Annotated in this window: 58 protein-coding genes, 1 tRNA gene and 1 pseudogene (2 of these 60 running past the window's edge); 39 read left to right on the plus strand and 21 right to left on the minus strand. The window is 64.4% G+C overall.

The annotated features are described in order from the left end of the window. Positions 1-133, plus strand: partial view of a GntR family transcriptional regulator gene (locus DFR52_RS08290; protein ID WP_110031476.1) — the end only. Its footprint begins 626 nt before the window's first position; 133 of the gene's 759 nt are visible here — the last part of the coding sequence; its start codon lies off the left edge, out of view; its stop codon occupies positions 131-133. Between the two features lie 169 nt (positions 134-302). Then, on the plus strand, positions 303-875 hold the full coding sequence (locus tag DFR52_RS08295) for a cupin domain-containing protein (RefSeq protein ID WP_110031477.1): 573 nt from the start codon (positions 303-305) through the stop codon (positions 873-875). A 58-nt stretch (positions 876-933) separates the two neighbouring features. Here DFR52_RS08295 and DFR52_RS08300 read toward each other — a convergent pair whose 3' ends face one another. Beyond that, positions 934-2,217: a 4-aminobutyrate--2-oxoglutarate transaminase gene (locus tag DFR52_RS08300; RefSeq protein WP_110032025.1), complete on the minus strand. Its 1,284-nt coding sequence runs from the start codon at positions 2,215-2,217 to the stop codon at positions 934-936. Between the two features lie 187 nt (positions 2,218-2,404). Continuing rightward, positions 2,405-3,271 (minus strand): DUF6159 family protein, encoded by an 867-nt coding sequence (locus DFR52_RS08305; protein WP_110031478.1) that lies wholly within the window; start codon positions 3,269-3,271, stop codon positions 2,405-2,407. A 119-nt stretch (positions 3,272-3,390) separates the two neighbouring features. Here DFR52_RS08305 and DFR52_RS08310 point away from each other — a divergent pair, with 119 nt between their 5' ends. From DFR52_RS08310 to DFR52_RS08320, 3 genes are read left to right on the plus strand one after another with little or no spacing between them, the layout of a single operon-like run. Next, positions 3,391-4,494, plus strand: coding sequence for an ABC transporter substrate-binding protein (locus tag DFR52_RS08310; protein ID WP_245415260.1), 1,104 nt, complete (start codon positions 3,391-3,393; stop codon positions 4,492-4,494). After that, positions 4,484-5,299, plus strand: a complete 816-nt coding sequence (locus DFR52_RS08315) for an ABC transporter permease (protein WP_110031479.1) — start codon at positions 4,484-4,486, stop codon at positions 5,297-5,299. The genes DFR52_RS08310 and DFR52_RS08315 overlap by 11 nt, the downstream gene beginning before the upstream one ends. After that, positions 5,292-6,002, plus strand: a complete 711-nt coding sequence (locus tag DFR52_RS08320; RefSeq protein WP_110031480.1) for an ABC transporter ATP-binding protein — start codon at positions 5,292-5,294, stop codon at positions 6,000-6,002. Before DFR52_RS08315 ends, DFR52_RS08320 begins: the two co-directional genes overlap by 8 nt. Positions 6,003-6,213: 211 nt before the next feature. On the opposite strand, the gene DFR52_RS08325 is transcribed toward DFR52_RS08320, so the two are convergent. Beyond that, the gene (locus DFR52_RS08325; RefSeq protein ID WP_110031481.1) at positions 6,214-7,296 is read right to left on the minus strand and encodes an ATP-binding protein; all 1,083 of its coding nucleotides are present in this window, start codon (positions 7,294-7,296) and stop codon (positions 6,214-6,216) included. A 4-nt stretch (positions 7,297-7,300) separates the two neighbouring features. Then, on the minus strand, positions 7,301-7,984 hold the full coding sequence (locus DFR52_RS08330; RefSeq protein ID WP_110031482.1) for a response regulator: 684 nt from the start codon (positions 7,982-7,984) through the stop codon (positions 7,301-7,303). Positions 7,985-8,151: 167 nt separating this feature from the next. Here DFR52_RS08330 and DFR52_RS08335 point away from each other — a divergent pair, with 167 nt between their 5' ends. Genes DFR52_RS08335 through DFR52_RS08345 form a run of 3 tightly spaced genes read left to right on the plus strand, consistent with a single transcriptional unit; the run spans position 8,152 to position 13,042 of the window. Beyond that, a complete protein-coding gene (locus DFR52_RS08335; protein WP_110031483.1) occupies positions 8,152-9,336 on the plus strand; it encodes an efflux RND transporter periplasmic adaptor subunit in 1,185 nt (394 codons plus the stop codon). 11 nt (positions 9,337-9,347) lie between these two features. Next, complete coding sequence (locus tag DFR52_RS08340) at positions 9,348-12,515, plus strand: multidrug efflux RND transporter permease subunit (protein ID WP_110031484.1); 3,168 nt, start codon at positions 9,348-9,350, stop codon at positions 12,513-12,515. Then, the gene (locus DFR52_RS08345; protein WP_110031485.1) at positions 12,512-13,042 is read left to right on the plus strand and encodes a GNAT family N-acetyltransferase; all 531 of its coding nucleotides are present in this window, start codon (positions 12,512-12,514) and stop codon (positions 13,040-13,042) included. The genes DFR52_RS08340 and DFR52_RS08345 overlap by 4 nt, the downstream gene beginning before the upstream one ends. A 314-nt stretch (positions 13,043-13,356) precedes the next feature. Here DFR52_RS08345 and DFR52_RS24830 read toward each other — a convergent pair. Beyond that, a pseudogene (locus tag DFR52_RS24830) lies at positions 13,357-13,694 on the minus strand (nucleotidyl transferase AbiEii/AbiGii toxin family protein); the annotation flags it as partial. A gap of 747 nt (positions 13,695-14,441) precedes the next feature. Continuing rightward, a tRNA-Arg gene (locus DFR52_RS08355) sits at positions 14,442-14,518 on the minus strand. 664 nt (positions 14,519-15,182) lie between these two features. Here DFR52_RS08355 and DFR52_RS08360 point away from each other — a divergent pair. The 3 genes from DFR52_RS08360 to DFR52_RS08370 all read left to right on the plus strand — a co-directional run bounded on the left by DFR52_RS08360 (position 15,183) and on the right by DFR52_RS08370 (position 18,241). Beyond that, positions 15,183-16,535, plus strand: coding sequence for a GGDEF domain-containing response regulator (locus tag DFR52_RS08360; RefSeq protein WP_110031486.1), 1,353 nt, complete (start codon positions 15,183-15,185; stop codon positions 16,533-16,535). Then, entirely contained in the window at positions 16,532-17,785 is a 1,254-nt protein-coding gene (locus tag DFR52_RS08365) for a GGDEF domain-containing response regulator (protein ID WP_158284900.1), read from the plus strand. The genes DFR52_RS08360 and DFR52_RS08365 overlap by 4 nt, the downstream gene beginning before the upstream one ends. Positions 17,786-17,893: 108 nt before the next feature. Then, positions 17,894-18,241 carry an Hpt domain-containing protein gene (locus DFR52_RS08370; RefSeq protein ID WP_110031488.1) on the plus strand — a complete coding sequence of 116 codons (348 nt, stop codon included), beginning with the start codon at positions 17,894-17,896 and terminating at the stop codon, positions 18,239-18,241. A 72-nt stretch (positions 18,242-18,313) separates the two neighbouring features. Here DFR52_RS08370 and DFR52_RS08375 read toward each other — a convergent pair whose 3' ends face one another. Beyond that, positions 18,314-18,739 (minus strand): response regulator, encoded by a 426-nt coding sequence (locus DFR52_RS08375; RefSeq protein ID WP_110031489.1) that lies wholly within the window; start codon positions 18,737-18,739, stop codon positions 18,314-18,316. 96 nt (positions 18,740-18,835) lie between these two features. Beyond that, on the minus strand, positions 18,836-22,660 hold the full coding sequence (locus DFR52_RS08380) for a CHASE domain-containing protein (protein WP_110031490.1): 3,825 nt from the start codon (positions 22,658-22,660) through the stop codon (positions 18,836-18,838). A 659-nt stretch (positions 22,661-23,319) separates the two neighbouring features. On the opposite strand from DFR52_RS08380, the gene DFR52_RS08385 reads away from it, so the two are divergent. The 5 genes from DFR52_RS08385 to DFR52_RS24470 all read left to right on the plus strand — a co-directional run bounded on the left by DFR52_RS08385 (position 23,320) and on the right by DFR52_RS24470 (position 28,280). Continuing rightward, entirely contained in the window at positions 23,320-24,924 is a 1,605-nt protein-coding gene (locus DFR52_RS08385) for a pilus assembly protein (RefSeq protein ID WP_158284901.1), read from the plus strand. Positions 24,925-25,036: 112 nt separating this feature from the next. Then, positions 25,037-25,486, plus strand: coding sequence for a DUF302 domain-containing protein (locus tag DFR52_RS08390; RefSeq protein WP_110031492.1), 450 nt, complete (start codon positions 25,037-25,039; stop codon positions 25,484-25,486). A gap of 484 nt (positions 25,487-25,970) precedes the next feature. Further along, complete coding sequence (locus tag DFR52_RS08395) at positions 25,971-27,410, plus strand: class I adenylate-forming enzyme family protein (RefSeq protein ID WP_158284902.1); 1,440 nt, start codon at positions 25,971-25,973, stop codon at positions 27,408-27,410. Continuing rightward, positions 27,407-28,003, plus strand: coding sequence for a GNAT family N-acetyltransferase (locus DFR52_RS08400; RefSeq protein WP_110031494.1), 597 nt, complete (start codon positions 27,407-27,409; stop codon positions 28,001-28,003). The genes DFR52_RS08395 and DFR52_RS08400 overlap by 4 nt, the downstream gene beginning before the upstream one ends. Then, on the plus strand, positions 27,993-28,280 hold the full coding sequence (locus DFR52_RS24470) for an acyl carrier protein (RefSeq protein WP_158284903.1): 288 nt from the start codon (positions 27,993-27,995) through the stop codon (positions 28,278-28,280). The genes DFR52_RS08400 and DFR52_RS24470 overlap by 11 nt, the downstream gene beginning before the upstream one ends. A 66-nt stretch (positions 28,281-28,346) precedes the next feature. Here DFR52_RS24470 and DFR52_RS08410 read toward each other — a convergent pair whose 3' ends face one another. The 5 genes from DFR52_RS08410 to DFR52_RS08430 all read right to left on the minus strand — a co-directional run bounded on the left by DFR52_RS08410 (position 28,347) and on the right by DFR52_RS08430 (position 32,409). Then, positions 28,347-28,592, minus strand: coding sequence for a hypothetical protein (locus DFR52_RS08410; protein ID WP_146215564.1), 246 nt, complete (start codon positions 28,590-28,592; stop codon positions 28,347-28,349). A gap of 92 nt (positions 28,593-28,684) precedes the next feature. Further along, positions 28,685-29,896, minus strand: coding sequence for a beta-ketoacyl-[acyl-carrier-protein] synthase family protein (locus DFR52_RS08415; RefSeq protein WP_110031496.1), 1,212 nt, complete (start codon positions 29,894-29,896; stop codon positions 28,685-28,687). Further along, positions 29,897-30,154 carry an acyl carrier protein gene (locus tag DFR52_RS08420; RefSeq protein WP_425351152.1) on the minus strand — a complete coding sequence of 86 codons (258 nt, stop codon included), beginning with the start codon at positions 30,152-30,154 and terminating at the stop codon, positions 29,897-29,899. It lies immediately after the preceding gene. A 129-nt stretch (positions 30,155-30,283) separates the two neighbouring features. Next, the gene (locus tag DFR52_RS08425; protein ID WP_110031497.1) at positions 30,284-31,183 is read right to left on the minus strand and encodes an NAD-dependent epimerase/dehydratase family protein; all 900 of its coding nucleotides are present in this window, start codon (positions 31,181-31,183) and stop codon (positions 30,284-30,286) included. A gap of 32 nt (positions 31,184-31,215) precedes the next feature. After that, complete coding sequence (locus DFR52_RS08430) at positions 31,216-32,409, minus strand: BaiN/RdsA family NAD(P)/FAD-dependent oxidoreductase (RefSeq protein ID WP_110031498.1); 1,194 nt, start codon at positions 32,407-32,409, stop codon at positions 31,216-31,218. Positions 32,410-32,617: 208 nt separating this feature from the next. Here DFR52_RS08430 and DFR52_RS08435 point away from each other — a divergent pair, with 208 nt between their 5' ends. Further along, complete coding sequence (locus tag DFR52_RS08435) at positions 32,618-33,748, plus strand: hypothetical protein (RefSeq protein ID WP_110031499.1); 1,131 nt, start codon at positions 32,618-32,620, stop codon at positions 33,746-33,748. Positions 33,749-33,842: 94 nt separating this feature from the next. Here the strand turns inward: DFR52_RS08435 and DFR52_RS08440 are convergent, their stop codons facing one another. Together DFR52_RS08440 and DFR52_RS24980 are read right to left on the minus strand one after the other, a co-directional pair. Next, positions 33,843-34,112 (minus strand): hypothetical protein, encoded by a 270-nt coding sequence (locus tag DFR52_RS08440; RefSeq protein ID WP_110031500.1) that lies wholly within the window; start codon positions 34,110-34,112, stop codon positions 33,843-33,845. Between the two features lie 33 nt (positions 34,113-34,145). After that, the gene (locus DFR52_RS24980) at positions 34,146-34,271 is read right to left on the minus strand and encodes a hypothetical protein (protein ID WP_280954186.1); all 126 of its coding nucleotides are present in this window, start codon (positions 34,269-34,271) and stop codon (positions 34,146-34,148) included. A 185-nt stretch (positions 34,272-34,456) separates the two neighbouring features. Here DFR52_RS24980 and DFR52_RS08445 point away from each other — a divergent pair, with 185 nt between their 5' ends. The 5 genes from DFR52_RS08445 to DFR52_RS08465 all read left to right on the plus strand — a co-directional run bounded on the left by DFR52_RS08445 (position 34,457) and on the right by DFR52_RS08465 (position 38,495). Next, positions 34,457-35,863, plus strand: coding sequence for a M24 family metallopeptidase (locus DFR52_RS08445; protein WP_158284904.1), 1,407 nt, complete (start codon positions 34,457-34,459; stop codon positions 35,861-35,863). Between the two features lie 104 nt (positions 35,864-35,967). Beyond that, positions 35,968-36,552: a HupE/UreJ family protein gene (locus tag DFR52_RS08450; protein WP_110031502.1), complete on the plus strand. Its 585-nt coding sequence runs from the start codon at positions 35,968-35,970 to the stop codon at positions 36,550-36,552. Continuing rightward, the gene (locus DFR52_RS08455; RefSeq protein ID WP_110031503.1) at positions 36,552-37,196 is read left to right on the plus strand and encodes a hypothetical protein; all 645 of its coding nucleotides are present in this window, start codon (positions 36,552-36,554) and stop codon (positions 37,194-37,196) included. Before DFR52_RS08450 ends, DFR52_RS08455 begins: the two co-directional genes overlap by 1 nt. Before the next feature lie 110 nt (positions 37,197-37,306). After that, positions 37,307-38,176 carry an urease accessory protein UreD gene (locus tag DFR52_RS08460; protein WP_110031504.1) on the plus strand — a complete coding sequence of 290 codons (870 nt, stop codon included), beginning with the start codon at positions 37,307-37,309 and terminating at the stop codon, positions 38,174-38,176. 16 nt (positions 38,177-38,192) lie between these two features. Beyond that, a complete protein-coding gene (locus tag DFR52_RS08465) occupies positions 38,193-38,495 on the plus strand; it encodes an urease subunit gamma (RefSeq protein WP_110031505.1) in 303 nt (100 codons plus the stop codon). Positions 38,496-38,588: 93 nt separating this feature from the next. Here DFR52_RS08465 and DFR52_RS08470 read toward each other — a convergent pair whose 3' ends face one another. After that, positions 38,589-39,200, minus strand: a complete 612-nt coding sequence (locus tag DFR52_RS08470) for a hypothetical protein (protein WP_210205805.1) — start codon at positions 39,198-39,200, stop codon at positions 38,589-38,591. A 108-nt stretch (positions 39,201-39,308) separates the two neighbouring features. Here DFR52_RS08470 and DFR52_RS08475 point away from each other — a divergent pair, with 108 nt between their 5' ends. The 16 genes from DFR52_RS08475 (at position 39,309) to ureG (ending at position 48,483) form a co-directional block, all read left to right on the plus strand. Next, positions 39,309-39,566, plus strand: coding sequence for a DUF1272 domain-containing protein (locus tag DFR52_RS08475; RefSeq protein WP_110031507.1), 258 nt, complete (start codon positions 39,309-39,311; stop codon positions 39,564-39,566). A 111-nt stretch (positions 39,567-39,677) separates the two neighbouring features. Then, complete coding sequence (locus DFR52_RS08480; RefSeq protein WP_146215565.1) at positions 39,678-40,307, plus strand: HD domain-containing protein; 630 nt, start codon at positions 39,678-39,680, stop codon at positions 40,305-40,307. Further along, positions 40,294-40,599, plus strand: a complete 306-nt coding sequence (locus DFR52_RS08485; protein WP_110031509.1) for an urease subunit beta — start codon at positions 40,294-40,296, stop codon at positions 40,597-40,599. Before DFR52_RS08480 ends, DFR52_RS08485 begins: the two co-directional genes overlap by 14 nt. After that, positions 40,599-40,910: a hypothetical protein gene (locus DFR52_RS08490; RefSeq protein WP_210205806.1), complete on the plus strand. Its 312-nt coding sequence runs from the start codon at positions 40,599-40,601 to the stop codon at positions 40,908-40,910. Before DFR52_RS08485 ends, DFR52_RS08490 begins: the two co-directional genes overlap by 1 nt. Next, the gene (locus DFR52_RS08495; protein WP_110031510.1) at positions 40,907-41,344 is read left to right on the plus strand and encodes a lysozyme inhibitor LprI family protein; all 438 of its coding nucleotides are present in this window, start codon (positions 40,907-40,909) and stop codon (positions 41,342-41,344) included. The genes DFR52_RS08490 and DFR52_RS08495 overlap by 4 nt, the downstream gene beginning before the upstream one ends. 43 nt (positions 41,345-41,387) lie before the next feature. Further along, the gene (locus DFR52_RS08500) at positions 41,388-41,687 is read left to right on the plus strand and encodes a hypothetical protein (protein ID WP_110031511.1); all 300 of its coding nucleotides are present in this window, start codon (positions 41,388-41,390) and stop codon (positions 41,685-41,687) included. 10 nt (positions 41,688-41,697) lie between these two features. Further along, positions 41,698-43,410, plus strand: coding sequence for an urease subunit alpha (ureC, locus tag DFR52_RS08505; protein ID WP_110031512.1), 1,713 nt, complete (start codon positions 41,698-41,700; stop codon positions 43,408-43,410). A 27-nt stretch (positions 43,411-43,437) separates the two neighbouring features. Then, positions 43,438-43,893: a DUF29 domain-containing protein gene (locus tag DFR52_RS08510; protein ID WP_110031513.1), complete on the plus strand. Its 456-nt coding sequence runs from the start codon at positions 43,438-43,440 to the stop codon at positions 43,891-43,893. A 234-nt stretch (positions 43,894-44,127) separates the two neighbouring features. Next, on the plus strand, positions 44,128-44,295 hold the full coding sequence (locus DFR52_RS24475; protein WP_158284906.1) for a hypothetical protein: 168 nt from the start codon (positions 44,128-44,130) through the stop codon (positions 44,293-44,295). 201 nt (positions 44,296-44,496) lie between these two features. Continuing rightward, entirely contained in the window at positions 44,497-45,516 is a 1,020-nt protein-coding gene (locus DFR52_RS08515; protein ID WP_158284907.1) for a lactonase family protein, read from the plus strand. 38 nt (positions 45,517-45,554) lie between these two features. Next, on the plus strand, positions 45,555-46,076 hold the full coding sequence (locus DFR52_RS08520; protein ID WP_342587895.1) for a baeRF12 domain-containing protein: 522 nt from the start codon (positions 45,555-45,557) through the stop codon (positions 46,074-46,076). Between the two features lie 3 nt (positions 46,077-46,079). Beyond that, complete coding sequence (locus DFR52_RS08525) at positions 46,080-46,634, plus strand: urease accessory protein UreE (RefSeq protein ID WP_110031516.1); 555 nt, start codon at positions 46,080-46,082, stop codon at positions 46,632-46,634. Beyond that, entirely contained in the window at positions 46,627-46,878 is a 252-nt protein-coding gene (locus tag DFR52_RS08530) for a DUF6434 domain-containing protein (RefSeq protein ID WP_110032030.1), read from the plus strand. The genes DFR52_RS08525 and DFR52_RS08530 overlap by 8 nt, the downstream gene beginning before the upstream one ends. Then, a complete protein-coding gene (locus tag DFR52_RS08535) occupies positions 46,875-47,195 on the plus strand; it encodes a low molecular weight protein tyrosine phosphatase family protein (RefSeq protein ID WP_110031517.1) in 321 nt (106 codons plus the stop codon). The genes DFR52_RS08530 and DFR52_RS08535 overlap by 4 nt, the downstream gene beginning before the upstream one ends. Further along, complete coding sequence (locus tag DFR52_RS08540; RefSeq protein ID WP_110031518.1) at positions 47,192-47,854, plus strand: urease accessory protein UreF; 663 nt, start codon at positions 47,192-47,194, stop codon at positions 47,852-47,854. The genes DFR52_RS08535 and DFR52_RS08540 overlap by 4 nt, the downstream gene beginning before the upstream one ends. Further along, complete coding sequence (gene ureG / locus DFR52_RS08545; protein WP_110031519.1) at positions 47,851-48,483, plus strand: urease accessory protein UreG; 633 nt, start codon at positions 47,851-47,853, stop codon at positions 48,481-48,483. The genes DFR52_RS08540 and ureG overlap by 4 nt, the downstream gene beginning before the upstream one ends. A gap of 1 nt (position 48,484) precedes the next feature. On the opposite strand, the gene DFR52_RS08550 is transcribed toward ureG, so the two are convergent. From DFR52_RS08550 to DFR52_RS08565, 4 genes are read right to left on the minus strand one after another with little or no spacing between them, the layout of a single operon-like run. Further along, complete coding sequence (locus DFR52_RS08550) at positions 48,485-49,219, minus strand: proteasome-type protease (RefSeq protein ID WP_110031520.1); 735 nt, start codon at positions 49,217-49,219, stop codon at positions 48,485-48,487. Positions 49,220-49,246: 27 nt separating this feature from the next. Further along, positions 49,247-50,041: a transglutaminase family protein gene (locus DFR52_RS08555; protein ID WP_110031521.1), complete on the minus strand. Its 795-nt coding sequence runs from the start codon at positions 50,039-50,041 to the stop codon at positions 49,247-49,249. 5 nt (positions 50,042-50,046) lie between these two features. Further along, positions 50,047-50,991, minus strand: coding sequence for an alpha-E domain-containing protein (locus tag DFR52_RS08560; protein ID WP_110031522.1), 945 nt, complete (start codon positions 50,989-50,991; stop codon positions 50,047-50,049). A 3-nt stretch (positions 50,992-50,994) separates the two neighbouring features. After that, positions 50,995-52,404, minus strand: a complete 1,410-nt coding sequence (locus DFR52_RS08565) for a circularly permuted type 2 ATP-grasp protein (protein ID WP_110031523.1) — start codon at positions 52,402-52,404, stop codon at positions 50,995-50,997. Between the two features lie 325 nt (positions 52,405-52,729). Between DFR52_RS08565 and DFR52_RS08570 the strand changes: the two genes are divergently transcribed. Continuing rightward, positions 52,730-53,617, plus strand: coding sequence for a DMT family transporter (locus DFR52_RS08570; protein WP_110032031.1), 888 nt, complete (start codon positions 52,730-52,732; stop codon positions 53,615-53,617). A 23-nt stretch (positions 53,618-53,640) separates the two neighbouring features. Here the strand turns inward: DFR52_RS08570 and DFR52_RS08575 are convergent, their stop codons facing one another. Continuing rightward, positions 53,641-54,781: the 3' portion of a trimethylamine methyltransferase family protein gene (locus DFR52_RS08575; protein ID WP_210205808.1), read on the minus strand. It continues 458 nt past the right edge of the window; 1,141 of the gene's 1,599 nt are visible here — the last part of the coding sequence; its start codon lies beyond the right edge, outside the window; the stop codon is at positions 53,641-53,643.

The raw sequence follows: 54,781 nt of genomic DNA on the forward strand, positions 1-54,781 counted from the left end.
CATCGCCCTGCCGCGCCTCGCCCGGGCCAATCCCGACATCTTCAAGGACTACGACCTGCCCGCCCACACATTGCTGCTGATGCCCGACGAGGACGCCGTGGCCCCTCCCGTTGGACAGGCCGGACGCGAATAGCTATGGCTGATCCATGTCGTCCGAACGTATGCGGCGGTTTCGGGATCACCACATGCATCAAGCGTGATGACAAGAGCGAATGCATGTCGCCCGAAAGTGTGCAGCGGTTTTGGGACCACGAGATGTGCCTCGGCGGCGCATCCGGCAACGCACCAATCTGGAACCCGTCATGGAAGTCGGCGCACGGCTGAAACAGTTGAGAACCGCCCGGGGCCTGTCGCAGCGGCAGCTGGCGCTGCGCGCAGGTGTCACCAACGGTCTCATCTCGATGATCGAGCAGGGCCAGACCAGCCCGTCGGTGGCGTCGCTGAAGAAGATCCTCGATTCGGTGCAGATGACGTTCTCGGAGTTCTTCTCGACGGAATATCCCGACACGGAAAAGGTGTTCTTCGGCCGGGACGAGCTGCGCGAGATCAATCCGCTCCGGGTGTTCGGTGTCGGCGACGGCGCCAACGCCCTGGTGTCGCTGCGCCAGGTCGGCAACGCCTCGGCGCATTCCCTGCAGATGCTGCATGAGATCTACGCCCCCGGCGCCGACACCGGCGTCGAGCTCTACAGCCACGAGGCCGAGGAGGCGGGCATCATCATCTCCGGCCGGATCGAGCTGACTGTCGGAACCGAGGCCCGCGAACTGGGTCCCGGCGACGCCTATATCTTCGACAGTCGCATTCCGCACCGGTTCCGCAACCTCCGCGACGAGGCCTGTGTCGTCGTCAGCGCCTGCACGCCGCCGACCTTCTGACCCGCCGCCTGGCTTTGTCAGGGATGACGTCGTCAGCGGCGGGCCCGGCGGACGCCAGTTATTTGCCGTGTGCTTTCGCGGCCCGGATCGAGGCTTCGAGGATGCCGAGCGCCTCGCTGAAAATGTCGTCCTGGATGGTGATCGGCGCCAGGAAGCGGACGACATTGCCGTAGACGCCGCAGGTGAGCAGGATCAACCCGCGCTTGAGCGCCTCGGCCCGCACGGCATTGGCGAAATCGGCGCTCGGCAGCTTCGTGTCCACGGAGTTGAATTCGACCGCGTTCATGAAGCCATAGCCGCGGATGTCGGCGATTTCCGGAATGTCGTTGCGCAGGCTCTCGAGGAACTGCTTGAGCCGGTTGCCGAGCATGTCGGCGCGCTCGCACAGCTTCTCGTCCTCGATCACGTCGAGCACGGCGTGGGCCGCGGCGATGCCGAGCGGGCTGCCGCCATAGGTGCCGCCGAGCCCGCCTGGCTGCGGCGCGTCCATGATTTCGGCGCGGCCGGTGACGGCGGCAAGCGGGAAGCCGCCGGCGAGGCTCTTGGCCATGGTGGTGATGTCGGCGACCACGTCGTAGTGCTCCATGGCGAACATCTTGCCGGTGCGGGCAAAGCCCGTCTGCACCTCGTCGACGATCAGCAGCATGCCGTGCCTGTCGCAGAGGTCGCGGATCTTGCGCATGAAGTCGCGCGGCACGTCGTAGAAGCCGCCTTCGCCCTGCACCGGCTCGATGACGATCGCCGCCACGCGCGACGGATCGACATCGGCCTTGAACAGCGTTTCCAGCGCCTTGAGCGACTGCTCCGAACTCACCCCGTGCAGCGCCACCGGGAAGGGGGCATGGAAGACGTCGGTGACCATGGTGCCGAAGCCCGCCTTGTAGGGGAACACCTTGCCCGTCAGCGACATGCCCATGAAGGTGCGGCCGTGGAAGCCGCCCGAGAAGGCCACGATGGCGTTGCGCCGGGTGGCCGCGCGGGCGATCTTGACGGCGTTCTCGACCGCTTCCGCGCCGGTGGTGACGAAGATCGTCTTCTTCTCGAAGTCGCCGGGGACGATTTTGTTGAGCCGCTCGGCGAGATGCACATAGTTCTCGTAGGGCACCACCTGGTGGCAGGTGTGGGTGAAGCGGTCGATCTGCGCCTTCACCGCCTCGATCACGCGCGGATGACGGTGACCGGTGTTGACCACGGCGATGCCGGAGGCGAAGTCGATGTAGCGGTTGCCCTCGATGTCCCAGATCTCGGAATTCTCGGCGCGGTCGACATAGATCTGCGTCATCATGCCGACGCCCTGGGCGATCGCCTGGGACTTCCGCTCCGCCACCTGGGAATTCTTCATCTCGTCCTCCATCGGCGCCCGCGACAGGCACCTGGTTCGACGGAACCCGCTGCAAGGGCTGTTTAGTTTATTGAACAGCTACTCCGCATTCCCGCGCAATGCCAGCGGAATCATCCGTCCGGGAATGGATGGCGTGCGGGCGAACCATCGCCTTGCGAGCCCGGCGCCGGGCAGCTCGGCCCGAGGATCAGGACTGCCGCTCGGCCGAGAATGCGTTGCGGATCAGATCGGCGTCGAAATCATCCGGCATGTTGTGATCCACCGCATAGGCGTAGAGCGCCGCCCGCAGGATCGTGTTGAGCGTGGACGACACCAGCGCCAGCAGGACCATTGACGCGCCGGCGATGATCCACAGCGCGATGGCCGAGGGCGGCGAGCTTTCGAACCGGAAGACGCCGGCAATGGCGATCACCGCCACCGCCGTCGCGCCGATGCTGTTGATCACCGACAGGCCCACCACCGAGATCATCGATTCGCCCCAGGCGTGGCGGATGACCAGCAGCGAGCCGCGGACGGCATCGATCGGCCCGGTGCGCTCGGAGACCAGCACCGGCACGGCGAAATAGGTGGCCACCGCCCAGCCGGCGCCGAACAGTCCGACCAGAAACCGCATCAGGCCCCTGGACCGGTTCTCGATCTGGCTCAGGACAAAGCCGACGGTCGAGGTCAAGAGCGCCCAGGCGAAGATCTGCGGCAAGCGCTCGCCGGCGGCGCGCAGCCCGTCCATCACCGTCGGGTCGCCGCCGGCAAAGCGGATCCGGACGCAGGCGATCAGCGCCGCGTTGAAGAAGATCATCACGAAATAGGCGACGAAGTAGATGAGGAACAGCATGATCAGCAGCCTCGGATCGTCGGCTTCGGCCACCTTGCGCGAAAACACCTCGAGCCGTGCCATGATGCTGCCATCGGCGACGGCGGGGGCGACCGCGATCGCCGACAGCGACGACAGCGCCAGGGCCGACATCAGCGGAAACACCAGCAGTTCCTTGTCGAGCATCAGCACCCGCCAGCAGGCGCCCACCAGCCGGATCGAATTGGAGAACCTGGCACCCATGGCATCGCCCCCGTTTGCCGGAGCGGTGCTGGCGCATCCGCAGCCGGAACTTTCCGTATTTCTAATGGGCGAGGCTTAAAATACGGTTTCGCGCCTAAGCGCCGCAAACGGGCAGTGAAATGCGTCTGCGCCTGGCGCGCTGCTGCCGCGCCGACCCGCCCTCCTTCCGCTCCGCCGCCGCCATTGCCAGGCTTTTTTCGCCATGGTACCGCACGCCCCTGTCGGAGAGTGCTGCCATGAAGAAGCTTGCCTGTCGCGCCGTGTTGCTGCTCCTGGTCGCGGTCTGCTCACCCCCCGCATCGGCCACCGACGTCATCCGCATCGGCGTCCTGAAGTTCGGCACCGTCAACTGGGAACTCGACACGCTCAAGCGTCACGGGCTGGACGCGAGATACGGCCTCGATGTCGAGATGGTCCCTTTCGCCGGCGAGGATGCCACCAATGTCGCCCTGCGCGCCGGCGCCGTCGACATGATCGTCTCCGACTGGCTCGACGTGTCGCGGGCGCGGACCGCCGGCGACGACCTCGTCTTCGTTCCCTATTCCTCCTCGGTGGGCGCCGTCATGGTGCCCGACCGGTCGGGGATCCGGACGCTCGCCGATCTCGCCGGCCGAAAGATCGGTGTCGTCGGCGGCCCGCTCGACAAGAGCTGGCTGTTGATCCAGGGGCTGGCCCGGCGCGAGGCGGGCATCGACCTCGCCTCCGCCAACGACATTGTCTACGGCGCGCCGCCGCTGCTGGCCGAAAAGGCCCTTCAGGGCGAACTCGACGCGGTGCTGACCTACTGGCACTACGCCGCGCGGCTTGAGGCCGAGGGGTTCCGGCGCCTGGTCTCGGCCGAGGACGCCATGCGGGCGCTTGGCGCATCCGGCCAGGTCTCCGCGCTCGGCTATGTCTTCAGCGAGGCCTGGGCGGGCGGGCACAGCCGCGCCGTCGCGAATTTCGTCAGGGCCTCGCGTGACGCCAAGGCGCTGCTCGACCACAGCGATGCAGAATGGGACCGGCTGCATGCCGACGGCGTCATCCGGGACGAGGGCCGGGCGCTGGCGGTGCTGCGCCAGCGCTACCGCGAGGGCATTCCCGACCGCGCCGCCGCCGACGACGAGGCCGACGCGGGCAGGCTCTTTGCGGTGCTCGCGGAGCTGGGCGGCGAGAGGCTTGTCGGTCCATCGCCGGTGATGGCTCCCGGCACCTACTGGTCCGGGCTGACGGATGATCACTGAGCGCCGCCCATCCCATCGGATGCACGGCCTTGGGGGCTTGGGGCTTCGGGCGCAGGCGTGGTCTGCCGCCACGTTCCTTGGCTCGCTGGCGGCGCTCGTCTTTATCTGGTGGGCGGCCGCCGGCCTGGCCGGGTCCCGCGCCTTTCCGCCGCCGCAGGATGTGCTGGCCTTCATTGTGACGGAGGCCGCATCCGGCGAACTCGCCTTTCACCTCGGCATGACGCTGATGCGGGTCGGCGCAGCCTTCGTGCTCGCCATGACCATCGGCTCGGCGCTCGGCATCGCGCTTGGCCGCCACCGCGGCGCCGATCGCTTCTTCGGCCCCTGGGTGATCCTGTTCCTCAACATCCCGGCGCTGGTGACCATCGTGCTCGCCTATATCTGGTTCGGCCTCACCGAGGCGGCGGCCATCGGCGCGGTGGCGCTCAACAAGATCCCCAATGTTGTCGTCACGCTGCGCGAGGGCGCGCGGGCGCTCGACCCGGCCTACACCGAGATGGCGACCGTCTTCCGCTTCTCGCCGTTCAGGCGTCTCCGCCATGTCATCCTGCCGCAACTGCAGCCCTATATCGCCGCCTCGATGCGCTCGGGCATCGCGCTGATCTGGAAGATCGTTCTGGTGGTGGAACTGCTCGGCCGCTCCAACGGCGTCGGCTTCCAGATCCATCTGCATTTCCAGTATTTCGAGGTCGCCGCCATCCTCGGCTACACCCTGTCCTTTGTGGCGGTGATGCTGGCCGTCGAACTGCTGCTGCTGCAGCCCTACGAGCGCGCAGCGCGCCGCTGGAGGCCCGGCCATGCTTGATGTCGCCATACGCGCCAAGAGCTTCCGGTCGGCCGACGGCACGGTGATCGAGGCGGTGGGCGACCTCCGCCTGTCCGTGCCGACCGGGCGCTTCACCTGCCTGGTCGGCCCCTCGGGCTGCGGCAAGACCACGATCCTGCGGCTGATCCTCGGCCTCGACCGGCACTTTGACGGCGAGATCGCGATCTCGGAGACGGGCGCCGTGGCGGCGGTCTTCCAGGAGCCGCGGCTGCTGCCCTGGCGCACGGTGGAGGAGAACATCCGGTTGGCGCTTCCCGGCGCGAGCGCCGGCGAGGATCTCTCCGGTCTCTTCCAGACTCTCGGCCTTGCCGGCCTGGAGACGTTCTACCCGGGCGAACTGTCGCTCGGACTTGCCCGCCGCGCGGCCCTTGCCCGGGCGTTCGCGCTCAGGCCGTCGCTGCTGCTGCTCGACGAGCCGTTCGTCTCGCTCGACGAGGCGCTGGCGGCCAGGCTGCGCGGGCTGCTGGCCGAGGTCTGGAGCGCGCGGCCGACCACCGTGCTGATGGTGACCCACAATCTGCGCGAGGCCGTCGAACTCGCCGACGAGATCGTGCTGCTGACGCCGCGCCCGGCGCGGGTGTCGGGCGTCTATCCGGTCACCGTGCCGCGCAGCCGCCGCGATGCCGCGACCGTCACGGCGCTGCTCGCCGATCTGACGGCGGCCCATCCCGGCACGGCCTGACCCAATACGCCGCGGGCGCGACGCGGATGCCCGACGATGACCGCCTGCCGGTGATCTGGACTGAACAGGCTTGCCGGACGTTCCTGCCGTTCATCACGTGGACATGTCTTGAACGATTGCAGCTGAGGGGCGATCGCATCGAGGCAACAGCAATTGGCAAAGGCGGGCTACCGGCCGGGACCGCCGTCGCTCACTCGAGAGCCATGCCCCGCTATGCATCGTGTGCGGCGGGAGAGCGTTTCGTCTTCACCAGGATCATCTCGAACAGGGCGCCGCCTCCAGGCGCGCTGCGGTAGCGAAGGCGCCCGCCATGCGCCTCCACGATCGCGCGCACGACCGACAGGCCGAGCCCGTTGCCGCCCGGCTCCCGCGGGCCCGCCGGGTCGCCTCGGACGAACGGATCGAAGACGCGGGACGCCATCTCCGGCGAGAGTCCCGGTCCCTCGTCGGCGACGCCCAGCAGGATTTCGCCGTCGTCCTCGGCGAGACGGATCGTTATCCTGCCCGCGGCCGCATGGCGTCGCGCGTTGGTGACGAGCGCCAGCAGGGCCTGGCGGATGCGTGTCGCATCCGCATCAACCACAAGGTCGGCAAGGTCGAGTTCCAGGCGGAAGCCCTTCGCAAGCAGGTCGTGTGCCATCAATTCGGCCATCTGCGCGATTTCTTGCGCAAGACGTATGGGCTCGATGCGCAGATCCAGATGGCCGCTGTCGGCGAGCGTCACAGTCCGCAGATCCTCGACCAGCCGCGCCAGCCCGTCCACCTGCAGGATCAGTCCCTGAAGCGAGCGCTCGTCCGGCTCGAAGACGCCATCGATCATGCCCTGCAGGCGTCCCTTCAGGATGGTCAGCGGGGTGCGCAGCTCGTGCGCGATCGTGGCGTTCCACAGGGCCATGTCGGCGGCCATGTCCTCAAGGCGCTGCGCCATGGTGTTGAAATCGTCGATCAGGCCGGCGGTCTCACCCAGAGACCGGTCGCCGGCCGATGCCCGCGCGGTCAGATCGCCCGCGGTGATGCGCCGTGCGCTCCAGGCAAGCGACTCCAGGGGCTCGAGAATTCGGCCCGCCAGACGCATGGAGACCATTGCAGCGATCGGCAGCGTGACGAGGATCAGCGTGCCCAGGATCGCAAGGTCGGTGGAGGTCAGCCAGCCGTCCGGTTCCGGCGTGGGGTAGAGGGTGACAATCGCCATGTAAGCGAGATAGGTGCCGAAGAAGACCAGCAGTCCGGCTATCACGGTGATGGCAGACATGGCGATGAGTATCTGCCGGCTCAATCCTGCGCGAAAGCCCATCACGTCACGCCGACAGCCGGTAGCCGACGCCGCGCACGCCGGGCAGCAGGCCCTGGGCTCCGGTCTGCTCAAGCTTCTTGCGCAGCTTGCTGAGATGGCTGTCCACCGTGCGGTCGAGCGCGTCGGAACCCGGCATGCAGGCGTCCACCAGTTCACTTCTGGTGAAGACCTTGGTCGGGTTCCGCGCCATGTGGGCCAGGATGCGGAACTCGGTCAGGGTCAGCGACAGCGGGATTGCCACGGTCCCGGCCCCGAAGCTTGCCTGATAGGCATCAAGGTCTATCGCGAGATCGCCAACCCTGAGGACGGCCGCATCGCTGGCAAGGCCGGAGCGGCGAAGGACGGCCTTCGCCCGCGCGACGACCTCGATCGGGTTGAAGGGCTTGACCACGTAATCGTCCGCCCCGATGCGCAGGCCTTGCAGACGGTCGATGTCCTTGTCGAGCGCGGTGATCATGATCGCCGGCGTGCTGCCCCGGCGTCGCAGTTCCGCCAGCACCTCCCAGCCGTCCATGCGCGGCATGGTGACGTCGAGAAGGACAATATCCGGCTTCAGCGCGAGGTGCAGGTCGAGCGCGGTGCGGCCATCGCGTGCCTGGACCGTCCGGAATCCCTCCCGCACTAGATAGGCATCCAGAATGGCCGCGATCTCCTCGTCATCCTCGGCGATAAGAACTAGGGCTGTCATGGCGGGCGGTCTCCTTGCCCTATCGATGCCATCTGCCGACAGCGGCGTCGAGGGCTTTCGGGCCTTCTCCATGAGTTCGCAACCCAACCTCCACACAGACCCAACGCAACGGAGCAATAGAGGGCGCCTCGCACCAGGCGACTGAACACCTTTCATGGAGAACCGCGATGACGCGCCGACGCCCCTCCCAGATCCTCCTGCCCTTGCTCTCCATGGTCCTGCTTCTCGGCGCCTGCACCGCCGGCGCTGACGACCGCCAGGCCGAGGGCGCTGCGGCACGGGCGGAAGCGGCGGCCGAGACGGTGCGCGTCGCCGTTCAGACCGTCCAGCCGCGAAGGGTGGTTGTGTATGACGAATTGCCGGGGCGCGTGTCGGCCCTGCGCACCGCCGAGATCCGCCCGCAAGTCACCGGCATCGTACAAAGGGTGCTGTTCACGGAGGGGTCGGAGGTGTCGGTCGGGCAGCCGTTGTTCCAGATCGATCCCGCAGCACTGGCCGCCGACGTAGAGGCGGCCTCTGCGGTGCAGGCCCGGGCGGAAGCGGACCTCGTCAACGCAAGACTCAAGCACGAGCGGGTCAAGGCGCTTTCGGCCACGCAGACCGTCAGCGCCGCCGCCCTCGGCGATGCGACGGCCACGCTGGCGCAGGCCCGGGCGGGCGTGGCCGAGGCCAGGGCCAACCTCACCCGCCGCCAACTCGAACTGTCGCACGCGACCGTCCGAAGCCCCATTGCGGGGCGCATCGGTCAGGCCCTCACCACCGAAGGCGGCCTGGCTTCCGTCGGCGCCTCGACCGCTCTCGCCGTCGTCCAGCGGATCGACCGCGTCTATCTCGACGTCCGTCAGCCCTCGATGATACGGGAGTTGCTGGAGGAGATGCTTGCAAGTGGGCGGAGCAAGGATGCCGCCGCCCTTCCGGTCGACATTCTGACGATCACGGGAAAGCCCTATGAATTCCAGGGCAAGGTCCTCTACTCCGACAGTACGGTTGACTCCGGCACGGGCAGCATCGCCATGCGCGTGGAGGTGCCAAACCCGTACCGGCAGTTGCTCCCCGGCATGTATCTGCGCGCCAAAGTACCCAACGCCATCTATCCGGACGCCTTGACGGTGCCGCAAGAGGCTGTGCGTCGGGATCCGTCGGGGCGGGCGCAGCTTGCGGTCATCGCAAACGACAACACGTCCAGGACCCGCGATGTCGGACTGGGGCCGCTGGTTGATCGCCGGTATGTGATCCTGTCCGGCCTGAAGGCGGGTGAGACTGTGGTCGTCCAAGGCCAGGATCGCACGGGAGGAGGCCAGCCGTTGGAGCTCGTTCCTTACCAGTCTTCCGCGCCCAAGACCGAAATCTGAGGACCAGATCCATGCCCCAATTTTTCATAGAGCGCCCTGTCTTTGCCTGGGTCATCGCGATCTTCATCGTCATGGCTGGCCTTGCGGCGATCCCTCAGCTCCCGGTTTCGCGCTTTCCTGTGATCGCGCCGCCGAGCATCAGCATCAATACCGCCTATACCGGCGCCAGTCCCCAGACCATCAGCGACAGCGTCACGGCGCCGATCGAGCGCGAGCTGACGGCGGTGAAGAACGTCCTCTATTTCGAATCGTCGTCCGACTCGACCGGCAACGCAAGCATCACCGTCACGTTCAAGCCCGGCACTGATCCGGAACTCGCGCAGGTCGATGTGCAGAACCGCCTGAAGGCCGTCGAGGAGCGCCTGCCCGAGCCCGTCCGTCGGGCCGGTCTTTCCGTGGAGGGGGTTGCGTCGGGATTCCTGATGATCGTCTCCCTGCGCTCCGAAGGAGGCAAGGCCGATTCCCTTTCGCTCGAAGATTATCTGGCGCGCGGCCTGGCGCCTGAGCTGAAGCGTGTGCCCGGCGTCGGCCGGGTCCAGTCCTTCGGCTCGGAAGCGGCCATGCGCATCTGGGTCGATCCCGCCCGGCTCGTCTCCTATTCGATCTCGATGGAGGAGATCACGCAGGCCATCCAGTCCCAGAACGTCCAGGTGGCGCCCGGCCGGCTCGGCGAGGCGCCCACCGTTCCCGGCCAGATGATCAGCGTTCCGCTCAGTCTCGACGGCCAACTGAAGACGCCGGATGAGTTCGCCGCCATCGTGCTGCGCTCCAACCCCGACGGATCCAGGCTGACGCTTGGCGACGTGGCCAAGGTCGAGATCGGTGGCCAGGCCATGGGCTTCTCGATCTTCGATGGCGGAAGGCCGGCCACCGCTGCGGCCATTCAGCTCGCGCCCGGTGCGAACGCCGTATCGACCTCGGACCGTGTGAAGGCGCGTCTTGCTGAACTCGCCACGTCCATGCCCGAGGGTGTCACCTATGCCGTTTCCTACGACACGGCGCCCTTCGTGAAGCTCTCGATTGCGAAGGTGGTGCAGACTCTCGCCGAGGCCATGTTCCTGGTTTTCCTGATCATGCTCCTCTTCCTCCAGAACATCCGATACACGCTGATCCCGGCGATCGTCGCGCCGATCGCGCTCCTCGGCACTTTCGCCGTGATGTGGGCCATCGGTTACTCGATCAACGTGCTGACGATGTTCGGCATGGTGCTGGCGATCGGCATCATCGTCGACGACGCCATCGTCGTCGTCGAGAACGTCGAACGGCTGATGGCGAGCGAGGGCCTGTCGCCGCGCGAGGCCACCCGCCGCGCCATGAGCGAGATCACGGGAGCGGTGATCGGCATCACGCTGGTCCTGACTGCCGTTTTCCTGCCCATGGGCCTTGCAGGCGGTTCGGTCGGCGCGATCTACCGCCAGTTCACGGTCTCGCTCGCGGTCTCCATCCTGTTCTCGGCCTTCCTGGCGCTCAGCCTGACGCCCGCGCTCTGCGCGACCATCCTGAAGCCGGTCGCGCCCCATCACGAGCGCCGGGGCTTCTTCGCCTGGTTCAACCGCGGCTTCGAAAGGCTGACCGGGCGGTACACGGCATCGGTCGGATGGCTGCTGAAGCGGACGGGCCGCGTCATGCTGGTCTACGGCGTGCTCGTCGGCGCGCTGGCGATCGGCTACAGCACGCTGCCGACCGCCTTCGTGCCGGACGAGGATCAGGGCACGTTCATGACGTCCTTCACGCTCCCGGCCGACGCCACCGCCGAGCGCACCCTTGCGCTGGTCGAGCGTTTCGACCGTCACGCCGCCACGCGCCCCGACATCGCCAACAATCTCTCCATCATGGGCTTCGGCTTTTCCGGTTCGGGGTCCAATGCGGCGATGTCGTTCACCACGCTGCGGGATTTCGATGCGCGCAGCGGCAGCACCGACCGCGAGATCGCCGCGGCCGAAGCGGCGATGCGCAAGTCCACGGAAGGCGAGGTCCTCGTCATGAAGCCGCCGGCCATCGAGGAACTGGGTACGACATCGGGGCTCTCGCTCCGCCTCGTCGACCGTGCGGGACGCGGGGCGGCAGCCTTGCAGGCTGCCTCGGAGAAGCTCGTCGCGCTCGCCGGGCCCAGCAAGGTCCTGCGCAACGTGCGTGTCGACGGCCTGCCCGACGGGCCGAGCGTCAAGCTCCACGTCGACCGCCAGAAGGCCGGTGCGCTCGGTGTCACCTTCACGGCGATCAGCGACATGCTCGCCTCGACCACGGGCTCGACCTACGTGAACGACTTTCCGCGCGCCGGAATCCTGCAGCAGGTCATCGTCCAGGCGCAGGCGAAGGACCGCATGCAGGTCGAGGACGTGCTGAAGCTGCAGGTGCGCAACGATCGCGGCGGCATGGTTCCGCTGTCCGAAGTGGTGACGCCGCAATGGTCGGTCGGCCCGCTGCAGCTCAACCGCTACAACGGCTATCCCTCGCTCAGCATCTCCGCGGACGCCGCCCCCGGCGTATCGAGCGGCCGTGCGATGGACGAGATCGAGCGGATCGCCACGCAACTTCCCCCGGGCTTCGCCGTCGAGTGGACGGGCGGGTCGTTCCAGGAACGCCAGGCCGGTGCTCAGGCACCCCTGCTGGTCGCGATTTCCATCGTCGTTGTGTTCCTCGTGCTCGCCGCCCTCTACGAAAGCTGGGCCATTCCGCTGTCGGTCATGCTCGTGGTGCCGCTTGGCATCTTGGGCGCCGTCACCGCGGTGCATCTGCGGGGGCTCGAGAACGATGTCTTCTTCAAGGTCGGCCTCATCACCCTGATCGGCCTGTCGGCCAAGAACGCCGTGCTGATCGTCGAGTTTGCCCGCAAGCTGCACGACGAGGGGTGGTCGCTTCGCGACGCTGCCGTCGAAGCCTCCCGCCTGCGGCTGCGGCCCATCGTCATGACATCGCTTGCCTTCACCCTCGGCATCGTGCCTCTGGTCATCGCCAGGGGGCCGAGTTCCGAAACGCAGAACGCGCTGGGCACCGGCCTCTTCGGCGGCATGATCTCGGCGACCATACTTGCCATTGTCTTCGTGCCGGTCTTCTTCACGCTGGCAATGCGCTTTGCCGGGGGCAAGGGCAGAGACCCGGTCGAGGCGAGCCCGGCACCAGCCGGGAACTCCGTCGCGCCTGCCGCTATCCAATCAACGAATGGGAAACGCCGATGACCGACTCACCGACCGGCCAGGTCACCCTCGACCTCGCGACCGACGCCGACCTCCCTCGCTTCCGCACGGATCTTCAAGCGGCCTTCGCCACCGCCGTGGTGGAAACGTTCGGATCGGTCGACGAGGGGCCCATCCCGTCCGATGAGGATGTCGTGGCTTCCTTCAAGGCTCCGAATGCCGTGATTCACCGCATCCTGGAGGACGGCCGGTGGGTCGGCGGGGCCGTCCTCTCGATCGACGCCGCGACGCGGCACAACTCGCTCGACTTCTTCTACGTCAATGCCGACGAACTCGGCCGCGGCATCGGCCGCAAGGCCTGGGCTGCCATCGAGGCGTGCTATCCCGATACCGAGGTCTGGACCACCCACACGCCCTACTTCGAGAAGCGCAACATTCACTTCTACGTCAACATCTGCGGGTTCCACATCGTCGAGTACCACCACGCCCGTCATCCGGACCCCGACCACCCGGCCGAGCAGGACTTCCCGGACGATGGCGGGATGTTCCGCTTCGAGAAGCGCATGTGATCCGACGGGATGGACCCGAGCCGGCTGTCTCGGCGGAACCGGAATCCGGCGGATCCGCAGCACCGTCCTGGCCGCGTCTCCCAAAAACGAACTCAGGAATATCCGGATTGCCCCATGGACGATGAGTGTGCACAAGGAGGAATGCGGCGTGTGTGTCCACTGCCGCATCTGCCATCGCGTTGCCTGCCGTTTTTCGACCGCTCATGGATGGACCCCGTCCTCCGGCAGGTTGAGAACGGCCGCCGGTGTGATGCCCGAAACGCCCGCCGACGCGCGAGGCAAGGTTGGAGGTCACAGGGCTTTTGACAGCGGACGGCGAAGGATACGACCTGCATTTCGGCATAGCCGAAGGCGTCCTTCACCGCCGGGGAACGGCGCGCGTTTCCGGCGCGAAGACGCAGCCGCGCAGGACCGGCGTCACTTCGATCTTGATCCGGGCGTCGCTGCGTTGAACGGTGAGCTTCGTGACGATCTGCTCGCGGGCATTCACGACTTTCGTGACGCGCAGTCCCGCCCGAATCTCCGCAAGCGATTCCGGCCGTCCGGCGACGAACAGGTAAGTTAGGTCGATATCGACCGACAGGCGCGGCATGTCGCGCACGAAGAGATTGATGGCCGTGCCGCCCTTGAGCGCGAAATCGCTTTGCGCCAAGCCAAACTGGCTTGGCCTTGCGACTTGCGCACGTTCACCCGCTGGGCCGAGATTGCGCAGGCCAAGGACTAACGGAAGAGCACCAGCACCCAAACCAGAACTGCCCCGCCAGATAATGATTTGGATAGTGGATTATGCAACAGGATAAAGGAAATTGATCATGGATCTTCGACGGAAAAGAAGAATGATCAATTCAGGATGCAGGATCAGGACGAACACAGGACCAAGGAAGACGGACCAAGCCTTGCCGGTAGGCTTTACCGGCTCAGAAGGGTGATGCCAGACGGAAATGGCCTCACCCTATCTGAACCTCGACCCGGACGACGTATAGATCACCCCTGCAATGATGCGAGATGTGCGCCAGATAGGGCATTTTGGGACTGGAGACTTGGAGATCATCATTCGGTCAAAGAAGGACATTGACGCCTTGAACGAGTATTTTTCGGCGAGCTATGCAGCCTCATAGGGCAATGAACGACAGCGAGGCGAGGAAGGATCAGAGCTTGCTTCAAGCTCACCAAGGAAAACCCGCTTGTTCCCCTCGGAGCCGCCTTCTTCTCGCTATGGGGGCGCGAAGGCGGCTCCGAGGAAAACAAGCTCTCTTGGTATCTCTATCTCTATCTGTCTTAGGCGCAGCGGCCCCACGGAATCGACCGGAAGTGACTGCAGATTACCTGCGCCGTGCCTCCTATGTGCTTCCTGCGCCAAGGCGCGAAGCGGCACAAATAACCTAAGTCATTGAAAATATGGCGCACCCGACAGGATTCGAACCTGTGACCTCTGCCTTCGGAGGGCAGCACTCTATCCAGCTGAGCTACGGGTGCATCCGGAACTTCGCGGCCCCGGTCATCGAGCGGGTCGATGCCGTGAAGCGGCTGGTGAGTGGTCTCATAGCCCATCATGGCGGACGCATCAATGGATTAATGGAGGAGTTTGCGGGAGGCGTTCAATAGCTTGGATTTGGCCGGTTGAGCGGAAGCCGCGCGGTTGCGGTGTGGACATTGAGCGGGCCAGGCGCCGCTCTGATGATAACAGTTCTTGAAGTCATTCAGGTTGAGAATGGAACTGGTGATCGGTCCGTCATGCGGCCCCGATTTCCTTTGCTCCATCTCGCCCCTATCGTTGCTGAACCTTCCGGCGAATTATCAAAATATAAATTTGCGCCACTGGGCCGACCCGAAATTGTTTGGTCTTGCTTTCGACGGCGTGGCCACAATTGGCTTATTAAATTCAGCCGCCGATAATTAATGAATGTTTAATATAAAAAATGAACTATTTCATATATAGAGTTAGTCTCAGGTTAAATGAGGTAAGTCTTGAATGTAGAAAATTTCAATTTTTTTATAGGCTGAAGTTTTTGATATATGTGCGTGATTGTAAAATTCAACATTGTAAAAGATAAATATATAATGAATTGTAATTTAATTGTTCGATTCACGAAAGTGGAAATCATTGGTCATATTCGAAATCTAGAGGGATTTGTTATTCATGTCGAGCGTATCAACTGCCCAGCCGACTTCACAAGCGGACCAATGCGCCTCATTTGAGACTGTATTCGACAATGTGGCCAAACCCTCTGTCCATGTAATCGGCAGCAGGGATTTCCTGCTCGCCCTGACGTACATTCTGGAACCATTGAATTACCGATCGTCCAGCATCCGGCGCAAGCGGTCCCCCGCCACTGCCCAGACCCACACTGGCCCCGGCATTTTCATTATCGACGGCTCTCTGCAGAACGCTCTGGATCTCTGCCAAGGTCTGGGTGAGGAGGTGCCAAAGATTCTGGTCTCGCCGGTGAACGCTTTGGCCTTCCGTCTGGAATGCGCCCGGGCTCATGTCAGCACCATAATCAGCGACCCGATGGATCCTGCGGAACTGGTCTACTGGCTCGAACATTTTGGCGGGCAGATGGACGACAAGCCCGCGTCGGTCCTGCTGGTGGACGATGATCCGTTGATTCTGGCCGTCTATTCCGAACTGCTGCGCGCAAACGGCATGAACGTCGCTGTCCTCAGCGAGCCGCTTGCGATTATAGAGACCATCGACCGGGCCTTCTTCGACATAATCATCATGGATCTGCGGATGCCCGGCACGGACGGAATCGAGATTGCCAAAATCATCCGCCAGCATCAGAACCATCTCTCCATCCCGATCGTGTTCCTGTCATCGGAGGAGGACAAATCCGTTCAGATGCGGGCACGCCGGTTTGGCGGCGATGATTTCATCTCCAAGCGGAGCGAACTCAATGCGCTGGTGCCGCTGATCAACCTGCGCGTCAAGCGCGCCCGTGTCATGCGGTCCCTGATAGAGCGCGATGGCCTGACCGGCCTGCTCAACCACCGGAGCTTCAAGGAGCGCGTCGGCTACGAGATTGCGCGTGCCAGCCGCACGGGCCTGCCTTTCTGCGTTGCCATGATCGATGTCGACCATTTCAAGAAGGTCAACGACACCTGGGGCCATCCCGTCGGTGACCAGGTGTTGACCATTCTGGCTCGCACGCTGGTCCGCTGGGTTCGCAACACCGATGTCGTCGGTCGCTATGGCGGCGAGGAATTCGCGGTGCTGCTTCTCGACACATCGCCGGAGGCGGTGTTCCAGGTGCTTGAGAAATTCCGGCAGCATTTCTCCGAGATCCTTTTCGACGGCCAGGGCGAGCAATTCTCGTTGACCGTCAGCATTGGCATCGCCGGCAATGCTGCCAACAGTGAAGCCGCCACGCTCATCGCGGAGGCCGATCGCGCGCTTTATCTCGCCAAGAACACCGGCCGGAATCAGCTGGTCATCGCTCATGATGCCGGCCAAAAATGCAGTCAATTTCCATGGATCGGACCAGTCGAATGAATGTAGAATTCAGTTTCGGTGTTGAAGATGGGACGGTGGATCTGAACGGCCGCTCGGTCTGTATTGTCGATGACGACCGGCTTTATCGGGCCCATCTGGCAATCATGCTGGGGCAAGCGCATCTCAGGACAATGGAAGCAGGCGACAGCGCCGACCTCACGGCCGTTCTTGAAAAGGAAATGCCTGACTGCATATTGCTCGATTGCGTGCTTGAGGCCGAGAACGGCTTTCGGCTGCACGAACAGTTGAACCTCCGCTTTTCGCGGTTGGCCCCGGTCATCATGCTGTCGGCCGATGAGTCCCAGCGAACCGCTATCAAGGCGTTCCGCATGGGGTTCAATGACTTCCTGCCCAAGCGCAACCTGCGGCTCGAGGAGGTGACCGGCGCGATCCGGAAGGCGATTGCCAAGCATGACATCGACACGGCTCGCGCCAATGAGGTATCTGCGCTGCGGCGCAACGCCCTCTTCGATGACCTGACCGGGATGTATTGCCGGGCCGAACTCGACAAGAAGCTGGAGCTGATTGGCGCGGGCAATCGACGGTCCGACAAGAACTTCACCATCCTGTCGATCCAGTTGGCCGAGTATCGCAAAATCTGCGCCAGCTTCGGGCTGGCGAACGGCGATGACGCGCTCCGCAGCTTTGCCGGCAGGATTCGCGCCAACATACGGAAGGACGATTTCTGCGGCCGCGTCGACGAAGACACCTTTCACTATGTGATGGATCGGAATTTTTCCGAGGCAAGTCTGCGCGAGCGCATGACCCGCCTGACCGAGCAGTTGACGTTCCAGCACCACATCAAATCGGTGGCGCTGAATTTAGCGCCCCTCATCGCGGTGGCGATTTCCGCCGAGCATGGAAACGACATGGCCGAAATCCTCGACCATCTCGCAGCTGAACTCGTCAGTCTGCGCGATGCCAAGCACGGAGCGACTGTCTCGGAAGATTGGAATTTTCTGCCGCCGTCATCGCACGGCGACGAAGATGCAGGCGACGAGCGGCGGGTATTCCCCCGGATGCGGACCCTGAAACCTGCCTTCATTGCCCTTGAGGAGTGGACTTCGAAGATCAACTGCACGGTGCGCAACACCTCGGACGGCGGGGCCCGGCTGCGGCTCGAGCGGCCGCTCGCGTTGCCCGAACATTTCATGCTGAAGATCACCGAATCCGGCCAACTCCGCCGCGTACGGAAGTGCTGGCACGTCAACAACGAGATCGGCGTCGAATATGCTGACGCCCTCGTTTAGCTAGGGCTTTGATTCGGCACGCCCGCGGCCGCCTGACCGCGCGCCGGAGGCAGAACCGGGCGGCATGAACAAATTCGCCCTGTGGAAAATCGAAGACGGGACGGGACAATGGCCAGCTACACGCCAAATGCAAGCGCGAGCCAGGAACTGCCTCAGGCAGCACTCGATCGCATTGCCGAGTTGCGGCGCCTTTTTATCGAGCGCTCGGATGCCAATCTGTTGCAGATCCGCAAGTTGCTTGAGCTGCGAGAAGTCTCGGGTGGCAGCCGGGAGAAGGACGGCGAGTTGATCAAGCTTGCGCATTCATTGGCGGGAGCCTCGGCCCTGTTCGGCTTTCCGGCACAGGGCGAGGCAGCCTTCAACGCCGAAACCCTGCTCAGGTCTCCAGGTTACAGCGAGGCCGAGTTTGCGCGTGTGTTCAGGGACTTGATCGGCCGGCTGTCGGCTCTCAACTGAGGCCGCGCGATCGCTGTTTCGCACCACGGGGGAAGCGGCGGAACCAGCCGTAACATGCGCCGATGCCGCCGGTCATGAGTTGACCGTGACTGCCAGAAGGTTCTTTGCCTCAGACGCAAGTGCCATCGGGTCGAACGGCTTTGAAATTACACCTGCGGCGCCCAGGGCCATGAACCTCTCGATATCCTCCTGCTGTGTCCTTGCGGTAATGAACACCACCGGAATGGCGAGTGTCGCGGGATGCCTGCGCAACTTTGCAAAGGTTTCCGGTCCGTCCATGCCCGGCATCATCACATCGAGCAGAATCAGATCCGGCAGCCACGCCTGCGCGGCCTGCAATGCCTCCGCGCCCGACTCGCAACTTTTCACCAAGATATCTGGATCCAGTTCAAGCGCCATGACGGCAATTTCACGAATATCGTCTTCATCGTCGACATAAAGGACCTTGAGCGGATAAGTTGTCCCTCCACGATCCGGCTGGCTTGGCGCTGTGTCCATGTTCTATTCCCCTGATTGGAGATGGTCGATGCTGCTTTGCGTTCAGATGACGGTTTCGAGGCCTCGTCGGCTTGCCTTGCGTCCATCCGGTGACCTTTAACCCGCCACGAGCCGCTCAATTTCACTAACGATCGTGGCCTCGGATACGCGTGACTTGACCAGCGCCGATGCCACCGACTTTCCAACTTCCTCCGACATTTCGCTTGCGGACAGGATCATGACCGGGATCGGTGGGCCGGCGCGCTCGGCGAGGGTTCGCAGCAGATCGAAACCTGACCCCTCGGCGAATTCTATGTCCAGAACGATCAGGTCGAACCTCTGATCCGCAAGAAGGCTCTCCGCGTCCTTGAGCGTGGGTGCCGTGACCAGGTCGATTTTGCCCTGCAGCGACAGGGCGAGGATGCCGCTGAGATCTTCGTCGTCCTCCACATGCAGCAGTGTCGGCGCCTCCGTCTGCCGAACATGCAGCAGCACAGGTGCAGGTTGGCCGCTCTCGGTCGCATCGGTCAGGGAGTCGGCTGCAGCAAGCGGAAAATCGACCCAGAATGTGGCCCCGTGACCGACCTCGCTTTCGAAGCCGATCGCGCCCCCCATCTGGTCCACAATCTGCTTGCTGATGTGAAGCCCCAGGCCGCTGCCACCCTTGACGCGGGTCGATGAGCCGTCGCCCTGGGAGAACTTTCCGAAAATCCGGGTCCGGAAACTCGGATCGATCCCCGCGCCCTGGTCCTTGACAGAAATTCGGACGCGCTGCTGCTGCATCCGGCTGGCGGAGACTTCGACCTGACCGCCCTTGTGCGAAAACTTGGCCGCATTCGACAGCAGGTTCGCCATGACTTGCGCCAGCCGCACCTGATCCACATTCACCAGCAGATCCGAATCGATCTCGGTGGCGCGAATTTTCACGCCCAGCTTCTCGGCATAGGGTTCGTTCGCCTCGATTGCCTGCATCAACAGCGGCTCCAGCGCCTCTCGCTTCACATCGAACCGCATCTGACCGGAGGCGATCTTGTCGATGTCGAGGATATCGTTGATGAGCAGCGTCAGCCGTTCGCAATTATTGCGGGCGATGTTGATGAGATGATTGGCCTTCTCCGGCAGGGCGCCGGACATTGACCCGGTGATCAGCCCGAGTGCGCCCCGGATTGAGGTCAGAGGCGTGCGCAGCTCGTGATTGACGATGGAGACGAATTCGGATTTCATTCGCTCGACTTCCTTGCGTTTGGTCAGATCTACCATCACGAACAGATATCCGGTTGTCTCGTGTGCCTCATTGTGCAGCGAGGTCACGGTCGACTGCACCGGGAGGCGGCTGCCATCCTTCCGGATGCAGGTCCATTCGTTTTCATCGACACCGATGGCGTCGACCTTGCTGATCAGGGTCTGGAAGCCTGGTTCAATGGCGTCGTCCAGCTCTGAAGCCAGCGTCCGCGCGCGGTCGATTATTTCCTGCGGCTCGTGCCAGAGAACAGGGGTTTCGAGGCCTATCACTTGATCAGGAAAGTAGCCCAGCGTGCCGGCGGCGGCGTCATTGAAGACGATCACTTTACCGCCCATGTCGGTGGCCACGATCATGTTCTCGGTGCTGGCGAGGATCGCCGCGCGCAGCATGCTGGCTTCCCGCAGGGCCTGGGCGGCGACGACGGCCTCGCTGGTGTCGCGAATGGTGCCGACGAAAAGCCGCGTGCCGTCGAGCATCATTTCGTTGACCGAGAGATCGATCGGAAATACCGAACCGTCCTTGCGCATGGCGCTGACCTGGCGGCCAATGCCGATAACCTTCCTGGTGCCTGTTTTCAGATACTGGCCAAGGAAGCCGTCATGGCCGCTGCGGTAGGGCTGGGGCATCAGCATTTTGATGTTCTGGCCAACCAGCTCTTCGAGCGTGAAGCCGAACAGGCGCAGCCCCGCCGGATTGATGGATTCGATCACCCCCGAGGCGTTGATGGTCAGAACACCTTCGGAGACCGTGTTCAACACGGTCGAATTGCGGATCGCTTCCTGTCGGATGCGGTCGGTCGACCTTTCCAGATGGGTCGTCTTCATTCTCGAGACGAAAGTCATGTGTGCGGCAACGGCCGAAAGCAACGCGATCAGGAAGCCGGAGATAAGGGCCGAATCGGGCAGCAGTGTTCTATGCGACTTGAGAAACGGCTCGGTCGGGGTGGTCCGGATCGTCCACAATTTGTCGAGGATCTGGATCGGGCGATCCAGCGACCAGCCGCCGGCGACAGGTTGCGCCAGGTTGCCAAATTCAAACTCCTTTTCGTCATTGAAGGTGACCATGAAGCGGTAGCGCTCCAGTGTCTCGGCGAGAATATGGCTGCTGAAAAGTTCACCCACCGAAAAAATCACGGCGAGATAGCTGCCCGGTTGCCCGTCGGTGTCGAACGGCAGGTAGGTGACGAATGCACTTTCGCCATTTGATAACCGTATCGGCAGGCTTGCCTTGGGAATGGTTCGGCGGACCGCATCCAATGCCAGGTCCCGCTGCGGCTGGCTCAGAATGGCGTCGATCCAGATCGTGCGCTCGTTGCTGGACGATTGCGCGACTTGCAGCAGGTTCCCGCCCGGTCCGACCCAAGCCAGAGCTCGGAGCCCCTTGAGATCCTTGAGGTACTTGCGCGCATCGGCTTGCCAGAGAGCGTCCGGCATGTCGGCATCCGCTTCCATTCTTCCACTCATGCGTTTGAGGGCCGAGATCTTGCCTTTGGTTTCCGCTGCAATCAGCAGATCGATCTTGTTCGTCTCGCTTGAGATCAGGGTGTGGACGTAATTGATCTCCTTTTCGTCCAGCGCGCGATAGAGCCACGCCGATCCGGCAGCCAAAACCACGAATGCCAATGCGGGCAACGCCAGCGCCTTCGCGCCGGGCCGGTTTTCATCGACCCGCGCTTCTCGGACTTTCGCGACCAGCAGGAACAGCCCGAGGAAGAACGTGACCAACAGGCCGCCGGCAAGGATGAACAATGGTGTGCTGCTCTGCCAGCGCTGTTCGAACCCACGAGTACTTTCCCAGATCACCAGCCATTTCTGCTGCATGACATCGAGATGCTCGCGCTTTTCGAACAAAGCCTTGTATCCATCAGCATACAGGACATTGCTGTCATAGATCAGCGCCTCGGGGTTTTCCGAGCGGCCGTCGTAGATCCGCAGGTTGATGGTGTTGCCCTGGCTCTTCGTCAGTTCCTTCATGAAGTTGCGGGCGATGAACGTGGCGTAGACCCAACCGTCGAAGGCGGACGGGGCCTGCGCCGATACCGAATCCGGCTGATCCCGATAGATCGGATACATGAGCAGGAAGCCGGGCGTCTTTTCCTCGTCCTGAACCAGGATGATCCGCTTCGTGATCGCGGGCTTTCCGGTGTCGCGTGCCAACTCGGCCGCCTGCTTGCGGTGCGCTTCGAAGGCGACGTTCAGGCCTATCGCCTGACGGTTGGCGAGTTCCGGCTCGTTGTAGGTCACAACATAATTGCCGCCCGCCACGCCTTTGGGGTGAATCTCGAAATTTGGTGCGCCCTCGGCGCGGATGCTGCTCAGAAAGCCGGCAATCTCGTCATCGCGCAGCGACGAGATTTTTCCCAAGCCGGTTATCCCGGGAAGATTGGTGCCGATGTTGAGGGTGTTGACGTAACGCCGCCATTCGTCGCGGGAGACATAGTCGGATCCCTGGAAATAGGCGGTCCCGCCCAGAAGCGCGTTTTCATAGGAGCCGATACGGCTCAGCAGCGCCTTCTTGCTTTCCAGCGCAAGCGATTCAAACTGAACTCCCTCTTTCTCATTGGTGGCGTCGGAGGAGACTTTCCAGGCATAGTAAGTCAGGCCTAGGGGGATCAGCAAAAAAGCCATCATGGCGATGGACAGGCGGTTCAGTGTTCCACCGGGCCGGGTCCGGCCAGGCATTTCGCCAATCTGAACCATCTCTTGGGTCTCTCTTTCCAGTTTGACTGCGCCGCGTCGACCAAAGGCGCAACTTGGCGTTATGGGACCGGCGGAGATCCCAATCGGATCTGGAACGAGAAAATTACCCAGAAAAATATCGGATGCCTCGCCGGTTGCCTCGCGCGACGGTCGTCAGAAAGCATCGGGAGTTTATTGCGCGGTTCCCGGGCGCTATAAGCTCATAATTACCCAAGGCCACAAGATACGAATTGAACTCACTAAAACAGATCGCGTTCTTAGTTCGATCACAATCCCTCACATAATAGAGTTCCTGCACTCGAATACAACGACCACTTCTAGCCAATGTGTTTTCACCGTTCTCACCGTCTCTCGCGCATCGTTGCAGAAGACCTGTTCGAAGACGACAGGCAGCTGACCCTCGTCGATATCGTCATTGTGGCTTGTCGAGCAGCGCCGGCGCCGGTCCAGCAGCGCCGGCGCCGGCATCGAGGACCGCCGCCTGATGCAGCCGGGAAGAAATGCCGATTGCTTACGAAATCTTCAGCATGCCTTCGAGAAGATTCTCTCCGGGCCGCAGGGCGCGCGATTCCATTAAGCCTCTGTTTACGAGGCGAGCATACCCGTTGCTACGAAGGTGGGACCGGTGCGGTTGCCACCCGGGTTCTGGGAGCGGTCACATGCTGAGGCGGTTTGGGGAGTTCGGGCGTCTTCTCGCGTGCGAGCGCGGCAATTTCGGCATCATGATGGCGGTGCTGGCGCCGACGCTGTTCGGCGCGGCCGGGCTGGCCGTCGACTACACCAACATGGCGCGCGCCAGGGTGGAGCTGCAGAACTCGGTGGATGCCGCCGTTCTGGCCGCATCGCGAAAGACCAGCAGCGTCGCCGACCGCAAGACCACCTATCAGCAGACGCTGTCGGCGCAGCTGGCCGCCAATCCGGACATGACGCTCGCCAGCCAGAGCATCGACCTCAAGATCGGCATCAACTACATCGAATCCACGGGCCACGCGTCGGCCACCATCCCGCTGATGTTCATCGGCAAGTTCATGCCCAACACCGTCTCCGTGACCGCCTCGACTTATTTCTCCACCCGTGACATCGAGCTGGCGATCGCGCTCGACAACACCGGCTCGATGGGCACCGGCGGCATCTCGGCACTCAAATCGGCCTCGCATGCGCTCATCGATGCGCTGAGCTCGATCGACACCAGCACCCAGAGCCTCAAGGTCGGCCTCGTGCCCTTCGTCACCGCCGTCAACGTCAATGGCGACGGCTTTGACGCGAGCTGGATCGACACTACCGGCAAGGGGCTCTACAACGGCTGGACCTTCCTGACCGACGCCCAGCGCACCAAGCGGAAATCCAGCGGCAACAACAACTCGGATTTCACCGCCGCCACCTATCCGCACCACAGCAATCTGTTCGCCTGGTCGAAGACCACCTGGAAGGGCTGCGTCGAGGCCCGCCCCGCGCCCTACAACACCAACGTGGACGCACCCGACCCGGCCAAGCCGAACACGCTGTTCGTGCCCTATTTCGCCGCCGACGAGCCGGGCAACCGGAGCAGCGCCGGCGGCAACAGCGCCACCGCGTTCAACAATTCCTGGCTCAACGACAGCGTGTCCGGCGACGATGCCTCGGTCCAGCGTTCGACAGCCAAGTACAAGAGCGAAACCGCGGTGACCAAGGATTTCAAGGACACGACGGGGCCGCTGACGCTCGGCCCGAACCGTGCCTGCCCGACGCCGATCGTGCCGTTGACCTCCACCCTGTCCAAGGTCAACACCGGCATTGACGCCATGCAGTACTGGAACGGATCGGGCACCAACATCGCCGAGGGCCTGGCCTGGGGGTGGCGGCTGCTCTCGCCGACCGCGCCCTACACCGAGGCGGCCGACTTCGATACCGAAAAGGTCTCGAAGATCCTGGTCATCATGACCGACGGCACCAATGTGTCCTACGGCTCGAGCAGCACCGTCAACAAGTCGGACTACGGCTCCTACGGCTTCCTGTCCGACAAGCGCATCAACTCGACCACCACCCAATCCGACGCCGAGGCCTATCTCAACACATCGACCGCCAGCATGTGCACGGAGATCAAGAAGCTCGGAATCGAGGTCTATACGGTGCTCTACAACACGACAGCGTCCTCCGTGGTGACGATGTTCACCAACTGCGCCACGCGCAAGGAGAACTTCTTCATGGCCAGCGACGTTGCCTCGCTCAAGAGCGCCTTCTCCGCGATCGGCCAATCGGTGTCGGGCGTCCGGCTGACCAATTGACCGCTCATCCCGGTCTCGGCTTTCGACAGTCGGGACGAAAGGGGCTATCCTCGCTGCGATCCGTGATGGATCGGGCGGCGGGAATCGGCCCGCCAGCGATCGGGAGGGACGCATGCTTCGCCTTGCTTCAACTGTATGTCTGGCGCTGGGACTGATCGGCGCAGCCGCGGGCGCGGCTTTCGCCGGGGGCCAGTCCACCAGCTATGTCTTCGACGGCAGTTTCGAGGACGCCGCCTTCGGCGTCGAGAACGCCATCGTCAACAAGGGCCTCGTCGTCGACCATGTCAGCCATGTCGGCGACATGCTCAGCCGCACCGGCGAGGACCTCGGCAGCGATGTCGAACTGTTCAAGGCCGCCAGCATCTACCTGTTCTGCTCGGCCAGGCTTTCGCGCCAGGTGATGGAGGCCGATCCCGGAAACATCGCCAATTGTCCCTATGGCGTTTTCGTCACCGACCGCGACGGCCGCGTCGAGATCGGTTACCGCAACATGCCCGAGCCCAGCATGGCGCCGGTGGCGGAGCTGCTCGACAGCATCGCCCGCGAAGCCGCGGGCCAATAAAGCCGGTCGCGACCGCCCCCGGGCGTCGCCAGAGTGGCCGGGCCCGCATCTCCGCCGGCGCCGGAAGGTGAGGTGACCCGGTACTTTACATCGGGCCCGGCAGATGGAATCATCCCGTATCGTGAATCGACCGTCCGGCAATGTCGCCATGTCAAAGCGGAGACCCATCAATGCCACGCAAGCCCTATCTGAAGCCCAGCCTGACAAAGCATTCCCTGAAATTGCAGACGGTGACGGCGGCCACGCCTCCGTCCCAGATCAAGCCCGTCTGAGGCGGTCGCGGGCGAGGCTGCATGAAACCTGGGGCAGCGGGCCGGCACGGTCCGTTGCCTTTGTCCGTCCGCGGCACCGCCGGCTGACAATCCGGTGATGGATCCAGAAGTCTGTTTGCGCCGGACGCATTTCATGATCTGATCGACACGGCGACCGGAGCGAAGCTCCGGTCGCCGGCCTGATGCCAGGATCTGATGCAGCAAGGGTGCGCGTGAACCGAACCGATCCCTCCCTTTGTTCCATGCTCGGCGCCGTTCCCGGGACAGCCGCGCTTGTCGATGTCAGGAGCGGCGAGCGTGTCGGCAAGGCGCGGCTCGTCGAGCTTGTCGCACGCCGCACCGGCGAATTCGCCGACATCGGGGTGAGACGCGGCGACCGTGTCATCGTCGCCGAGGCCAATCCGCTGCAATACCTCGTCTCGATCTTGGCCTGCTGGGCCGGCGGCCATGTGGCGGTCGCGGTCAACCCGGCCATCTCCGCTCACGAGCAGCAGAATGTCATCGACATGACCGGTGCGACCTGTTTTCGCGGCGACTGCAGGGCAATCGTCGCGCAGGCGGAGGAGCCGGAGACCGCGGCGCCGTCGCCGCTGCATCCCGACGAGCCCGCCCTCATCCTGATGACATCGGGCACCACCGGCCGGCCCAAGGGCATCGTGCATTCGCTGCGCGGGCTGACGGCGCGGATCGCGCTGAACATTGCCCATCTCGGACGACCCGTGCTCAGCGACACGCTCTGCATGTTGCCGGTGTTCTTCGGTCATGGCCTCATCGGCAACGTGCTCACGCCGCTTCATGCCGGCGGCACGGTGCTGATGTGGCCGACGCCGGACATGGCCGAGCTGCGTGGCCTCGGCGCGCTCATCGACGACCACCGCATCCGTTTTCTCTCCTCCGTGCCGACCATGTGGAAGATGGCGCTGCGCCTTGCCGAACAGCCGAAGCGACCGCTTGAACGCATCCATATTGGCTCCGCCCCGCTGTCCGCCGGCCTGTGGCAGCAGGTCTGCGACTGGGGAGGCACAAGGCAGGTCTTCAACATGTTCGGGATGACGGAGACCGCCAACTGGATCGGCGGCGGTGCGATCGACGAGGGCGGTGCCCGCGACGGCCATGTCGGGCAGATGTGGGGCGGGAGCGCGGCCATCCTCGCCGACACCGGCGACATTCTCCCCTATGGTCGCGGCGAGGTGCTGGTCCAGACGCCCTCGATCATGCTCGGCTACTGGCGCCGTCCCGATCTCGACGCCGAAGCCTTCATCGGCAACTGGTTCCGCACCGGCGACATCGGCGTGCTCGACGAGGCCGGAACGCTGGCGCTGACCGGCCGCATCAAGACCGAGATCAACCGCGCCGGGATCAAGATCCAGGCCGAGGAGATCGACATGCTGCTCGAACGCCACGAGGCGGTCGCCGAGGCCTGCGGCTTCGGCATTCCCGACCCGGTGTCCGGCGAGGCGGTCGCCGCTGCCGTCGTGCTGAAGGCCGGCGCCGAAGCCGATCCGGAAGCCCTCAAGGCCTGGTGCCGGCGGCAAGCCCGGCCGGATGCCGTGCCGGCGCGGATCGCCATCGTCGAGGCGATTCCGCGCAACGATCGCGGCAAGGTGGTCCGGGCCGATGTCCGGGCGTTCGTTGAAGGGCGGATGTCGTGAAGCGCCCCGCCGCCACGCGCGTCGGGCTTGGCGACCCGCTGGAGACGGCGCGTTTCATCCTCAGGCCGCTCGGATACATCGAGGCCTTCCGGCTGACCGCCTCCTGGCGCAACGATCCGGAGGTGCTGATCGCCCTGTTCCAGTCGCTCAAGCCCCGTTCGCTGCGCAAATGGATGCGCTCGCCGCTGCTGCCGCGGCCAAAGGTCCGCTTCGCCTATGCCATCATCGACAGGGAAAGCGGCCGGTCCATCGGCGTGCACACCGTGGCGTTGTCGGGCTACCGATCAGCCTATTTCACCGTGGCGGTGAGCGACAGGGACTGGTGGGGAAAGGGCGCCGTGCTCGAGACCCGGGCAACGCTGATCAACCATTTCATCCGCCATGCGGGCACGGAGCGCTTCTTCGGCATGGTGCATGGCCGCAACCTGTCCTCGATCTTCAATTACCAGCGGCTGGGGTTTTCCCATGTGGGAAGCTGGCACCGGCACAAGCAGGATCCGGTCAGCGGCGAGATTTTCGACGTGGTGCTGTTCGAGTTGTTCCGGGAGCAGTGGCAGGCCGGACCCTTTGCGGAGGCGATCGATGAACCATGAAGCCGAAGCGCGCCGGATCGCGGCGGAAGCGCTGCAGGCACAGGCTCCCCTGTCCATTGACGACACCATGGCGTCCCTGCCGCAATGGGACAGCCTTTCCCATATGAGGGTGATCCTGGAACTCGAGGCGGCGCTCGGACGGCAACTGTCGGTCGAGGAAATCATGTCGGTCACCAGCGTGCGAAGCATCGCCGGCCTGCTGGCGGCCGGGCAGGGTGGCGAGGGCTCTGATAACGGCCCTGCAGAAGCGATTGACAGCCCAAACAGGGATTGCTAACGCATCTCCCGACGGCTGTCCGGCATCCCGCAGGCAGCGTGCCGGGAGCTGAAAAATGAAGCGTGCCTATGTGAAGCCCGTATTGGTCAAGTCGAAACTGACCATCCAGTCCGTGACTGCGGCACCCTGCATCAGCGATTCCTGCGCATAGGCTGCTGCGCCCGGCGGCGGCCGGGCCGGTCCGTCCCGCCTGGCCATCCCCTCGATCGGGCGACGGAGACAGCCGTCGCTCTTTTCGGGCGCCACCACAGTCTGCGGCTGCTCGCGCACCGCGGGCTGCCGACGGCATTGACGTGCGTAGGTGAAACGCATCCCGCATCGTCTGGAAACGCTCGGCGCCTGAAACCCGCTGGCCGGTCGGCGCATGAATCGGGCGGCAATATCGCACGCCGGCACCCGCCCATCTACCAGGCGCGGAACGCCACCACGGCATTGGCGCCGCCGAAGGCGAAGGCGTTGCTCAGCGCGACATTCACCTTACGCTTGCGCGCCACGTTCGGCGTCACGTCGAGATCGCAGTCGGGATCGGACTCGGTGTGGTTGGCTGTCGGCGGCACCACCCCGGTGCGGATCGCCTGGATGCAGGCGATTGCCTCGATGGCGCCGGATGCGCCCAGGCAGTGGGCATGCATCGACTTGGTCGATGACACGGAGATCCCGTCGGCATGCGGGCCGAACACGGACCGGATGGCCTGGGTCTCGATCCTGTCATTGGCCTGGGTGGCCGTGCCGTGGGCGTTGATGTAGTCGACATCCGATGGCGAGAGTCCGGCATCCTTGAGGCAAAGCCGCATCGCCTCGGCCGGTCCCTCGACGCTTGGCGAGACGATGTCGAGCGCATCGGCGCACATGCCGACGCCGCAGATCTCGGCGAGGATGGTGGCGCCGCGGCGCGTGGCGCTTTCCAGAGTTTCCAGCACCAGCGCCCCGGCGCCGTCGCCGAGTACTAGGCCTTCGCGGTCGCGCGAAAACGGCCGGCAGGCCGTTTTCGCCATGATCCGCATCGATTCCCAGCCCTTGAGCACGCCGTAGGACAGCGGCGCTTCGGCGCCGCCCGCCACGATGGCGTCGGCGCGCCCCATGCAGAGAAGATCGAAGGCCGTGGCGAGCGCGTGGTTGGAGGAGGTGCAGGCCGAAGTGACGCCGAGCACGGGACCCCTCAACCCATGGATGATGCTGGTCTGCATCGCCGCGGATGCAGGCATCGCCTTGGGCACTGTGAAGATCTCGGTGCGCTTCCTGCCCTCAAGGAACACGGAGCGATAGCTCTCCTCCACCGCATCGGCGCCGTAGACCCCCGTGCCGATGACGGCGCCGACGCGCATGTCCGCTTGCGCGCGCGCGTCGAGCCCGGCCTGCGCCAGGGCTTCGCCGGCGGCGATGATCGAAAGCAGCCCGAAGCGGCCCATCGATGCCAGCTGCCGCCGGTCAAGTCCGGCATCGGGAAGCTCGCCGATCTGGCCGGCGATGGTCGGCTTGAGATCGTCCATGTCGGCAATCGCCAGAGGCGTGATGCCGCAGACGCCGTTGCGCATGGACTCCCAAATCGCGGTCACGTCCGTGCCCAGGCAGCACAACCCGCCCAGACCGGTGACCACCACGCGCGCCCGGCTCATTCAGGCATCCTTGCCTGTGAGGACGGCGACGAGGGCGACGATGTTGTCGACGGTCTTCAGTTTCTCCCAGGCGGCCACGGTGTCGAGCTCGACTTCGATGTTGAAGCTCTCCTCGATGTCGAAGATGATCTCGGTCAGGTCAAGCGAGTGGATGTCGAGATCGGCAAGCGCCGTGTCGTGCGTGATCGAAGCAGGGTCCAGTTCGGCCCGCTCGGCGATGATGCGCCGCGTGGTTTCAAATATTTCCTGGTTTCTCAATTCCCACAGCCCTTTCCCGCGTTTCGACCTGACGATTGGCTGCAAAGGTCTTGCACCTGCAATCGCGTTGCTGTCAATTCGCCGGCGGCAGTTTCTGGGCTCGAAAGCCCGCTCAAGGTGAGGTGGCGTCTAGACCGTGACGTATTTGCGCCAGTCGTGCTCCTCGACGAAGCCGAGCATCTCGCGGATCTTGCGGTTGGAATAGAGCGCCTCGTTCTCGCCCAGTTCGCGCGTCAGCGGCACGCCCGGGAAGAAGCGCTCGGCCAGCTCGCGGGCCGGCAGGTTGACGGAATTGGTGTCGTTGCCGGCATTGAAGACCTGATAGCCCAGGCCATCGGTCTTCAGGCACCGGTCGACGATCTGGCCGAGGTCGCGCGCGTCGATATAGCAGAAGATGTTGCGGCGGCGGACTTCCGGATTAGCGAAGAAGCCGGGGAACCGCTCGTATTCGTGCGGCTCCATCACGTTGCCGATCCTGAGCGCATAGATGTCGGCGCCGGAGCGGCGCTGGAAGCTGCGCGCGGTCTGTTCGTTGACCACCTTGGACAGGCCGTAGGAATCCATCGGATTGACATCCATGTCCTCTTCCACCGGCAGCGCCGGCGGATTGGCGATGCCGTCGGCGAAACAGACGCCGTAGGTGGTCTCGGACGAGGCGATGATGATCTTCGGGATGCCGAGTTTCACCGCCGCCTCGATGACGTTGTAGGTGCCGACGGTGTTGACGCGGAAGGTCTCGTTGTCTGGCTTGAGCAGGATCCTCGGCACGGCGGCGAAATGCACCACCGCGTCGAAATGCGGCACGCCGGTGCCGGGCTCCAGTTCGTCGAAATTGGCGTAGCTGGTCATGGCGTTGAACATCTCGCCCGACCGGGTGATGTCGGCGGCGAGATTGTCCACGCCCGGATGATCAAGTGGCGCGAGATCGATGTTGAGCACGCGGTGGCCCTGATCGAGCAGATAGGCAATGACATGGCGGCCGGCCTTGCCGGACCCGCCGGTGAACAGAATTCTGAGCTTTCGGGTCATATGCGTCTCCTGTGCTGTGTCTGGCCTGTGGCCTAGACATGGCGCCCGGCGGCAACGCCCGACGACCATGCCCATTGAAAATTGTGACCTCCGAGATGGCCGGTGACGTCGACCACCTCGCCGATGAAGAACAGGCCCGCCACGCTGGTGCTTTCCATGCTCTTCTGTCTGAGGCCGGCCGTGTCGATGCCGCCCAGCGTCACTTCGGCGGTACGATAGCCTTCTGTGCCTCCAGGAACCAGATGGTGGGCGTGCACGGTGCCGGCAATCGCCTTCATCGCCGCGTTGCCGAGGTCGGCCAGCCGCGCCTGGGCCGGGCTCAAGTCTGTGCAGAGCTGTTGCGCCAGCCTGCGCGGCAGGATCTCGCCCAGCACCGAGACCGGCGCCGCCTTGGGTCGTTCTCCGCGCCCCGAAATCAGCTCGCCCGCAACATCGACTCCCGGCGCCAGATCGATCTCGATGGAGTCGCCCTCGCGCCAGTAGGAGGAGATCTGCAGCATTGCCGGGCCGGAGACACCGCGGTGGGTGAACAGCATCGCCTCGTCGAAGCTAGCCCCGTTGCAGCGCGCGGTGACCGGCAGCGACACGCCCGAAAGGTCCTTCCACTTCGGCGCCAGATGGTCGGGCCAGGTGAATGGCACCAGCGCCGGCCGCACCTCGGTGACCCGATGGCCGAACTGGCGCGCGATGTCGTAGCCGAGCCCGGTCGCACCCATCTTCGGGATCGACTTTCCGCCGGTGGCGACCACCAGGCTGGCGGCTCTGTGCCGGCCGTCGCTGGTTTCCACTTCATAGATGCCGGCGTCGTCCCGACTGGTCGAGTGAATGCTGGTCGACAGCATCAGCCTGACGCCGGCGTCGGCCATTTCGCGGGTGAGCATGGAAATGATCTCGCGCGCCGACCCGTCGCAGAACAACTGGCCCAGCGCTTTTTCGTGGAAAGCGATGCCGTGCCGCTCGACGAGCGCGATGAAATCGCGCTGGGTGTAGGCCTTCAGCGCCGAGATGGCGAAATGCGGATTGCCCGAGAGGAATGTCTTCGGGCTGCAATGGATATTGGTGAAGTTGCAGCGACCGCCGCCCGAAATGCGGATCTTCTCGCCGGGCGCGGACGCGTGATCGATGAGCGTCACCCGCCGGCCCCGCTTGCCCGCCTCGATGGCGCACATCATGCCGGCGGCGCCTGCGCCGAGCACGATCACATCTGTCATATCTGCCTGCGGCATGAAGGGTCCTCGATTTCCGATCCGGCGTGCAGGCGGCACCGCGGGCCTGCCGGGCATGGCCGCGCCCGGGCCGTGCCGGGCTTGTAGCAGAACCCGGACCGATCACAATGTCTGCCGCGCGACCCGCCGGCCGTTCTCCGGCGGCCGCGGTTTCTTGTCGCCTCCGCGGCGGCATGCTAGCCCGGTCCCGGCAACGGGGACAATCGGCATGAGCATTCACGGCATTGCAGCGGACGGCATTTCAGTCGGGCTCGACCTCGAAGTCGGCCATCTGGCAGTCCTTGAGGTGGACAGCGACGGCCGCAGGCTGAGCCCGCTGCACAAGGCGCCCTGGGTCGGCGACCCGGAACAGGACTTCCCCCCGGGCACGGCGCCCAATGTCAGACACCTGTCGGGAGACTTCTTCTGCGCTCCCTTCGGCCGCAGCGACGCAGACTGCGGCGACCCCGGGCCTGCCCCCTCCCATGGCTGGCCCGCCAACAGCGCCTGGACGGTGCTGCGCTCCGGGCCCACGCCGAGCGGCGCGGAAGCCGTCTTCAGGCTCGACCGACGGGTCTGCGGGGCGACGGTCGAGAAAACCCTCCGCCTCCTTCACGGCCATCCCTTTGTCTATCAGCAGCACCGCTTCATCGGCGGCGAAGGCGCGATCTCCGCAGCCCATCACACCATGGTGCACATGCGCGAGGGCGGTGACATAGCCGTCTCGCCCAAGCTCTTCGCCGAAACTCCGGCGGACCCGCTCGAGCCCGATCCGTCGCGCGGCCGGTTCGTGCTGGCCTATCCGGCGACGACGCCCGACCTGCATGCCTTCCCCCTGGCCGACGGCGGCACCGCGGATCTCGGCCGCTATCCGCCCGGCGATCGCCACGAGGATTTCCTCACTCTGGCTGAAGCGCCGGGCAGGCCGCTCGGCTGGACCATCGTCAGCCGCCGGGCCGAGCGCGATCGCGTCCTTGTCCTCAAGAACCCGGCGGTGCTGCCGGTGACGATGCTGTGGATGAGCAATGGGGGCCGCGATTACGCGCCCTGGTCCTCGCGCCATGCCGGCGTGCTGGGGATCGAGGACGCGCGCGCCTCTCCGCTGGGCCATGCCGATTCGATCCGGCCCAATGCCTGGACCGCGCGCGGCATCGCAACCGCCTTCGACCTGGCGGACGGCGGCGCCATCGTCATATCCCAGGTGATCGGCGCCTGCGCGATGGGCGAGGGCGAAGGTGCTGTCCGGGCAGTCTCCGTGGAAGGCGATAAGGTCATCGTCAGCTGTGCTGGCGGATTGTCCCGTCGGCTGCCGTTTGATCCGGAGTTTCTCGCCGGACAGGCTGCATCAAAGCTCGGCTGAGCCAAAGAAAACGCGACCGGGGGAGGGGAAGCCCGGTCGCGTTGGGTGCCCTTCGGGGGAAGAAGGGCGGGGGAAGGATCAGCAGCGAGCGAGATCAGCAGTCGGCGACATAGACCCGGCCGTAGCTGTCACGGTAGCGGCACTTGCCGGGCGTCGACGCGGCGCCGATGAGTGCACCGGCTGCACCGCCGATGAGGGCGCCGGTCGCAATGCCCCTGCCGCCCGAGCCGGTGGCTGCGGCAACCAGGGCACCTGTGCCCGCGCCAACGGCTGCGGTGCCGCCAACGCGCTGTTCGGTGGAGGTGCAGCCTGCCGCGGCGAGAAGGGCGAGGGCTGCGATGCTGGAAGTGAAAATGCGCGTCATGGTCGGCTCCATCTGATAAATGACTGTGTACTGTCAGCGTTCGCCGAAGACCGAAGGCTTGCGGCTTTCCTGGCGCCTGAGCGTTTCGGAATGGAGGATGACGAGTGTGGAGGCCATCAGGGCGAGGCTCATGGTAAGTGCCATAATTGCGATCAACATGTTCTGCTTCCTTCCACCGGTTCGTCAGTGCTTGTGATTGATGTAACGAGGTTAGGCCGGAAAGGTTTCACGGGCTGTGCGATTTTGCACAGTCCGGCCGCCACCGAGGATTTCGGCCCGCCTGGCCGGGCTTGATTGTGGGTCGGAACCGGCTCATTCATGGCAGCAGCCGCACCGAGACTGGAATGCACATGCTCAAGACCGCCCGCCTGGCCGAAATGGACTGGCCCCGATATGCCGCCGCCCCGCTGCCGACGTCACCAGGCCCGGATCTGTACCGCCGCCGCATCGAGGCCACCCGTGCCCGCATGCGGGAGGAAGGCATTGACACGCTCGTCGTCTATGCCGACCGCGAGCATTTCGGCACCATGGTGTGGCTGACCAATTTCGATCCGCGCTTCGAGGAAGCGCTGCTGGTCATCCGTCACGACCGCAAGCCGCTGTTCATCGTCGGCAACGAATGCGAGAGCTATCTGGGCATCGCGCCGATGTTTGCCGCCGGCGAGATCCGCCACGAGCGTCAGCAGTCCTTCTCGCTGATCAGCCAGCCGCGGACCTCGAGCCGCCTGCTGTCGGCCATTCTCGCCGGCGAGGGGATCAGCCACGGCACCCGCGTCGGCGTGAGCGGCTGGAAATACTTCACCGCCGCCGAGCATCCCGACCCGCGGCATGCCATCGACGCCCCTGCTTTCATCGCCGACGTGCTGCGGACCCTGGCCGGCCACGACCAGGTGACCAACGAAACCGCCATGTTCATGAGCCCGCGCGACGGGCTGCGCACCGTCGTCGACGCCGACGACATCGCGCATTTCGAGTACGCCAATTCGGTTGTTTCGCAGTCGATGCGGTCGATGCTGTTTGCGCTCAGCGACGGCATGACCGATTTTGACGCCGTCATCGCGGCGGGTCTCAACGGCCTGCCGCTGGGATGTCACCCCACCTTCTGCACCGGCGACACGGCGCCGCTGGGCCTGGCCGGCCCGATGGGAAACCGCCTGCGCCGCGGCCAGCCGCTGTCTGCCAATCTTTGCATCTGGCGCGCCAATTGCTGCCGCGCGGGCTGGCTTGCCAGCTCCGCCGCCGACCTGCCCGATGCTGCCAGCGATTATGTCGAGGCCTTCGCCGGGCCGTACACCGTGGCCCTCGACCGCTGGTTCTCGATGATGCGTCCCGGCGTGGCGGGCGGCGACATCAAGGCCGAGATCGACCGTCTGCTGCCGTTCGGCAAATTCGGAGTCTTCCTCAACCCGGGTCACCTCATCGACACCGACGAATGGGTGTCGTCGCCGATCTTCGAAGGTTCGGCCATCCCGCTCAGGTCAGGTCACGTCATGCAGGTCGACATCATACCGTCGTCCAGGACCTATTTTTCCGCGCGGATGGAAGACACTGTGGTGATTGCCGACAAGCGGCTGCGCGACGAGCTAAGGGCCCGCCATCCCGAGGTTCATGGCCGCATCATGGCCCGCTCGGACTTCATGCGTGACACGATGGGTTTTGATGTTCCCGAGACGATGCTGCCGTTGTCCGACATGGCCGGCATCGCGCCGCCCTTCCTGTTTGCGCCGGAGAAGCTGATCAGGCTCGGCTGAGCGGAGGACAGCCGGCGAACGGCATTGCCGTCTTGCGCCTTTCGCGACGTCCGCTAGGTTGGCGCAAACGACTCGTCTCCCCGCCGATCTGACAGGACGCGACCATGAAGAAGACCCTGAGCCTCTCCATTCTGCTCGTCATCTGCGCCGCGACCCCCGGGCTGGCCCATACCGGACTGGGTCCGGAAGGCGGCTTCACGTCCGGCTTCTTCCACCCGATCTTCGGCTGGGACCATGTCATCGCCATGATCGCCGTCGGTCTCTGGGGCGCCTTTCTCGGCGCGCCGGCGATCTGGGTGCTGCCGGTGGTGTTTCCGCTGGTGATGGCGTTCGGCGGCGCGCTCGGCGTCATGGGTGTTCCCGTTCCCGCAGTGGAGACCGGGATTGCGCTGTCCGGCGTCATTCTCGGCCTCGCGGTCGCCTTCGCCGTGCGGGCGCCGCTCTGGATTGCCGGCATCCTCGTCGCCGTCTTTGCCGTCTTCCACGGCCATGCCCACGGCACCGAGCTTCCCGAGGCCGCCAACCCCTTCGCCTATGCCGCCGGCTTCGTCATCGCCACCGGTCTTCTGCATCTGGCCGGCATCGGCTTCGGCCTTCTGGTCCGGGCGCCCGGCGGTCAATGGCTGGTGCGGGCCGGCGGCGGCGTCATTGCCTGCATCGGCGCAGCCTTCCTGTTCGGCTATGCATGATGGCTGGCCAGTGCCGGCTGCGGCAATCCGCCTTGCCGGCGTCGCTGGCGGCCTGGCTGCTGGCCTGCACGCCCGGCCACGCCCATGGCCTGGCCGGCGGCAGTCCGCTTGACGAACTCGCCGCCGGTTTCGGCGCGCCGCTCGATGTGGCCGCCGCGCTTCTGCTGATCGCCGCCGCCGGGATCTGCGCGGCGCTCTGGGACAGCAACCGCTTCACCCGCCTTGGCTGGGGACTGCTGGCGGGGACGGCCGCCGGGCCGTTGATGGCGTGGCTGCTGGCGCGGTCGGGCATCGCCATACCGCACTGGCCCGCGCTGGCGCTAGGCATTGCCTTGGCGCTGATGACCGCACTGGCGCGGCGCTGGTCGGCAGCGCTGATGCGGTCGCTCCTTGCGGCTGCCGGCTGTCTGGCGGTCATTGCCACGCTGCTCGATCATGCCGTCGGCGATCTCACCTTTTTCACCGGCGCAGGGCTTGTCCTCGGCGTCGTCTTCTTCACTGCGGCCTCGGCCGCGGCCTTCTCCTTGCCGCAGATGCTGCTGCCCCCGGGCATTGCCCGGCTGGGGCTCCGGATCGTCGCTTCATGGACCGGCGCCATCGCCATTCTGCTGCTGGCCTTTACCCTGCGCGGCGCCGTCGGCTGACCCGGCGGGTTGCGCCGCAGCCGGCCTGGCAATCGGTCGGACCGGCGGCAAAGCCTCTTGCACATGCCGCCGGCTTTTCCGATGATCGGCGCGAAGACAGGATCCTGACCATGACAGCGCCGTTTCCGATTCCAGCCCAGGCAGACCCCTTGCCGCCGCTCCGCCATCAGCGGGCCCGCGGTGCCGGCCGGCTGTCGGTGAAATGGTCGGGTGGCGCCTCGCGCATCGACCGGCTGTTTCAGGAAGGCTCGGCGCGCATCCGCCTGCCGCGCGTGGTTTCCGGCCATCCTCTCGAGGCGGTGCTGATCAACACCGCCGGCGGGCTCACCGGCGGCGACCGCATGGACTGGCACTTCGAGGCCGGGTCCGGCACTGCCGTTTCGCTGACCACCCAGGCCTGCGAGAAGACCTACAAGGCATCCGACGAGGTGCCGGCAGAGGTGTCCACCCGGCTCATCATCGGTGAAGCGGCGTCGCTGTCCTGGCTGCCGCAGGAGACGATCCTGTTCGACCACGCCGCGCTCAGCCGCCGCTTCGAGATCGACTTGGCCGGCCAATCGCGTCTGCTGATGGTGGAGCCGGTGGTCTTCGGCCGCCTCGCCATGGGCGAACGGATGACCAGCGGCCGGTTTCAGGACCGCTGGCGGATCCGCATGGGCGGCCGGCTGGTTCACGCCGAGGATTTCCGCATCGGTCCCGATATTGCGGCGATGCTCGGCCGTGCGGCCGGGGCCTCCGGCGGACGCGCCATGGCCACCGTGCTGATGATCGCGCCAGATGCCGCCGACCGGCTCGACGCGGTGCGGCGGATCGTGGGATCGGCTGGCGGCGCCAGCGCATTTGCGCTCCGCCGGGCAGGAACTGGCAAGCTTCTTGCGAGGATTATCGCCGATGACAGCTATTCCCTGCGCAAGTCCCTTGTGCCGCTGATCGGCCTGCTCAACGAGCAGGCAGGCCTGCCGAAAATCTGGTCACTATGAGAGAGATATCGCCGACATGAACCTGACCCCGAGGGAAAAAGACAAGCTTCTCGTCTCCATGGCGGCGATGGTCGCACGCCGCCGGCTGGAGCGCGGGGTCAAGCTCAATCACCCGGAGGCGATCGCGCTGATCACCGATTTCGTGGTCGAAGGTGCCCGCGACGGACGCGCGGTGGCCGACCTGATGGAAGCCGGCGCGCACGTGATCAGCCGGGCCCAGGTGATGGAGGGCATCGCCGAGATGATTCATGACATCCAGGTCGAGGCGACCTTCCCCGACGGCACGAAGCTCGTGACCGTGCATGAGCCGATCCGCTAGGCCATGCGCCGCGGCCTCGCCATCGCATCGCCGTTCGCGCCTGAAAAAGGCGCGGGCCGGAGCCCGCGCCTTCGGTGTGGGTCAGAAGCGCACTCAGCGCACATAGACGGTCAGCGAGCCGTCCGCTCCGGTCTGGGCGGCAATCACGCTTGCGACGTCAACGCCTTCGGCTTCAAGCTTGCCCGACACATCGGCGTTGGCCTGGATCGACTGGCGCAGCTCCGAGATCGACGCCTGGTTCGCGTTGACCGCCTTGTCAATCGACTGGGAACCGTCCGCCTCCGCGTCGACGCTGACGACGGTGACATCGTTTGCCCCGGTCACGGAACCGATGTCGGATGCGGCATCGGTGTCCGCGTTGATCAGGGCGACGATTTCATCCGCGCTTGCGCCGGCCTGCGCGGCGACATTGGTGCTCGTGCTCAGGCCGAGATCGCCGGCGCCCGACGCGGTGGTATCCAGCGTCGTCCCAGCGGCAGCATTGGTCGATCCGCTGTTCACGCCGGCCTTCGCGTCCGCGTCAAGCGAGCCCGCCAGGGCGGGGGCGGCGGCAAACGATGAACTCATCAGCGCGACGGTCAGGATCTTGGTCATGCGTTTCATGGGATTGCTCCTTTTGCAGTTCCGGTCGCCACCCGAGTCTTGTCGGGCGGCACAAGGAAAACGGTGCCGGGCGACAATGGTTGCGGTCACATTCAAGGTCATTTCATGGGCTTTCCATGACAGGAAGATGCCGCGGACCTCTCGATCTGCCACATTGCCGGAGCCTGGACCGGATCGGCGCCAAGCCCGCGGAAAGAAGGAGAAAAATCGATGCTTGCTCTTCGGCCCAACTGCGAATGCTGCGACCGGGATCTGCCGCCGGAAAGCCCGCTGGCCGTGATCTGCAGCTTCGAGTGCACCTTCTGCCGCGATTGCGCCGCTGGTGTGCTGGAAGGGGCCTGTCCGAACTGCGGCGGCAATTTCAGCCCGCGCCCCATCAGGCCCGCCCGGCTTCTGGAAAAGTACCCGCCATCGTCAAGTCGGGTCGTGTCGGACAAGCCCGGCTGCGCGCTCAAGCGCATGGCCTAGAGGGCTTCTTCTTTTCCCGGAAAGGCAGAAGCGGTCCGGTTCATTGCCCACGGTCCCGATCGGGAGTGATGTTCACCGCCTCCCGAAATGTGTCAGGCGGACGCTTGAGCAGTGACGAAGACCGCGGGCGTCGGACCAAATGCCGGCTGGGGACCCGCCGTGGATAGCCCGGCCACCCATCATCGCACCATTGCCAGGGCGGTTATGTTCGCTGCGCGCGCCCATGACGGGGAGACGCGCCAGGACGCCGGTGACGCCTATGTCAATCACCTCGCCGAGGTCGCCTGCATCTGCGCCGGGCTGGAGCCTTTCGATCCGGTGCTGGTCGCCGCCTGCTATCTCCATGACGCCATCGAGGACACCGCCGTGACCGAGACAGTCCTCCGCGCAGAATTCGGCGACGAGATCGCCGACCTGGTGATGGACGTCACCGATCCGCCCGATCTCAAGGGGCGGGAGCGGCGCGAGCGCCAGGTCAGCCACACCGCGGCGGCCGGTCCGCGCGTCAAGCGCCTCAAGCTTGCCGACAAGATCTCCAACGTGGAGGAGTTGATCGGCATTCAGGCCAGGCGCTTCAAGGTCAAGGCCAACGCGCGCTATCTTGACTGGGCCCGCCGGGTCGTGGACGTCTGCCGCGACGTCGAACCTGCCCTTGACGCCCGCTTCGACGCCTCAGCCCGCAGGCTCGAGGCCGAAATCGACAGACATCGCACAAGGAAACATGCCCATGATCCCCGGTGAAGTCATCACCCAGCCCGGCAGCATCACGCTCAACGCCGGCATGCCGACCGTGACACTGAAGGTCGCCAACACCGGCGACCGTCCCGTTCAGGTCGGCAGCCACTACCATTTCTTCGAGACCAACGAGGCGCTCGCCTTCGACCGCGATCAGGCGCGCGGCCATCGGCTCGACATCGCCGCCGGCACTGCCGTCCGGTTCGAGCCGGGCCAGGAGCGCGACGTCACCCTGGTGCCGTTGTCGGGCGGCCGTACCGTCTACGGTTTCCAGCAGAAGATCATGGGCAGGCTCTGATGGCGCGGCGCAAGGCAAGCCCGTTTGATCTCTGGCGCTCGAGCATGGAACTTGGCGCGCTCGCCGTCGAGACCCAGGCCGTCGTCACCATGCGGATGCTGGGCATGGCCGGCATGTGGCCGGTGGAGACCTCGGAGAACGACCGGATGATGTCGGAAAAGCACCCCGCCTTCGCCAAGGCAGCCACCGCCGCCACCGTGACGGCGATGCGCGGCGGCCGTATGGACGAAATCGTCTCGGCGGCGACGAAGTCGCTGACGACCAAGGCGCGCGCCAACCGCAAGCGGCTGGTCAAGCGGGTGATCCCATGAGCCGCCCCGTATCGAAGGCAACCTTGCTTGGTCTGGCCGTCGCGGGGCTGCTTCCTGTGGCGGCGTCGCTCGCCGAGGATCTGCCCGACTGCAACGACCCGCAGGACCAGATGTCGATGACCTATTGCGCCGGCGTCGACTACGAGACGGCAGACCAGGCGCTCAATGCGCTCTGGCCGTCGGTCGTCGCCGCCGCCAAGGCGAATGACGAAAGTGTCGCCGACCAGGCGAGATCCATGGGCGTGCCGACCACCCTGCAGGCGCTGCGCGCCGCCCAGCACGCCTGGATCTCATTCCGCGATGCCCAGTGCGAATACGAGGCCTACGCCGCCTTCGGCGGCACCATGCAGCCGATGCTCGGCAGCCTCTGCCTGGCGCGCATGACCAATGAACGGATCGCCGAACTGAAGGCGGCCATGGAAGGCCTGCAGTGACCAGCCACGCCAAACCCAACCGTTGAGACAGGACGGATGAGCCATGAACCATTTGCCCGACAGCTCCGACCAGAAGCAGCACTGGCGCAATCAGCGGGCGGTGATCCGTGAACTGCTGTGGGATGAATGGGACCCGATCGGCATCAACATCATCGATTGCGCCATGGATGAATACGACGCCTATGCCGATCAGGCCACGGCCATGATGCGCAACGGCGCATCGGTCGAGGAAACCGCGCGGTATCTCACCGACATCGCCCGCCATCACATCGGCATGCCGAAATTTCTGCACGCGGTCTCGCTGGCGGTCGCAATCAAGATCAAACGCATCATCCAGGATTGAGGACAGACCCATGCCCGCCACCATTTCCCGCGCTGCCTATGCCGCCATGTACGGTCCGACCACCGGCGACAGGGTGCGGCTTGCCGACACGGAGCTGTTCATCGAGGTCGAGAAGGATCTCACCACCTATGGCGAGGAGGTCAAGTTCGGCGGCGGCAAGGTGATCCGCGACGGCATGGGCCAGAGCCAGGTGACACGCGCCGACGGCGCCGTCGACACGGTGATCACCAACGCGCTGATCGTCGACCACACCGGCATCTACAAGGCCGATATCGGGCTGAAGGACGGCCGCATCTGCGCCATCGGCAAGGCCGGCAATCCCGACACCCAGCCGGGCGTCGACATCATCGTCGGACCCGGCACCGAGGCGATTGCCGGCGAGGGCAAGATCCTCACCGCCGGCGGTTTCGACAGCCACATCCATTTCATCTGCCCGCAACAGATCGAGGAGGCGCTGATGAGCGGGCTCACCACCATGCTCGGCGGCGGCACCGGCCCGGCGCACGGCACGCTCGCCACCACCTGCACGCCGGGCCCCTGGCATCTCGCCCGCATGATCGAGGCCGCCGACGCCTTCCCGATGAATCTCGGCTTCTCCGGCAAGGGGAACGCCTCGCGTCCCGAGGCGCTGGAGGAGATGATCCTCGGCGGCGCCTGTTCGCTCAAGCTGCACGAGGACTGGGGCACCACGCCCGCGGCGATCGACAACTGCCTCTCGGTCGCCGACAGATACGACATCCAGGTGATGATCCACACCGACACGCTCAACGAATCCGGCTTCGTCGAGGGCACGGTCAGCGCCATCAAGGGCCGCACCATCCACGCCTTCCACACCGAGGGCGCTGGCGGCGGCCACGCTCCCGACATCATCAAGGTCTGCGGCCTTCCCAACATCATCCCGTCCTCGACCAACCCGACCCGGCCCTACACGGTCAACACCATCGCCGAGCATCTCGACATGCTGATGGTCTGCCACCACCTCGACGCCTCGATCCCCGAGGACATCGCCTTTGCCGAAAGCCGCATCCGCAAGGAGACCATCGCCGCCGAGGACATCCTGCACGACATGGGCGCGTTTTCGATCATCGCCTCCGACAGCCAGGCCATGGGCCGCGTCGGCGAGGTGATCATCCGCACCTGGCAGACGGCCGACAAGATGAAGCGCCAGCGCGGCCCGTTGCCGGAGGAGACCGGCGAGAATGACAATTTCCGCGTCCGCCGCTACATCGCCAAATACACCATCAACCCGGCCATCGCCCAGGGCATGTCGAAACACATCGGCTCGATCGAAGTGGGCAAGCGCGCCGACCTGGTGCTGTGGAACCCGGCCTTCTTCGGCGTCAAGCCGGACATGGTGCTGCTCGGCGGCATGATCGCGGCGGCTCCGATGGGGGACCCGAACGCCTCGATCCCGACGCCGCAGCCGGTGCATTACCGGATGATGTTCGGCGCCTACGGCAAGGCGCGCACCAGCACCTCGGTCACCTTCGTCAGCCAGGCGGCGATCGAGGACGGACTCCATCACAAGCTGGGCACCGAAAAGCAGATGGTGGCGGTGGAAAACACCCGCGGCGGCATCTCCAAGGCCTCGATGATCCTCAACGATGCCATGCCGCACATCGAGGTCGATCCGGAGACCTACGAGGTTCGCGCCGACGGCGTGCTGCTCACCTGCGAGCCGGCAACGGTATTGCCCATGGCGCAGAGGTACTTTCTGTTCTAGCCGCTGCAATTGGGCTATACTGACAGGATGAACAGGATTGCGCCGATCACCAAGCCGACACCCTACCAGGCCGATTACCATCAGTGGTCGGTCGAGCAGGCCGCGCTCCTGCGGGATGGAAAGCTCGACCAGCTTGATCGCGAGAACCTGGCCGAGGAGATCGAGAGCTTGGGACGCAGTGAAAAGCGTGAGATCGAAAGCCGCCTGGCTGTGGTGTTGCAGCATCTGCTGAAGTGGAAGTTCCAGCCTTATTGCCGCACCAGGTCATGGGAAGCGACGCTTGGCGAGCAGCGGCGACGGTTGCTGCGGGTTCTGGACGAAAATCCCAGCCTGAAGTCCGGGCCGCAGCAAGAACTTGCAGGCGCTTATGTCGAGGGCCGGGTCAAAGCCGCGACCGAAACCGGAATGGCCTATGAGGCATTCCCGGAGATATGTCCTTTCTCGATTGTCGAGATTCTCGATCCGGACTTTCTGCCTGACTAATGCATGTCGCCCGAAAGTGTGAAGCGGTTTCGGGATCACGACATGCATAATTATAAAGAGCTAAAGCACATCGCGAGAATGCGAATTCACGCGATGTGCTTTAGGGACGGCGCTGCCTGGCGGGGTCGCCATGTGCTCGAGCCATGCTCCGGTCGCATGGCTGCCCCACCCAATTGACGTTTTGCTGCGGTGCAATATGGGACTATTGTTGCGCTGCAACCAAGGAAAACTGCCATGACCGCTTCCAGCCCAAGCCGCGTTCGCCGTTTCTTCGACGCCGCCGCCCTCTCCATCAGCTTCGCCACCCAGGCCGATCGTCTTGCCCATACGCCCGAGAATGCGTTCCATGCCCGCGGCACAACCCGCCAGCAGGCCATTCGCGATCTGCTCGACCGCCTCTGACGAAATGACCGAAGAGCCGACCGGGCATCCCCGGATCGGCATGCAGGCCCGGTTGTCGCTGTTGCGCGGGCCATCGCCGTTCCGCTGAGCCGTTTTCCCGACCGGCCATTTCCCTGTTCAAGTGCTGGCCGGATGTGCCAGATTGGCGCAGGCAGGAAGAGCTTTGCCAGGGGAGAGTGGCGTGGCGCGGTGGCGGAACAGATGAACAGTGCGACATCGGTGTCTGCGGGTGAGGCGCATGCAACGGCCAGACCGCTGCAGCTCCAGGTTTCGAGAAGCGCTGAAGAGGCGTTGTCTCGCACCGGCCGCACCGAGGACATTCGCTTCTCTCCAGACAATCGGCGCCTGGCCCTGGCCGGATTTGCGGCGGACTGCTGTCTTGTTTTCGATGTCTCTATCGACGTGTCGGCAGCTCTCCCTGTCGTTCGAATAACCGACCATATCGAGATCAGATCGCCACAATTGCGCGAGCCGCACGGCTTCGATTTCATCGGCAACGACCGGTTGGTCGTCGCCAATCGCGTGGGTGCGATCGAGATCTTCCAGTTGCCCCCGGGCCACTGCGGCGGCCGGACATTCGACTTGCAGCCGGTTCGCAGCATCCGTCGCGCCAATCTGCTGCGCAGGTTGCGCAATCCCGGATCCGTGTGTGTGGCAGGCAATTCGGACGGCAGGGTCGAACTGCTCGCCTGCGACAACTACAAGCGTCGCGTCACCCGCCATGTCCTTGACCTCAACAACCGGTTGGGCCGCGCCGACAACCGCATCCTGCTCCGCAATCGTCTCGACATCCCCGATGGCATCGCGCTCAGTGATGACCGGCGCTGGCTCGCCGTCAGCAATCACAACACCAGCAGTGTGCTGATCTTCGACCGTCACGGGCCACTGAACCCGGCCTCGGCCCCGGCCGGCGAACTCACGGGCGTGATGTTTCCTCACGGTCTGCGCTTTTCTCCTGATGGGCGCCGGCTCTATGTCGCCGACGCCGGCGCTCCGCGAGTCTGCCTCTTTACCTCCGACGATGCCACCTGGTCAGGCCGCAGGGCCGCCGTCCGTTCGGTCGGGGTGATGGATCAGGAGACCTTTCTCAGGGGACATTGCAACCGCGCCGAAGGCGGACCCAAGGGGCTCGATATCGATGCGAGCGGTTCCTTGCTGGCAGTCACCTGCGAGCACATGCCGCTGGCGATGTTCCCCGTTTCGGGGATATTTGCCGCCTGACCGTTCCGGGCTTGGTCGCCTGAGCCGATGGGTCCCTGATGCGGATCATTTTCCTGCTGCATTGGCGGCGTAATGTGAAGCCACTGGAATCATTGTCTCAGGAGGTTGAAATGTCTGGCATTCGTTTGAAGCATAAGGGGTGGGTTGTCATCGCCGACGGCGGCAAGGCGCTGTTTCTCGTCAATGCCGGAACGCCTTCGGAGCCTGCCTTGCAGGTGGTCGGCGGCCTCGAGCAGAGAAACCCGTCCACCGCCGAGCAGGGTGTAGAACGGCCCGGCCGCCTGTCGGACGGCATGGGCGGCAGCCATCGCAGCGCGGTCCAGGAGACCGACTGGCACCAGTTGGCCAAGGAGGATTTTGCCCGCGACATCGCCTCCATGCTTGAAGAGCATGTCCAGGCCGGCAGGTTCGATCAGTTGATCGTCGTTGCCCCGCCTTCGGTGCTGGGCGCGATGCGCAAGGAACTCAGCGATGCCGTCACCGGGAGGATCATTGCCGAAATAAACAAGGATTTGACGGGCCACCCCGTGGATAAGATCGAGAAATTGCTGTTTGATTGACGGATGCAGAGCAACCGACTGACCGCAGCATCCGTCACCCGCGATTTCCGCGATCCCGCCGCCACCATCACGCTTGACGAGTCCGCGCGTCACCGGCGACGGATGATGATGACGACGGACCGGACCGCCAACGGGTCGGTGATCGACTTTCTGCTCGATCTTCCCGCGGCGCGGCTGTTGCGTCACGGCGACGGCCTGGTGCTCAATGACGGCCGCGTCATCGAGGTGCGCGCAGCGCCGGAGAGGCTGATGCAGGTGACTGGCCGCGATCCGCGCCACCTGCTCACGCTGGCCTGGCAGATCGGCAACCGCCATCTGCCCGCCGAGATCTCCGGCACGGTCATCACGCTGCGCCGCGATCACGTCATCCGCGCAATGCTCGAGGGCCTGGGCGCGACGGTCAGCGACATCGATGCGGCCTTCGATCCGGAGGGAGGCGCCTATGGCGGCCATGGCGGTCACGGTCATGGCCATGGGCAAGGCGGAGATCATCGCGCAGCCGAGCACGATCATGGCGACGCCGGGCACCGCCACGATCACGGGCATAGCCATGACTGAGAGGTCGCCGCTTGACTGGCACAGCGCTCCGCTCGAGCCCTCGACGCGGATCGACGCCGCCTACCGCAACACCCAGAATGTGCGCCGGTTCTTCACGCGTGAGATCGGCGAGCATTTCCGGTTTGACCGCCCTTTCATGGCGTGGATGAAGAGCCATCGGGGATCGACGCTGGCGGAAGCGGCAGAACAATGGCGCCGGCACCGGCAGGACGACAGCCAGGGCTCCGCGGAGAACGATGCTTGAGGCGGATCTTGTTCATCTGCGGCAAGTGCCGGCACCGCAGCCCGACGGCGGCCGAAATCTTTGCCCCGCTCGAAGGCTGGGAAACCGATGCCGCAGGGCTGGGCGATGACGCCGACAGCCCGCTCGCGGATGAACAGATCGGTTGGGCGACCCATCTGGTGGTCATGGAGAAGAGGCAACTGGCCCGGCTCAGGCGGAAATTCTCCGGCAAGCTGGCGGGCAAGCGCATCATCTGCCTCGATGTCCCTGACACCTATGTGTTCATGCAGCCGGAACTCGTTGAGCTCCTGCGCAGCCGGATCGGCAGAATCTCATGACCCGGACCCTGGATCTCATCCGCCTCATGACCTGGCTGTCGCCGACCTTTCCCGTCGGCGGCTTCAATTACAGCCACGGGCTGGAACAGGCGGTGGCGGACGCCCGGGTGGCCGATGCCGGAGCGCTCCGCGACTGGATCGAGACCCTGCTCGGTCACGGCTCGGCTTGGAATGACGCGGTGCTGCTGGCGGAAAGCTGGCGGCTGGCTGGCGAGGGAGGCGATCTGACGCCGGTATGCGATCTGGCCGAAGCGTTGGCCGGATCCGCCGAACGCCATTTGGAAACCATGAACCAGGGCGAGGCCTTTCTTGCCGCCTCGCGAGCCTGGCCGCTGCCCGTGCACGAACAGCTCGCCGGCGGCTGTGCCTGGCCGGTTGCTGTCGGCGCGGTGGCCGGCGCATCGGCGATGCCGCTGGAACAGACCCTTGCCGCCTTCCTGCACGCCTTTTCCGCCAATCAGGTGCAGGCCGCACTCAGGCTGATGCGGCTGGGGCAGGTGTCCGGGGTGCAGGTTCTGGCTTCGCTTGAGGCCCCGATCGCGACGACCGCCGGCCGCGCCGCCCAATCAAGCCTTGACGATCTCGGCGGTGCCGCGCTCAATGCGGACATCGCAGCCATGCGTCATGAAACCCTCAACTCGCGGATCTTCCGGACATGACATCACTCAACGGACCCCTGCGCGTCGGCATCGGCGGCCCCGTCGGCTCGGGCAAGACGGCGCTGACCGACAAATTGTGCAAGGCCATGCGCGGTCGCTGGTCGCTCGCCGTCATCACCAACGACATCTACACCCGCGAGGACGCGGAGGCATTGGTGCGCATGCAGGCGCTGCCGTCCGATCGCGTCATCGGCGTGGAGACCGGCGGCTGCCCGCACACCGCCATCCGCGAGGACGCCTCGCTCAATCTCTCTGCCATCGCCGAGATGCGCGCCCGCCATCCCGATCTCGACGTCGTCTTCATTGAATCGGGCGGCGACAATCTCGCAGCCACCTTCTCGCCGGATCTTGCCGACATAACATTGTATGTGATCTCGGTCTGCCAGGGGGAGGAGATCCCGCGCAAGGGCGGCCCCGGCATCACGCGTTCCGACCTGCTGATCATCAACAAGATGGATCTGGCGCCCCATGTCGATGTCGATCTGGGCGTGATGGAGCGCGACGCCACCCGCCAGCGCGCCGGCCGGCCGCATGTGTTCACCGACATGCGCCGCGGAGCAGGCATCGATGACGTGGTTGCGTTTCTGGAGCAGGCGGGCGGATTGAGCGTCCGCAGCGCCGCGGAATAGCTCAGGCCTGAACAAAATCCGGCAGGCTGTCGAAAGCCATCCGAAGCGCATTCGACCAGCCATCGGAGATCTGCCGGTAGTAGGGGTCGTTCTCGGTGATGCGCTTCTCATAGCCCTTCTTCACGCTGTCCTTCGCGTAGAACTGCATGTCGAGCGGCAGGCCGACAGAGAGGTTGGACCTGAGCGTGGAATCGAACGACACCAGCAGCAGCTTGGCCGCCTTCTCGAAGCTCATGTCCGGATCGTAGGCGCGCACCAGGATCGGCTTGCCGTATTTGTGCTCGCCGATCTGGAAGAACGGATTGTCGTCGGTGGCCTCGATGAAGTTGCCTTCGGGATAGATCATGAACATCCGCATCGCGCCGCCGGCCACCTGGCCACCGAAGATGAAGGTGGCGCCGAAGGATGCCTCGCTCTGCAGTCCGCCGGCGGCCGAAGACTTGATCACCTCGCGCACCATCTCGCCGACCATCTGCGCCGCCAGAAACATCGACGGTGCTTCCATGATGCCGGTCTTGCGGTGCTCGGCCGCCTTGGTGTGCTCCTCGAGCATGCTCACCACGGTCTGGGTTGTGGCGAGATTGCCCGCCGACATCAGCGTGAACAGCCGCTCGCCCGGCATTTCCCAGGTGTACATCTTCCGGAATGTGGAGATGTTGTCGACGCCTGCATTGGTTCGCGTGTCGGACATGAACACGAGGCCATGGTTGAGGCGAAGCCCGACGCAATAGGTCATGAAGAGGCGAATCCTTGTTAAGATTCCCTATTGCTCCACGGTGATGGAAACTGCAAGCGCTTCGTCGCCCTGACCGGTGCGAATACCGGAAATCGGGGCCGCGTCGCGGTAATCCAGCCCGTAGGCCAGATAGACGTAGCGGTCGTCCGGGCACATGTCGTTGGCCGGATCGAAGCCGACCCAGCCCAGCGACTCGATATAGGCCTGTGCCCAGGCATGGCTGGCGACCTGCTCGACCTGGCCGTCCATCAGCAGATAGCCCGAGACATAGCGCGACGGGAAGCCGAGCAGCCTGGCGCCGGCCGCGAACACGTGGGCGTGGTCCTGGCACACGCCATGGCCGTCGGCGAGCGCTTCCTCCGCCAGCGTCTCGGTATGGGTGGCACCGGTGATATAGGTCATCTTGTCATGGATCGCGTTCATCAGCAGATGCAGTTGATCGAGGTCGCCGGTCTTGGGCAGCGTCCGCGCCAGTTCACGGATGTGCTTGCCGGGCTTGGTCAGGGCGGTTTCGCGCTGGTAGAGCCAGAGCGGCATGTAGCCGCGGTGGGCGCCCAGCACGCCCGCCTTGTCGTTGGTCTCGACAATGCCGGACGCGATCACCCGGATTGCCGAGGTGTTGCGGTGGGCGCTCACCAGTTCCACCAGGTTGTCGAACTGGTCGCGGTAGCGCGCCTCGATGCTGCCGCCTTCGACCGCGCTCTGCCAGGATTTGACCGTCTGCAGCGAATTGTCCTGCGGCGTGAGCCGGAGCCGCTGCAGCGCATAGCTCACCGGCGCGCCATAGATGTAGTCCGTCGTGTGGGAAATCTTGAGCAACATGGATATCAGGCCTGGTAAAACTGGTAGGCCTGCCCGATCTCGTTGCCGAGGCGGTTGTTCTGGCCGATGAAGTCTTCAAGAAACTCGTGCAGGCCGCTGTCGACGATCTGGCGGATTTCGCGATTGTCCAGTATGCCCTGGATCCGCGCCGCTGTCCGGTGCGCGTCATGGCTGCTGCCGTATTCGCGCGACAGGTAGCCCAGATTGGCGTTGATCTTGCTGTAGCAGTAGGCAAGCGAACGCGGCATCCGGCCATTCAGGATCAGGAAATCGGCGATGTTGACCGGATTGTAATCCTCGTCATAGACCCATCCATAGGACCGGTGCGCCGACACCGAGCGAAGGATGGACTCCCACTGCACGTTGTCGAGCGAGGAGCCGACATAGGATGCCGCCGGCAGCAGCACGTAATACTTGACGTCGAGGATGCGGGCGGTGTTGTCGGCGCGTTCGATGAAGGTGCCGATGCGGGAGAAATTGTAGATCTCGTTCCTCAGCATGGTGCCGTGGAAGGCGCCGCGTATGAGCCCCGTTCGCCGCTTGATGATGTCGATGATCTCCGGCATGTGGCTTTCCGGGATCTTCCGGGCCAGCAGGGTCTTGAGTTCGAGATAGAACTCGTTGGTGGCTTCCCATGCCTCGCGCGTCAGCGCCGTCCGGACCATGCGGCCGTTGTTGCGGGCCGATTCAATGGCGGAATAGATGCTCGACGGGTTGGTCTTCTCGCGCAGCAGGTAATTGACCGCATCACCGGAGGTCACCACCGGGTGCAGGGCCTTGTAGGCGTCGATCACTCCGGCGCTGCGCAGCACCGAATCCCATTCGTCCTCATGGCCGTGCATGCGGGTGAGCGACATGCGCAGCCCGGCGTCGATCAGGCGCGCGGTGTTTTCGGCGCGCTCGATGAAGCGGAACATCCAGAACAGTCCGTTGGCGGTTCTTCCCAGCATGGCCTAGTCCTCCAGCACCCAGGTATCCTTGGTGCCTCCGCCCTGGCTGGAGTTGACCACGAGTGAACCTTCTTTCAGGGCGACGCGCGTGAGCCCGCCTGGGATGATCTTGATGGTGTCGGACACCAGCACGAAGGGTCGAAGGTCCACATGCCGGGGCGCAATGCCCTTCTTGACCAGAATGGGGACGGTCGAAAGCGCCAGGGTCGGTTGCGCGATGTAGTTCGAGGGCCTCGCCTTCAGCTTGGCGGCGAAATCGGCACATTCGCGCTTGCTCGATGTCGGCCCGACCAGCATGCCGTAGCCGCCTGAGCCGTGCACCTCCTTGACCACAAGTTCCGGCAGGTGTTCGAGCACATATTTCAGGCTGTCTGCTTCCGAACAGCGCCAGGTCGGCACGTTTTCGAGCATCGCCTTGCGGCCGGTGTAGAACTCGACGATCTCCGGCATGTAGGAATAGATCGCCTTGTCATCGGCAATTCCGGTGCCCGGCGCATTGGCAATCGTGATGTTGCCGGCGCGGTAGACATCCATGATTCCCGGCACGCCGAGCGTGGAGTCGGGACGGAAGGTCAGCGGATCGAGAAAGTCGTCGTCGACCCGGCGATACAGCACGTCGATCGCCTGATAGCCCTGGGTGGTGCGCATGCACACCTTGCCGTCCATCACCCGGAGGTCGGAGCCTTCGACGAGCTCGACACCCATCTGGTCGGCGAGATAGGCATGTTCGTAATAGGCCGAGTTGTAGATGCCCGGCGTCAGCACCGCCACCCGCGGCTTGCCCGAGCAGCCCGGCGGCGCCACGGCGGCGAGGCTCTGGCGCAGCAGCTTCGGGTAGTTCTCGACCGGACGCACGCGGTTCTTGTTGAACAGCTCCGGGAACATCTGCATCATGGTTTCGCGGTTCTCGAGCATGTAGGAGACGCCCGATGGGGTGCGCGCATTGTCCTCGAGCACGTAGAATTCGTTCTCGCCGGTGCGCACGATGTCGGTGCCGATGATGTGGGTGTAGACGCCGCCCGGCGGTCGCATGCCGATCATCTCCGGCAGGAACGCGGCATTCTGTTCGATCAGGTGGCGCGGGACGCGGCCTGCCTTGATGATTTCCTGCTTGTGGTAGATGTCGTCGAGAAAGGCGTTGAGCGCCATGACCCGCTGCTCGATGCCCTGCGCCAGCCTCCGCCATTCGGAACCCGAGATGATGCGTGGAACGATGTCGAACGGGATCACCCGTTCCGAAGCGTCTTCCTTGCCGTAGACTGCGAATGTGATGCCGGTTTTACGAAAGATCGCCTCAGCGTCGCGCGACTTCTTCAAGAGATCACTGGTCTTCTGTTGGGAATACCAGTCAAAGTAGCCCTTGTAGGGCGGACGCGGACTGTTGTCCGCGGTGATCATTTCATCAAATGGCAATTTTGCTCCCCTTTTGTCCATCATATGAGCGCAACAACGATGAGAATGCAAGATCCATGCGCGATCGCCGCCGTGGAGCTGCAAGGTCGGCTTTCCTGTGTGCTTGTTGCTTATTCAACACATCAGGCGCTTAAGCGTTCCCTTGAAAGCGGATCTCTTTCCTCGGCGCGGCGAAGCGGCGGCCAAGGCGGCCGGCCCGCATGAGATCGGTCTTGCCTGATGCACCGCGCGGATGTGAGGAGTGCCGGCGGTGGTTGGCGCTTGCGCCGTGGCAATGGCCGCGTTATCGCTCCGCGCGCCCTTCTTCCGCTGGCAGGACCTTCCCATGACTCTCGACCGCATCGCTCCCGCGCTTTTCGTGCTGCTCTGGTCGACCGGCTGGATCGTCGCCAAATATGCAGCGCCCCACGCCGATCCGCTGACCTTCCTCAGTCTCCGCTATGCCCTGGCGATCGCGGTGTTCGGAGTCATCGTCCTGGCCACCGGTGCCCTGTGGCCGACGACCCGCTCAGGCTGGGCCCATGCCATAGTGTCCGGCGTCTTTCTGCACGGCATCTATCTTGGCGGCGTCTGGTGGGCGATCTCCCACGGCGTGCCGTCATCGATCTCAGGCCTGATCGCCGCATTGCAGCCGATCATGACCGCGATGGTCGCGCCGGTTCTGGTCGGCGAACGGCTGACCCAGGGTCAGCGGCTTGGCATCCTGCTCGGCTTCGTCGGGCTGGCCATCGCCATTCTGCCGGGCCTGCTGCGGCTTGAAGCTGCCGTCCTGTCCGCGGCCCTGCTGCCTTTGGCGGTCAATGTGGTGTCGATGATCTCGGTGACCGGTGGCACCCTTTACCAGAAGCGCTTCCTGCAGGAGGGTGATTTGCGCGCCATCGCAACACTGCAGTATCTGGGCGCCTTCGCCGTTACCCTGCCGATGGCCTGGCTGATCGAGCCGATGCGGATCGACTGGACGCTGGAATTCATCCTCGCCATGGCCTGGTCGGTTTTCGGCCTGTCGCTGGTCTCGATCGCGCTGCTTCTCTACCTGATCCGCCGCGGTCAGGTTTCCCGGGCGGCCTCGCTCATCTACCTCGTGCCGCCGACAGTGGCGGTGCAGAGCTGGGCGTTCTTCGGCGAGGAGATCACCCTGCCGCTGATCGTGGGCACCGTCATCGTTGTCGTGGGTGTCTGGCTCACCAACCGCAAGCCGCGGCTGCCCGCCTGAGCAGCCGCCCCCGGTAACGCCGTTCAGAAATCGGTCGGCACGCCGCCTTCGGCCTTGCGCCGGGCGACGAACGCATCGAGTTCCTCTTCGATGGCCAGGTCGAGCGGCGGCTGCTGGTAGCTGGCGAGCGTTTCCTTGAACACCCGGTTGGCGTGGTCGAAGGTCGTCGGCTGGCCGGCGAGGCTCCAGCTCTCGAAATTGCGCCAGTCCGACAGGATCGGCGAATAGAACGCCGTCTCGTAGCGGTCGAGCGTGTGCTGGGTGCCGAAATAGTGGCCGCCGGGGCCGACTTCGCGGATCGCGTCCATGGCAAGCGCCTCTTCGCTGACATCGAGCGGCGCGAGGAATTCGGCCACCATCTGCAGCATGTCGACATCAAGGATGAACTTCTCGAACGAGGCCGTCAGCCCTCCCTCGGTCCAGCCCGCGGCGTGCATGACGAAATTGCCGCCGCCCTGCACGACGGCCCACAGCGACATCATCGATTCATAGGCGGCCTGGGCGTCGAGCGTGTTGGCCGCGCAGGTGTTCGAGGTGCGGTAGGGCACGCCGTAGCGTCGGGCCAGCTGGCCACCGGCAATCACCGCCTTCATGTATTCGGGCGTGCCGAAGGCCGGGGCGCCGGATTTCATGTCGACATTGGAGGTGAAGCCGCCATACATCACCGGAGAGCCGGGGCGAACCATCTGGGTAAAGGCGATGCCCGCCAGTGCCTCGGCGTTCTGCTGCACCAGCGCGCCCGCCACGGTCACCGGCGCCATGGCGCCCGCCAGCGTGAACGGCGTGACCACGACGACCTGATTGCGTGAGGACATCTCGATGATGCCCTGCAGCATCGGGTTGTCGTAGCGCAGCGGCGAGGAGGCGTTGATGATGGTGAACAGCGACGGCTCGAGCTCCATCTGCTCGGCCGTGATGCCGCGGCCGATCCGGGCGATTTCCAGCGCATCGAGATTGCGCTCCCTGCCCAGCGAATAGGCATGGTAGGGCTTGTCGGTCAGCTTGATGAAGTCCGACAGGCAGTCGAGATGCCGGATGGAGGCATGAATGTCGGTGGGCTCCACAGGATAGCCGCCCGACAGATGGATGATGTCGTAGGATTGCGCCAGCCTGAGCAGGTTGCGGAAATCCTCCTGGGTACCGGTGCGGCGGCCGTGGTCGCGA

The sequence above is a fragment of the Hoeflea marina genome, from assembly GCF_003182275.1.
Taxonomy (GTDB): Bacteria; Pseudomonadota; Alphaproteobacteria; order Rhizobiales; family Rhizobiaceae; genus Hoeflea; species Hoeflea marina.

What these genes read in the sequence shown, in the direction of transcription:
- DFR52_RS08295 (WP_110031477.1), top strand. Translation starts at nt 303, where the DNA reads ATGGAAGTCGGCGCACGGCTGAAACAGTTGAGAACCGCCCGGGGCCTG.
- DFR52_RS08300 (WP_110032025.1), bottom strand. Translation starts at nt 2,217, where the DNA reads ATGAAGAATTCCCAGGTGGCGGAGCGGAAGTCCCAGGCGATCGCCCAG.
- DFR52_RS08305 (WP_110031478.1), bottom strand. Translation starts at nt 3,271, where the DNA reads ATGGGTGCCAGGTTCTCCAATTCGATCCGGCTGGTGGGCGCCTGCTGG.
- DFR52_RS08310 (WP_245415260.1), top strand. Translation starts at nt 3,391, where the DNA reads ATGCGTCTGCGCCTGGCGCGCTGCTGCCGCGCCGACCCGCCCTCCTTC.
- DFR52_RS08315 (WP_110031479.1), top strand. Translation starts at nt 4,484, where the DNA reads ATGATCACTGAGCGCCGCCCATCCCATCGGATGCACGGCCTTGGGGGC.
- DFR52_RS08320 (WP_110031480.1), top strand. Translation starts at nt 5,292, where the DNA reads ATGCTTGATGTCGCCATACGCGCCAAGAGCTTCCGGTCGGCCGACGGC.
- DFR52_RS08325 (WP_110031481.1), bottom strand. Translation starts at nt 7,296, where the DNA reads ATGGGCTTTCGCGCAGGATTGAGCCGGCAGATACTCATCGCCATGTCT.
- DFR52_RS08330 (WP_110031482.1), bottom strand. Translation starts at nt 7,984, where the DNA reads ATGACAGCCCTAGTTCTTATCGCCGAGGATGACGAGGAGATCGCGGCC.
- DFR52_RS08335 (WP_110031483.1), top strand. Translation starts at nt 8,152, where the DNA reads ATGACGCGCCGACGCCCCTCCCAGATCCTCCTGCCCTTGCTCTCCATG.
- DFR52_RS08340 (WP_110031484.1), top strand. Translation starts at nt 9,348, where the DNA reads ATGCCCCAATTTTTCATAGAGCGCCCTGTCTTTGCCTGGGTCATCGCG.
- DFR52_RS08345 (WP_110031485.1), top strand. Translation starts at nt 12,512, where the DNA reads ATGACCGACTCACCGACCGGCCAGGTCACCCTCGACCTCGCGACCGAC.
- DFR52_RS08360 (WP_110031486.1), top strand. Translation starts at nt 15,183, where the DNA reads ATGTCGAGCGTATCAACTGCCCAGCCGACTTCACAAGCGGACCAATGC.
- DFR52_RS08365 (WP_158284900.1), top strand. Translation starts at nt 16,532, where the DNA reads ATGAATGTAGAATTCAGTTTCGGTGTTGAAGATGGGACGGTGGATCTG.
- DFR52_RS08370 (WP_110031488.1), top strand. Translation starts at nt 17,894, where the DNA reads ATGGCCAGCTACACGCCAAATGCAAGCGCGAGCCAGGAACTGCCTCAG.
- DFR52_RS08375 (WP_110031489.1), bottom strand. Translation starts at nt 18,739, where the DNA reads ATGGACACAGCGCCAAGCCAGCCGGATCGTGGAGGGACAACTTATCCG.
- DFR52_RS08380 (WP_110031490.1), bottom strand. Translation starts at nt 22,660, where the DNA reads ATGGTTCAGATTGGCGAAATGCCTGGCCGGACCCGGCCCGGTGGAACA.
- DFR52_RS08385 (WP_158284901.1), top strand. Translation starts at nt 23,320, where the DNA reads ATGCTGAGGCGGTTTGGGGAGTTCGGGCGTCTTCTCGCGTGCGAGCGC.
- DFR52_RS08390 (WP_110031492.1), top strand. Translation starts at nt 25,037, where the DNA reads ATGCTTCGCCTTGCTTCAACTGTATGTCTGGCGCTGGGACTGATCGGC.
- DFR52_RS24470 (WP_158284903.1), top strand. Translation starts at nt 27,993, where the DNA reads ATGAACCATGAAGCCGAAGCGCGCCGGATCGCGGCGGAAGCGCTGCAG.
- DFR52_RS08410 (WP_146215564.1), bottom strand. Translation starts at nt 28,592, where the DNA reads ATGCGTTTCACCTACGCACGTCAATGCCGTCGGCAGCCCGCGGTGCGC.
- DFR52_RS08415 (WP_110031496.1), bottom strand. Translation starts at nt 29,896, where the DNA reads ATGAGCCGGGCGCGCGTGGTGGTCACCGGTCTGGGCGGGTTGTGCTGC.
- DFR52_RS08425 (WP_110031497.1), bottom strand. Translation starts at nt 31,183, where the DNA reads ATGACCCGAAAGCTCAGAATTCTGTTCACCGGCGGGTCCGGCAAGGCC.
- DFR52_RS08430 (WP_110031498.1), bottom strand. Translation starts at nt 32,409, where the DNA reads ATGCCGCAGGCAGATATGACAGATGTGATCGTGCTCGGCGCAGGCGCC.
- DFR52_RS08435 (WP_110031499.1), top strand. Translation starts at nt 32,618, where the DNA reads ATGAGCATTCACGGCATTGCAGCGGACGGCATTTCAGTCGGGCTCGAC.
- DFR52_RS08440 (WP_110031500.1), bottom strand. Translation starts at nt 34,112, where the DNA reads ATGACGCGCATTTTCACTTCCAGCATCGCAGCCCTCGCCCTTCTCGCC.
- DFR52_RS24980 (WP_280954186.1), bottom strand. Translation starts at nt 34,271, where the DNA reads ATGTTGATCGCAATTATGGCACTTACCATGAGCCTCGCCCTGATGGCC.
- DFR52_RS08445 (WP_158284904.1), top strand. Translation starts at nt 34,457, where the DNA reads ATGCACATGCTCAAGACCGCCCGCCTGGCCGAAATGGACTGGCCCCGA.
- DFR52_RS08450 (WP_110031502.1), top strand. Translation starts at nt 35,968, where the DNA reads ATGAAGAAGACCCTGAGCCTCTCCATTCTGCTCGTCATCTGCGCCGCG.
- DFR52_RS08455 (WP_110031503.1), top strand. Translation starts at nt 36,552, where the DNA reads ATGGCTGGCCAGTGCCGGCTGCGGCAATCCGCCTTGCCGGCGTCGCTG.
- DFR52_RS08460 (WP_110031504.1), top strand. Translation starts at nt 37,307, where the DNA reads ATGACAGCGCCGTTTCCGATTCCAGCCCAGGCAGACCCCTTGCCGCCG.
- DFR52_RS08465 (WP_110031505.1), top strand. Translation starts at nt 38,193, where the DNA reads ATGAACCTGACCCCGAGGGAAAAAGACAAGCTTCTCGTCTCCATGGCG.
- DFR52_RS08470 (WP_210205805.1), bottom strand. Translation starts at nt 39,200, where the DNA reads ATGACCTTGAATGTGACCGCAACCATTGTCGCCCGGCACCGTTTTCCT.
- DFR52_RS08475 (WP_110031507.1), top strand. Translation starts at nt 39,309, where the DNA reads ATGCTTGCTCTTCGGCCCAACTGCGAATGCTGCGACCGGGATCTGCCG.
- DFR52_RS08485 (WP_110031509.1), top strand. Translation starts at nt 40,294, where the DNA reads ATGATCCCCGGTGAAGTCATCACCCAGCCCGGCAGCATCACGCTCAAC.
- DFR52_RS08490 (WP_210205806.1), top strand. Translation starts at nt 40,599, where the DNA reads ATGGCGCGGCGCAAGGCAAGCCCGTTTGATCTCTGGCGCTCGAGCATG.
- DFR52_RS08495 (WP_110031510.1), top strand. Translation starts at nt 40,907, where the DNA reads ATGAGCCGCCCCGTATCGAAGGCAACCTTGCTTGGTCTGGCCGTCGCG.
- DFR52_RS08500 (WP_110031511.1), top strand. Translation starts at nt 41,388, where the DNA reads ATGAACCATTTGCCCGACAGCTCCGACCAGAAGCAGCACTGGCGCAAT.
- ureC (WP_110031512.1), top strand. Translation starts at nt 41,698, where the DNA reads ATGCCCGCCACCATTTCCCGCGCTGCCTATGCCGCCATGTACGGTCCG.
- DFR52_RS08510 (WP_110031513.1), top strand. Translation starts at nt 43,438, where the DNA reads ATGAACAGGATTGCGCCGATCACCAAGCCGACACCCTACCAGGCCGAT.
- DFR52_RS24475 (WP_158284906.1), top strand. Translation starts at nt 44,128, where the DNA reads ATGACCGCTTCCAGCCCAAGCCGCGTTCGCCGTTTCTTCGACGCCGCC.
- DFR52_RS08515 (WP_158284907.1), top strand. Translation starts at nt 44,497, where the DNA reads ATGAACAGTGCGACATCGGTGTCTGCGGGTGAGGCGCATGCAACGGCC.
- DFR52_RS08520 (WP_342587895.1), top strand. Translation starts at nt 45,555, where the DNA reads ATGCGGATCATTTTCCTGCTGCATTGGCGGCGTAATGTGAAGCCACTG.
- DFR52_RS08525 (WP_110031516.1), top strand. Translation starts at nt 46,080, where the DNA reads ATGCAGAGCAACCGACTGACCGCAGCATCCGTCACCCGCGATTTCCGC.
- DFR52_RS08530 (WP_110032030.1), top strand. Translation starts at nt 46,627, where the DNA reads ATGACTGAGAGGTCGCCGCTTGACTGGCACAGCGCTCCGCTCGAGCCC.
- DFR52_RS08540 (WP_110031518.1), top strand. Translation starts at nt 47,192, where the DNA reads ATGACCCGGACCCTGGATCTCATCCGCCTCATGACCTGGCTGTCGCCG.
- ureG (WP_110031519.1), top strand. Translation starts at nt 47,851, where the DNA reads ATGACATCACTCAACGGACCCCTGCGCGTCGGCATCGGCGGCCCCGTC.
- DFR52_RS08550 (WP_110031520.1), bottom strand. Translation starts at nt 49,219, where the DNA reads ATGACCTATTGCGTCGGGCTTCGCCTCAACCATGGCCTCGTGTTCATG.
- DFR52_RS08555 (WP_110031521.1), bottom strand. Translation starts at nt 50,041, where the DNA reads ATGTTGCTCAAGATTTCCCACACGACGGACTACATCTATGGCGCGCCG.
- DFR52_RS08560 (WP_110031522.1), bottom strand. Translation starts at nt 50,991, where the DNA reads ATGCTGGGAAGAACCGCCAACGGACTGTTCTGGATGTTCCGCTTCATC.
- DFR52_RS08570 (WP_110032031.1), top strand. Translation starts at nt 52,730, where the DNA reads ATGACTCTCGACCGCATCGCTCCCGCGCTTTTCGTGCTGCTCTGGTCG.